This is a genomic window from Amycolatopsis sp. NPDC058340, assembly GCF_042723975.1.
In the GTDB taxonomy this organism is placed as follows: Bacteria; Actinomycetota; Actinomycetes; order Mycobacteriales; family Pseudonocardiaceae; genus Amycolatopsis.
The window spans coordinates 1-56,529 of record NZ_JBHXIB010000013.1 but is presented as its reverse complement, the minus strand read 5'-3'; the positions used below and the strand labels follow the sequence as shown (position 1 = coordinate 56,529).

Genomic DNA, 56,529 nt, shown 5'->3' with positions numbered 1-56,529 from the left:
CGCGCCTTCTTCCTGGTGAAACCGGGCGGCCTGCCGCGGACCTCCAGCGGCAAGGTCGCGCGTTCCGCGGCCAGAACGCGGTACTGGACGGCGGATGGGACAGAATCCACCCATGGCAGCTGACGGGAGCGAGTACGTCGACGAGATCAAGGCCCTCGTCTGCGAGACCTTCGACGTCGATCCGGAAACCATCGACGAGAACACGCCCTTCGCCGAGATGGGTGTCGACTCCCGGCGCCGTGTCCGGCTCCTGGCGACGGTCGAGGTGGAGTTCGGGGTCGACCTCGACCTCGACGAGCTGGACCGCCTGGTCGACATCCGGGGCGCGGCGTCCGTGCTCGCCGAGGCCGTCGAGGCGGGCGCGAAACCGCGAAAACGCGGTCTACCAGGCTTCTTGCGCCGAAATCGTTTGAGTTAGCAAAGGTGTGAATGTTCCTGCGGTCTCGATGACCGGTGGGTACATTCTGTGTGCATATGCGACGGCACCTGATGCCGTCGGCGTGCGTCGTAGGTAGGACAACGAGGCGGATACAGCGGGACGAAGGGGGCACCGGTCATGCCGGACGGGGGCTACAAAGCCGATTCAGAGGCGATGCTCACGGCGTCGACGTCGTTGGAGCGCGCGGCTGAGAAAACGACGTCCGAGGCGGGGAAGGTGGGGCCGACCCAGGTCGGACCCGAGAACTTCGGCCGGGTCCACAAGGACTACCAAAAGGGTTACGCCACCGGGATTCTCGCCATTTCCGACGCGATGAAGGGCTACGCGGGCCAGCTCACCCAGCTCGCCGGCGGGGTCAGCACCGCGTCGACCCGCTACACGTCGTCCGACCAGGCGAACGCCGCGGCTGCCAACAAGGCGGGAGCCCAGTAATGAGTCAACCGACGCAAGCACAGATCGACGAAATGCTGAAGGACCCCTACGTCACTCAGGGCACGAAAGACGCCTTGATGCTGCCGTGGGGCGACCGGGAAGCGGCTTACAAGAAGGCCGTCGCCGAACGCGACTCGAACGCGGCCGGGGACAAGAAGCAGGCGGCCGAAACGAAGCAGGCCGACAAGGACCTCGACGCCATGTCCCGGCCTGCCGCCGGGGGTGCCACCACCAAATCCGACCAGGTGCTCGACCTCGGAAAGCCGGCACTGGACTTCTTCTCCGACTGGGCCGAGCAGGTCTGGAACAAGATGCCGGAGAAGTCAGGCGAAATCAGCTACAAGACCGACATCTGGGACCGGTTCCACGAGAACCGCGAGATCAATTTCCAGAAGATGTTCGACGAGGTCGAGGATCTCGCCGACGCCAAGAAGATCGTCGAGCAGACCCAGAGGGACGCGACTTCGGCGCTGACCACGCTCTTCCACGACTGGAAGGGCGAGGGCGCGACGGCCGCGAAGGTCAAGTACGAGCAGCGGATCCAGCCCGACGCGAAAGAACTCATCGCGCAGATGGAAGGCGCCATCAAGCTGGTGCCTTCGACCATCGACAAGATCTACAGCGCGCTCAAGCTGAAGGTCGACGAGACGCTGAAGCTCCGGGTCGACAAGGTCGCCACGGCACCGCTGTACATCGCGAAGCAGGTCGTCGACATCGCGAACGGCAAGGTCGACTCCAAAGAAAAGCTCATGGACGTCGCGTACTGGCTCGACTCCGCGTGTCCGGGCAACAACCTCGCCGAACGGCTGCGTCACGACGACTGCAAGCTGAACGACGAGAACAAGGACTACGCCATCGGGGCCGCGAAGCAGTGGCTGAAGGGTTCGTTCGCCACCGAGTTCGGTGAGCGGTACGAGAACTTCAAGAAGCTCTGCAAGAACGCGACCGAGACGATCAACACGCAGTACCACGAGCTTTCGCGGTTCATGGAGGACTACACGAACCCCTTCCCCGCGCCCGGGTCCGAGAAGCCGCCCGCCGACGACGGCAAGGGCAAGGGCAACGACACCGGCGGCGGTGGGAACACCGGCGGCGGCAGCGGTGGTGGAAGCGGCAGTGGCAGTGGCGGTGGCAGCGGAAGTGGTGGCGGTGCCGGAACGCCGCCTGCCGCGGAGGTCCCCGAGACGCCGAAGCCCGAGGACAAGCCCGCCGAGGGCACGAACCCGGTCACCGGCAAGCCGCTGGAAATCGACCCCGAGACCGGCAAGCCGTACCCGATCGACCCCGCGACGGGTGAGGCGATCAAGGACGGCATCGACGGTCAGGACACCATGACCGTCCAAAAGGGCGACAACAAGATCGAGATGACCGAGCCGGATAAAGACGGCAAAATGGACATCAAGGTCGACGACGGCAAGGGCAACGAGAAGGACTACAAGCTCGACTTCGACGACCCGAAGGGCGAAGAGGGCAAGCCCGGCGAAGAGGGCAAGGAAGGCGAGTTCGGGCCGAAGGGCACGGTCAAGGAAGGCGAGCCCGGCCCCGACGGCGTCTACCGGCCCGGCCCGGACGGCAAGATCCACATCCAGGACGGCAACCTCAAGATCACCGCCGAGCAGCCGGACGGTCCGAACGGCCCGACCGTGGTGACCGTCGACGACGGCAAGGGCGAGCCGACCACCTACACCCTCGACGAAAAGGGTGAGAAGAAAGAACTCAAGCCCGGCGAAGACCTCAAGAACGGTCTCGACGACCGGAATCCCGGCAACCCGCAGCCCGGCAAGACCGACGACATTCGCACGATGCCCGCCCCGGCCGAGGGCGGGATGGCGCCCGGTGGAGGCGGCGGCGGTGGCTTCAGCGCTCCTGGCGGCGTCGAGGTCGGTGTCGGTGTCGGCGCCGAAGGGACCGCTGGGGTGTCCGCGGGCGCCGAAGCCGCCGGTGGCGGTGGTGCTTCCGGTGTCGGTGCCGATGGCACCGCGCCGGCCGCCAGTGGTGGCGGCGGAGGCAGCTTCGAAGGCGCGCTCGGGAACCCTCTCGAGGGTGCTTCGGCCGGTTCGCTGAACGAAGCCGGCTCGCTGGAAGCGGGTATGCAGTCCGGAGGCGGCGCGCAGCCGGCCGGGGCCGAGGGCGGTCTCGGGATGGCCCCCGGCGGGATGGACCCGGCGCCCTCGGGTGCCGGCGGTGCCGGAAGCTCGCCCGCCGGAATGGGCGGCATGATGGGTGGCATGGGCGCCATGGGCGGCGCGGCCGGCGGTGGCGGGGGTGACACGCAGCGCGGGTCGAGCCAGTACCGCGTCGAGGGTGGCATTTTCGAGACCAGTGGCGCGGGCGGCCGGATCAGCGGATCGCTCGACGACGAGGGTGGCGACCGTTCGATCAGTTACGAGCGATGATCGCCTGACCGGGGAACGAGGGAGGACCGATGAGCGCTGTTGACCGGCTGGCGGCCGCCATGTCCAGGCAGGACGCCGCCATCACGGAGCAGTTGGAGCAGCGCGGGCTGCGGGAGCGGCATCTCGCCGACGCCAAGGCCCAGGCGGTGGAGACCATGCAGAAGGACGCCGCCATCCACGACAAGTACGCCGCTCACATGCAGGAGCTGGGGAAGCGGAGCAAGGAGGCGGGCGGCTGGCTGACCGGCAAGACGACCGCCGACCGCAGCCACACGATCGGCTTCGACATCGAGGACGACGACAAGCCGGACGCCAGGTTCGCCGAGTTCGGGGCGCGTCCCGACGCGCCGCGGCCGGTGGCCCCTCCGCCGCCGCCTCCGATCGCCCCTGGTGTGCCCGGGATACCGGCGACGGTCGACGTCCCACCCGCGGCGCCGACGCCCGCTCCGAGTGCCGCGGAGCCTGAGGCTCCTAGTACGCCCGCGCGTCGTCGTGGCCGTCACGCCCGTGACGACAAGGGCTTCGACGACGACGACTTCTCGAACAACTCGTGGATGGTCGACTGACCTGGCCTGGAACCGGAGCGCGTTTAGCGGGCTAAACGCGCTCCGGCAGTTCGTCCTGGAGTTCGATGGGGGCGCGTTTGACGTCGGCGTCCAGCAGCGGCTGGTACTTCGTCGTCCCCGTCAGGTGCGTGAGGAAGAACGCGGTGAACAGCGCCCGCGCCAGCTGCTGGGTCCCGCGGTGCGGCTTCCCGTGCAGCAACAGCCGGCTCCAGTGCCTGCCTTCGGTGACGCCGAGGTGCGACGACTTCCCGAGCTTCCGCAGTTGCACCGGCCCGCCCCACGCGTCCGCGATGGCCTCCGCATGGCCGACCGGCGGCGCGACCAGGTCTTCGCTCGCCGCGAGATGCAGTCCGGGCACGGTCACCGACCGGGCCGAAACCGTCGCCGGCGGCAACGTCTGCGCGGGGGTGATGGTCGCGACGGCGCGGATGTCGGGCCGTTCGTCGTTCTCGGCCGCCTGCGCGGCGGCCAGCACCGCCGAACCACCGCCGGTCGAGTGCCCGGCGAGGCCGAGTTTCGCCGGGTCGACGCTGATGCCGTCCGGTCCGAGGCGGACCGTCGTGATCAGCTCGAGCGTGGTGAGCAGGTCGCCGGCCAGCAGCCGGTGCGAAGGCAGCGGCCCGCGCTGCGTGGCCGGGGCCGCCGCGACGATGCCCCAGCTCGCGAGGTGCCGGAGCAGGTGCCGGTAGCTCCCGGTCGGCTGCAGCCAGCCGTGCCCGAAGGCAATGGCGGGCAGACCGAGCCCGGATCGGGGCGTGAACACGACACCGGGCAGTCCGACCAGGGCGAGGTTGCCGCGCAGAACGTCGTGCGGACCTGGGTGGGACAGCTCCGCGAGCAGCTGCTTGGGCTTGCTGGCCATGGTCGTGACCTTACTGCCCGCACCCCCGTCCGGCCCGCGCGCCGCCCCACGCGTCGCGTTTAGCCCGCTAAACGCGACGCGTGGGCGCCCGGGCGAAGGGGCCGAATTTCCGTCGTTAGGCTGGTGGCCGTGTGTGGAATCGTGGGATACGTCGGACACCGCCCGGCCCTGGACGTCGTCATCGGCGGCCTGCGCAGGATGGAGTACCGCGGCTATGACTCGGCAGGCGTCGCGGTCCTCGACGGCGCCGGCGCGCTGAACGTCGAACGCAAAGCGGGCCGCCTGGCCAACCTGGAGAGCCGGCTCGACACCGTCGGCAGGGACGCCTTCACCGGCACCGCCGGGATGGGCCACACCCGCTGGGCCACCCACGGCGCCCCGGTCGACCGCAACTCGCACCCGCACCGCGACGCCTCCCAGCGCGTCGCCGTCGTGCACAACGGCATCATCGAGAACTTCGCCGCCCTGCGCGCCGAACTCGAGGCCGAAGGCGTCGAGATGGCGAGCGACACCGACTCCGAGACCGCCGCGCACCTCATCTCCCGCGCGTACACCGAGGGCGACACGAAGGGCGACTTCGCGGCCAGCGTCGCCGCGGTCTGCCGTCGTCTCGAAGGCGCGTTCACGCTGGTCGTGACCATCGCCGACCAGCCGGACACCGTCGTCGCCGCCCGTCGTTCGTCGCCGCTGGTCGTCGGCGTCGGCGAGGGCGAGCACTTCGTCGCTTCCGACGTCGCCGCGTTCATCGAGCACACCCGCGAGGCGGTCGAGCTCGGCCAGGACCAGCTCGTCGTGATCACCCGCGACGGCTACGAGGTCACCGACTTCCACGGCGACGCCGCCCAGGCCAAACCGTTCACCGTCGACTGGGACCTCTCGGCCGCGGAAAAGGGCGGCCACGAGTACTTCATGCTCAAAGAGATCGAGGAGCAGCCGGAGGCGCTGGCGAACACGCTGCGCGGCCACTTCGACGGCGGCCGGATCATCCTCGACGAGCAGCGCATCTCCGACCAGGACCTGCGCGACGTCGACAAGGTCTTCGTCGTCGCCTGTGGTTCCGCGTACCACTCGGGTCTCGTCGCCAAGTACGCGATCGAGCACTGGTGCCGCCTCCCGGTCGAGGTCGAGCTGGCCAGCGAGTTCCGCTACCGCGACCCGGTGCTGGACCGCGCGACGCTGGTTGTCGCCGTCTCCCAGTCGGGCGAGACCGCGGACACGCTCGAAGCCGTCCGTCACGCGCGCGAGCAGAAGGCCCGCGTCCTGGCCGTCTGCAACACCAACGGCGCGCAGATCCCGCGTGAGTCCGACGCCGTCCTCTACACGCACGCCGGTCCGGAGATCGGGGTCGCCTCGACCAAGGCGTTCCTCGCGCAGATCGCGGCCAACTACCTGGTCGGCCTGGCGCTCGCGCAGGCCCGCGGCACCAAGTACCCGGACGAGGTCGCCCGCGAGTTCGCCGAACTCGAGGCCATGCCCGCCGCGGTGCAGAAGGTCCTGTCCACTGTGGACCAGGTCCGCGACCTCGGCCGCCGGATCGCCGACTCGAAGGCCGTGCTGTTCCTCGGCCGCCACGTCGGGTTCCCGGTCGCCCTCGAAGGCGCGCTGAAGCTCAAGGAACTGGCGTACATGCACGCCGAGGGTTTCGCCGCCGGCGAGCTCAAGCACGGCCCGATCGCCCTGATCGAAGAAGGCCTGCCCGTCGTCGTGGTGATGCCGTCGCCCAAGGGGCGCGCGGTGCTGCACTCGAAGCTGGTGTCGAACATCAGCGAGATCCAGGCGCGCGGCGCCCGCACGATCGTGATCGCGGAGGAGGGCGACGAGACCGTCCGCCCGTTCGCCGACGAGCTGATCGAGATCCCGGCCGTCCCGACCCTGCTGCAACCGCTGGTCTCCACAGTGCCGCTGCAGGTGCTGGCCGCCGAGATCGCCCGCACGCGCGGGTACGACGTCGACAAGCCGCGTAACCTGGCGAAGTCGGTCACCGTCGAATAGAGACCGGAGGCGTCGTGCAGGGAATCTGGACCACGGAACGGATTCGCGCGGCGGAGGACCAGTTGCTCGCCGTCACTCCAGACGGCGAGCTCATGCGGCGCGCGGCTTTCGGGCTCGCGGTGCACGCCGCCGAGATGCTGGCCGAGCACACGGGTTCGGTGTCCGGGCGGCGGGTGACGTTGCTCGTCGGGTCGGGCAACAACGGCGGTGACGCCCTGTGGGCCGGCGCGTTCCTGCGTCGGCGCAACGTGGCCGTCTCCGCGATCCTGCTGAAGCCCGAACGCGCGCACGGCCCGGGTTTGGCCGCGTTGAAGCGATCCGGTGGCAAGGTCGTGTCCCTTGAGGACGGTCCACAGTGGATCAAGCGGGCCGACCTCGTCGTCGACGGGATCGTCGGTATCTCGGCGCGCGGGCCGTTGCGGCCGGACGCGGCCGCGCTGCTGGAGCACGTTAACTCGCCGGTGCTGGCCGTCGATCTGCCGAGCGGGGTGGATCCGGACACCGGCGCCGTCGACGGTCCGGCGGTCGTGGCCGACCGGACGGTCACCTTCGGCGCGCTCAAGCCGGTGCACGCCCTCGCGCCCGCGTCCTGCGGCGAGGTGTCCCTCGTGGACATCGGACTGCGGCTCAGCGAGCCCGATCTGCGGCGGCTCGACACGGTGGATGTCGCCGCCGCGTGGCCGGTGCCCGGTCCGGACGACGACAAGTACAGCCAGGGCGTGGTCGGGGTGGCCGCCGGGTCGGCGACGTATCCGGGCGCGGCCGTGCTCGCGGCAGGGGCGGCGGTGCGGGCGACGTCCGGGCTCGTGCGGTACGCCGGTCATGCGGCGGACGTGGTGCGCGGGCAGTGGCCGGAGATCATCGCGACGGGTTCGGTGACCGACGCGGGCCGGGTGCAGGCGTGGGTCGTCGGGCCGGGGATCGGCACCGGGCACGAGGGGCGGGACGTGCTGCGGTTCGTGCTCGGCCGCGGTGTGCCGGTGTGCGCGGACGCCGACGCGACGACGATCATCGCGCGGTCGCCCGACGTGCTCGACGCGCGTGATCCGGACACGCCGCTCGTGCTGACCCCGCACGCGGGGGAGTTCGAGCGGCTGATGGGTTCGCCGCCGGGGCCGGACCGGGTCGCGGCGGCGCGTTCGGCCGCGCGGAAGTACGACGCCGTCGTGCTCTTGAAGGGGCATTGCACGGTGGTCGCGGCGCCGGACGGGCGTGCGCTGGTGAACACGCCGCGGGGGTCGTGGCTCGCGACGGCGGGTTCGGGGGACGTGCTGTCCGGTCTGGTCGGCGCGCTGCTCGCCTCCGGACTCGATCCGTGGCTGGCGGCCGGTGCGGCCGCGCACGTCCACTCGCTCGCCGGCTCGCTCGCCGCCGACGGCGCCCCCACCTCGGCCTCCGGCATCCTCGGCGCCGTCCCCGATGCCATCCGGTCCGTCCGATCCCTGACCTCCTGACCAGGGCGCCGACCTGCGTTTAGCCCCCTAACCGCGCTCTGGGGTCGGGCGCCCTCAGATGCCCGCATTCTGCAGGCGGGCGCCATCAGAGCGCAGTTAGGGGGCTAAACGCAGGTCGGCGGGGCAGGCGGCGGGAGTGGGAAAAAATGCGGGAGTTATCGAGTTACGTGTTAACTCCGGGCGAATAATCTGGTAAGAAGCAGGTGTGAGCGCCGACACCCACCCCGCCGAGACCGCGATGGTCCGGGTCGTGAACGGTGTCGCCCATGTCTAAGACCAGGCCCTCGGACGCCGCCGTCGAGCAGCGACGCCAGGAGATCCTCGACCACGTCATCGCCACCGGCGAGGTCCGCATCGACGACCTCACCACCCGCTTCGGCGTCAGCCTGATGACGATGCACCGCGACCTCGACGATCTCGCCGACCGCCGTCTCCTCCGCAAACTCCGCGGCAAGGTCGAGGCCTATCCCGCGACGACCATGGAGTCGGCCGCCCGCTTCCGCGACACCTTCAACCAGGCGACCAAGGACGCGCTCGGCGAAGCCGCCGCGGCGCACGTCCACTCCGGCCAGACGGTCTTCGTCGACGACTCGACGACGCTCTTCCCGCTCGTCCGCCGCCTCGGCCAGGTCGAGGACCTCACCGTCATCACCAACTCGCTCGAAGCCGCCCGCATCCTCGGGCCCGCCAAGAGCGTCGAGGTCGTCCTGGCGGGCGGGCGCTACCACCACGAGTTCGACTCGTGCGCCGGCCCGGATGTCGTCGGGTTCCTCGACCGCACGCACGCCGACATCGCGTTCGTCTCGGTCGCCGCGGTCGCGGTCGGCCGCCTGTTCCACCCGGTCCAGGACTACGCCGAGCTCAAGAAGGCCGCGCTCCGCACCGCCGATCGCAACGTCCTGGTCGTCGACAACTCCAAGTTCGGCCGCACCGCCACCTACGCGTACGGCGACATCGGCGACTACGACCTCCTGATCACCGACGAAGAGACGCCGACCGAGGAGATCGAGGCCGCGCTGACCGCGGGGACCGCGATCGAGCAGGTCGAGTGCGCGCCAGAGGGGCCGGAATATGAGTTCTGACCTGGTCGCAGGAATCGACTCGTCGACCCAGTCGGCGAAGGTCGTCGTCTGCGAAGCGAACACCGGCGAGATCGTCCGCACCGGCCGTGCCTCACACCCCGACGGCACCGAGGTCGCTCCCGCCGCGTGGTGGGACGCGTTCCGCGAGGCCACGGACGGCCTGCTCGACGGTGTCGGCGCCATCGGCATCGGTGGTCAGCAGCACGGCATGGTCGCCCTCGACGAGGACGGTGAGGTCGTCCGGCCCGCGTTGCTGTGGAATGACACCCGCTCCGCGAAGGCGGCCGAAGACCTCGGCGCCGAACTCGGTGCCGAGAACTGGGCGAAGTCCGTCGGTTCAGTGCCGGTCGCCAGCTTCACCGTCACGAAGCTGCGCTGGATGGCGGAGAACGAGCCCGAGCTGGCCGATCGCGTCGCCCGTGTCCTGCTCCCGCACGACTGGCTGACCTGGCGGCTGCTGGGCGACGGCGCCGAGCCGGTCACCGACCGCGGCGACGCGTCCGGCACCGGGTACTTCTCGCCCGCCACCGGCGAGTACCGCCAAGACCTCCTCGCGCACGCCTTCGGCGGCCGCACTCCCGAGCTGCCCAAGGTCATCGGCCCCGCCGAAGCCGCGGGCCGCACGCCGGACGGGATCCTGGTCTCGGCCGGGACCGGCGACAACATGGCCGCCGCCCTCGGTCTCGAACTCGTCCCCGGCGACGTCGTGGTCTCGCTCGGCACCAGCGGCACCGTCTTCGGCGTCTCCGAGACCGCGAGTGCCGATCCCTCCGGAATCGTCGCGGGATTCGCCGACGCCACCGGCCGCTTCCTCCCACTGGCCTGCACCCTCAACGCGGCCCGCGTGCTCACGGCCACGTCCGCGATGCTCGGCGTCGAACTCGCGGACTTCGACAAGTTGGCGCTCGCCGCCACGCCCGGTTCCGGCGGCCTCACCTTCCTTCCTTATCTCGACGGTGAGCGGACGCCGAACCTCCCGGACGCGAAGGGCACGCTCTTCGGCCTCACTCGCGCGAACATGACGCCCGAAAACCTCGCGCGCGCGGCCGTCGAGGGCATGCTCTGCGGTCTGGCCGCCGGTCTCGACGCCCTGCGCGAACAGGGGCTCGAAGTCCGACGCGTCCTCCTGATCGGCGGCGGCGCGCAGTCGGCCGCCGTCCGCGCGGTCGCGCCGATCGTGTTCGGCGTGCCCGTCGTAATCCCCGAAGTCGCCGAGTACGTCGCGATCGGTGCCGCGCGGCAGGCGGCTTGGGCCCTCGCTTCCAGCACGGAACCTCCCCGCTGGCAGGAACAGCACGGCTACACCCCACTCGAGCCGACCGAAGCGGACAGCGCCGAGGGGCGCCGGATCCGGCAACGGCATCTCGAAGCCCGCGAACTCGGGCACGGCATTTCCGCGAAACCGAAAGAGGACTGAACCGATGGCCACGATCACCTACGACAAGGCGACCCGGCGCTACGCGGGTTCCGAGCGGCCCGCCGTGGACGCACTCGACCTCGAGATCGCCGACGGCGAGTTCCTCGTGCTGGTCGGGCCGTCCGGCTGTGGCAAGTCCACCAGCCTGCGGATGCTCGCCGGCCTCGAAGACATCGACGAAGGCGCCGTCTGGATCGGCGACCGCGACGTCACCCAGCTGCCGCCGCGCGCCCGCGACATCGCGATGGTGTTCCAGAACTACGCGCTGTACCCGCATATGACCGTGGGCCAGAACATGGGCTTCGCGCTGAAGATCGCGGGCCGCCCGGCTTCGGAGATCAAGCAGAAGGTGCTCGACGCGGCCAAGCTGCTCGACATCGAGCAGTACCTCGACCGCAAGCCGAAGGCGCTCTCCGGTGGTCAGCGCCAGCGCGTCGCCATGGGCCGCGCCATCGTGCGCGAGCCGCAGGTCTTCCTCATGGACGAGCCGCTGTCGAACCTCGACGCGAAGCTGCGTGTCTCCACCCGTACGCAGATCGCCGCGCTGCAGCGCCGCCTCGGCGTCACCACCGTCTACGTCACGCACGACCAGGTCGAGGCCATGACGATGGGCGACCGGGTCGCCGTTCTCTCGGACGGTCTCCTGCAGCAGTGTGACACCCCGCGCGCCCTGTACGACAAGCCCGCAAACGCTTTCGTCGCCGGATTCATCGGTTCGCCCGCGATGAACCTCGTCACCGCGAAGCTCACCGAAGACGGTGCCGAGCTGGGCGGCGCCCGGGTGCCGCTGACCCGCGAGATCCTCGCCAAGGCCGATGGCGACACGGTCACCCTCGGCTTCCGTCCCGAGTCGCTCGAGGTGACGACCAGCGAAGACGGCACCCTGCCGATCAAGGTCGACCTCGTCGAGGAGCTCGGCTCCGACGCGTACGTCTACGGCAAGCTCGCCGAGACCGACGCCGAGGGCTCGAAGTCGAACGTCGTCACCCGGGTGGACCCGCGCACACCGCCGACCATGGGCGACACCCTGCACCTGCGGATCCGTCCCGACGAGCTGCACGTGTTCTCCGCCACCGACGGGGCGCGCCTGTCCTGAGCCGGTTCGTGGGAAACTGGTGGTCGTTATGACCGCCAGTTTCCCGCGTGCCGAGGTCGTCATCGACCTGTCCGCCATCCGGCACAACGTCGCCCTGCTCGCTTCCCGCGCCCCCTCGGCCCAGACGATGGCCGTGGTCAAGGCCGACGGCTACGGGCACGGCGCCCTCGAGGTCGCCCGGGCCGCCGTCGAGGGCGGGGCCACCTGGCTGGGCACCTGCTCCCTCGGCGAGGCGCTCGCGCTGCGCCGGGCCGGGATCGGCGTCCGGCTCTTCAGCTGGCTCGACACCCCCGAAACCGACTTCGCGCCCGCAGTCGCCGAAGACATCGACGTCGCCGTGAGCTCCCTGGACGAGCTGGCCCGCGTGGTCGACGGCGCGCGCCGGGCACGCGACTTTAGCGGGCTAAACGCGATCTGCCGGGTTCACCTCAAGATCGACACCGGGCTCAGCCGAAACGGCTGCCCACCTGCGGAATGGCCCGCGTTGGTCAAGGCAGCGGCGGCCGCGCAGCCATTCATCGAGGTCGTCGCCATCTGGTCGCACCTCGCCTGCGCCGACGAGCCCGGCCACCCCTCCATCGACGCGCAGGCGAAGCGGTTCGACGAGGCGTACGACATCGCCCGCGCCGCCGGCCTGCACCCGATGCGGCATATCGCGAACTCCGCCGCCGTTCTGACGAGGCCCGACCTGCATTTCGACCTCGTGCGCCCCGGGATCGCGATCTACGGGCTGAACCCGGTGCACACCGACGACGATCTGCGCCCGGCGATGACCTTCAAATCGTCGGTCGTGCTCACGAAGCGGATCCCACCCGGCGAATCGGTCTCGTACGGCCACAGCTGGACGGCCGAGCGCGACACCACGCTCGCCCTGGTCCCGGTCGGATACGCCGACGGCGTGCCGCGGTCGCTGTCCGGCCGCATGGACGTCTGGCTCGCCGGGAAGCGGCGGCCGGTCGTCGGCCGGGTCTGCATGGACCAGCTGATCGTCGACTGCGGAGACGAAGAACCGGCCGTCGGCAGCGAAGTGATCCTCTTCGGCCGAGGCGCGTCCGGCGAGCCGACCGCCCGGGAATGGGCCGACAAGCTGGGGACGATCGACTACGAGATCGTGACTTCGATGTACCGGCCGCGAATCCGTCGAACGTATCTGGAGGCAGGCTCGTGACACCTTCACGAAGACTGCTGGCCATCGTCGGCGGGGTCGGGGCGGTGGCCACCGGCACCGCCGCCGCGATCGCCGTCGCCGCACAGCAGCGGCGGCAGAGTGAGGATCCGTTCGTGGACGAGCCGTTGGGGGACCTCGCACCGGATCGGACATCGACAGTGGCGGCGGAGGACGGTACGCCGCTCGCGGTCGAGGAGATCGATCCGGCCGATGGGGGAGAACCGGAGCTGACCGTCGTCGGTGTGCACGGTTTCGCGTTGTCGAAGCGGTGCTGGCACTTCCAGCGGCGAGACCTCGCGTCGCTGAAGCTGCCGCGGGTGCGTCAGGTCTACTACGACCATCGCGGGCACGGGCAATCCGGCGCCGCGACCGCCGAGACCAGCACCATCGAGCAGCTGGCGCGCGACCTCGACATGGTCCTGCGTTCGGTGGTGCCGGAGGGGCCCATCGTGCTCATGGGGCACTCGATGGGCGGCATGGTGATCATGGAGCTCGCCGCGGAGCATCCAGAGCTGTTCGATGACCGTGTCTGCGGCGTCGCGTTCATCGCGACCGCGGCAGGCGAAGTCGGCGCCCGAGGGCTACCGAGATCACTGCTCTCGAAGTACAACCCGCTCACGCGCGGTGTCGGCGGACTGGCCGGCTGGCAGCCGGGGCTCGTCGAGTTCGTGCGTGCGGCGGGCGGGCAGCTCACCCGGCAAGCCGTGCGCAGGCTGGCTTTCGGCAGCCGGGACGTGTCCCCGCGGCTCGTCGACTTCATGCTGGAAATGCTGGAAGTGACGCCGGTGCGCGGGCTGGTGAACTTCGTCGACACACTCGGCAGTCACAATCGGTACGCCGCGCTCGCCGGGCTGAAGCACGCGCACGTGCTGGTCGTCGGCGGGGATTCCGACCGGTTCACGCCGATCGCGCACGCCGAGCGGATCGCGGCGGAGCTGCCCGACGCGGAGCTGGTGCGCGTGCGCGGCGCGGGACACATGGTGCAGCTGGAACAACCCGAACTGGTGAACAGCCACCTGATCGACTTGGTGCAACGGTGCACGGGCACCGATGGTGAGACTTCCGAACGGCGGACCTGGTGGTGGCAACGCTGATGAATTTCGCTTTCCCGACCCCCGAATCGACGATGGATTTCGGGCGCGAGCTGGGACGTTCGCTGCGCGCGGGCGATCTGGTGCTGCTCTCCGGGCCGCTCGGGGCGGGCAAGACGACACTGACCCGCGGGATCGCGGACGGTCTCGGCGTCGGCGGGCGGGTCAGCTCGCCGACGTTCGTGCTGGCCAGGGTCCATCCGGCGGGCGCGGCCGGGGTCGCGCTGGTGCATGTCGACGCGTACCGGCTCGGCGGGGATCTCTCGCAGCTGGACGACCTGGACCTCGACACGGAGCTGGAGCGGTCCGCCCTGGTCGTCGAATGGGGCGAGGGAGCCGCCGAGCGCCTGTCGGACGACTACCTCGTCGTCCGCCTGGAGCGCCGCGAAGACGATGTCCGTCTGGTCACCCTGGAGCCGCACGGCACCTGGGCCGCCCGCACGCCCGACCTGCGTTTAGCGGGCTAATCGCGATCCGGCGGCCCGACTTGCGTTTAGCCCCCTAATCGCGATCTGCGCCGTCCGACCTGCGTTTAGCGGGCTAAACGCGATCCGCGGGGCCCACGACGGAGCGCGCGATTCCCAGGTCGACCAGGTCTTGGGGGCGTAGCCGCAGCCGGTCCGCGAGGGCGGGGACTTCGTCGGCTGGCAGCTTGAGGATCGCCGCGGCCGCCTCGGGCGACGTCACCGAGAAGTACGCGTCGGGCGTCACCCAGGTCGACCCCGGCGCCGCGAACGCGAGCGCGCCCCCGGAACCGCCTTCCCCGATCACCAGCGTCGTGATCGGCACGGCCGCGCTCGCGACCGCCTCGAACAACTCCGCGATGGCCGCGCCGGCACCGGCCCGTTCGGCCGCCTCGTCGTTCGCCGCTCCGGGAGTGTCGACGAGGGTGAGCACCGGGATCCCGAGCCTCGATGCGAGCCGCACCAGACGCGCCGCCGTCCGAAAACCAGCAGGCGCCGTCGGCGTTCCGCACTGCGCCGCATACGCGATCGCTCGGCCGCTTCGCCAGCCGAATCCGCACAAGACACCCGAGTCGACTCCTCCGCACCTGTCGCCCGAGACCTCCTCGCGCCAGTCGAAGTACGCGTCGAGGTACTCCGCAGCTCTCGGTCGCTCAGCGGAGCGCGCCGCCTGTACCGCATCCCATCCGCTGTCGGGCAGATCTGTGGACCCGAGCGCTACGGGCGGTTCGGCGGCTTCCGTCGTCGACAAAGTCAGCAGGCGCAGCCACCGTTCCAGCGTCGAAGGAAGTTCGGCCGGGGTCACGACCTGATCCACCTGCCCCCACGCGAGCTTCGCTTCGGCCGTGTACGCCTCCGCGGACGCGCCAGCGGGCCGCACGCGAGAACCGGCGAAGCCGACCTGCGCCCCTGGCAGCGCGAGGACGACGTCGGCGCTCGCACCGAGCGTCGCCCAACCGCCACCCGTGGTCGGATCGCGCAAGACAGAGATCTGCGGTACCGACCGGGCCCCGGCCGCCGCTCGCGCGATGCGCTGCAACTGCGAAAGCGCCCGCATCCCGTGCTGCATGCGGCTGCCGCCGGTCGCGATCAGCGACACCACCGGCAACCGGGACTCCACGGCCCGCGCGAACGCCGCCTCGACGCGATCACCGGTCCGCTGCCCGATCGAACCGCCCAGAAAGCCGAACTCGAAAGCGATCACCACCGCCTCGACCGCACCGATCTCGGCGGTCCCGCAGAGCACGGACTCGGTCTCGCCGGTCCGCTCCTCGGCGGCCTCACGTGCCGAGCGATAACCCGGCCAGCCGATCGGCCCGTCGTCCGGCTCCCCGGAACGCGGAACGTCCAGCTCCTCGAAAGCGGTCGCGATCTCCTTGATGGCAGACCGCGCCGAGAGCCTGCTCATCCGAGGGCCCGCTTCATGACCTTGCCCATGTCGTTGCGCGGCAACGCGTCCAGATAGCGGACCACCCGAGGCCGTTTGTGCGGCGACAACAGGCGTGAGACGTGATCGGCGAGCTCCGACTCTGCCGGACGTTCCCCTTCGGGCACCACCCAGGCCACAATGCGCTCGCCGAGGTCGTCGTCGGGCTCGCCGGTCACCGCGACCTCCGCGACACCGGGATGCTCCATGAGCGCGTTCTCGATCTCGCCGGCTCCGATCTTGTAGCCGCCGCTCTTGATCAGATCCGTCGCCTTCCGGCCGACGATCTTCACGTACCCGGCCGCGTCGCGGGTCGCCATGTCGCCGGTCCGGAACCAGCCGTCGTCGAAGGCGGCTTCGGTGGCGTCGGGCCGGTTGAGGTACTCGGTGAACAGGTTCGGGCCGCGGACCTGGATCTCGCCGACGGTCTCAAGCTCCTCGACGGGCTCGCCCGATTCGTCGACGAGGCGCAGGTCGACGCCGGGCAGCGGGACACCGACAGTTCCGGGAACGTGCTCGCCGTCGGCGCGGATGCTGGTGTTCATGAGGGTTTCGGTCATCCCGTAGCGCTCGATCACGCGCCTGCCGGTCGCTGCGGTGATGCGCTGATGGTCGTGGACGGGCAGCGCGGCCGATCCGGACACGAGTAGCCGGGCGCTGCTGAGCGCTGCGGCGAGCGATGCGTCTTCGCCGACTTCGCCTGCGATGCGGTGATACATCGTCGGGACGCCGAACATCATGGTCGCGCCGGTGGCGAGTTCGTGTGCGACGCCTTCGGTGGAGAAGCGACCGAGATGCCGCACCGAGCCGCCGCGCCGGAGCGGCCCGAGGATGCCGAGGATCAGGCCGTGCACGTGGAACAGCGGGAGACCGTGGACCAGGACGTCGTCGGCGGTCCACTCCCAGGCGTCCTTGAGCGCGTCGAGAGTGGTGGCGATCGCGCGGCGGGGGAGGACGACGCCCTTGGGCGGGCCGGTGGTGCCGGAGGTGTAGACGATCAGCGCCGGGGCTTCGGCGTCCGGTTCCGCGGGGGGATCGACAGGAGTGCCTTCGAGAACGACGTCGCGTCGCGGCAGCCCGTCGAGACCGGCGGGCAGGTCGGCGCCCGGTTCGGCGAGGACGAGGACGGGGTCGCTGTCGGTGAGGATGTGCGCGAGCTCGCGCTCGCCGATCTTCGGGTTGAGCGGGATGGCGGGGACGCCCGCGAGCAGGGCGGCGATCACGGCGACGCTGGTGTGCACCGAGGGCGTCGCCCAGACGGCGACGCGGCCGCCCGGCAGGTCGCGGGCGAGCGTGCCGGCGATGGCCGCGACATCGGCGTAGGTGAGGGAGGTGTCGCCGAAGCGGAGCGCCTCCTTGCCGGAGCCGCTCGCCAGCGTGGGGAACAACCGATCGGGCACCGTGTGACCTCCTGCTCGACTCCGCCGGCCGGGGCGCTTGGAGCCAAGGAACCCCGCTTCCGAACCGTACCGTCGCCGCCCGCCCGTGCCCTGCGACCTGCTTCACACCCTGGCGTCGGATCGCGGTTAGCGGGCTAAACGCGATCCGTGGGTACAGAAGGCGAGGGCCCGCCAGATCGCATTTAGCGGGCTAAACGCGATCCGCAGGCAGGAGGAGCGGGATCGCGTTTAGCCCCCTAATCGCGATCCGGCGGCGGGGTCCCGGGCCCGGCGGCAGCCTCCGTGCGCGTCGCGTTTAGCGGGCTAAACGCGATCCGGCCCCGGGGGAGCGGCCGCGCCACCCGATCGCGTTTAGCCCGCTAAACGCGCTCCGGGGCGCTGGTCGTAGGCTGGGTAACCGTGCTGGTACTGGCCATCGACACCTCGACCCCGGCGGTCACCGCGGGCCTCGTCGCCCTGGACGGCGACGCCATCGAGTCGCGCGGAGACCGTGTCACGGTCGACCCGCGCGCCCACGGCGAGCTGATCACGCCGCACGCCCTCGAAGCCGTCAAGGCCGCGGGCGTCACGCTTCGCGACCTCGACGCCATCGTCTGCGGCGTCGGCCCTGGCCCCTTCACCGGCCTTCGCGCCGGCATGGCCACCGCCGCGTCGCTCGCCCACGCCCTCGGCGTCCCCGCCTACCCGGTCTGCAGTCTCGACGCGATCGCCGCCGACGTCGCCCCCGGCGAAGCGCCCTTCCTCGTCCTCACCGACGCGAGGCGTCGCGAGGTCTACTGGGCCGCGTACGCCGCCGACGGCTCGCGCACCGCTGGCCCCCACGTCGAGCGGCCAGCGGACCTCCAGACCACCATCAAGGTCGCGGCGGGCGACGGCGCCCTCCTCTACGCGGACGCCCTCGGTGTCCAGCCGATCGAGCCGCGCTTCCCGTCACCCATCGGGCTGGTCAAGGCCGCCCACAAGGACTTCAACAGCGAGCCCGCCCCGCTCACCCCGCTCTACCTCCGCCGCCCCGACGCCGTCGAACCGGCCGCACGCAAGAAGGTGACCACGCCGTGAGGCTGGAACCCTTACGCCGCAAGGACATCCCGCGCTGTGTCGAGATAGAGAAGATCCTCTTCCCCGGCGATTCGCCGTGGACCGCCTACGCCTTCCACGCGGAACTCGACGCGGGCGGCCACTACCTCGTCGCCCGTCCGGAGGATAGCGACGAGGTCACCGGTTACGCCGGGCTCGCCGTCGTCGGCCGCCGCGGCGACTACGAGGCGAGCATCCACACGATCGGCGTCGCCCCCGAACACCAGCGCAAGGGCATCGGCACGGTCCTGCTGAAAGCGCTCCTCGACCGCGCGGACGAGCTCGCCGCGCCGGTCTTCCTCGAAGTCCGCACCGACAACGACGCGGCGATCACGCTCTACGAGCGGCACGGTTTCGAACGCGTCGGCCTCCGGAAGCGCTACTACCAGCCGTCCGGCGCCGATGCCTACACGATGGCCCGCCCGCGGGCCCAGGTCCGAGACGAGGTGGCGGGCTGATGCCGCGCATCATCATGGGCATCGAGAGTTCGTGCGACGAGACCGGCGTCGGCCTCGTCCGCCTGCACGACGACAACACGGTCGAGCTCCTCGCCGACGAGGTCGCCTCCAGCGTCGACCAGCACGCCCGCTTCGGCGGCGTCGTGCCCGAGGTCGCCAGCCGCGCGCATCTGGAGGCGATGGTCCCGACGGTCGAACGCGCCTTCGACAAGGCCGGCCTGAAACTGTCCGATGTGGACGCCATCGCCGTCACGGCCGGCCCCGGTCTCGCCGGCGCGCTGCTCGTCGGCGTCGCCGCCGCCAAGGCCTACGCGGCCGCGCTCGACATCCCGCTCTACGGCGTCAACCACCTGGCCGGGCACATCGCCGTCGACACGCTCCAGCACGGCCCGTTGCCCGAGCGCTGCCTCGCCCTGCTCGTCTCGGGCGGGCATACGCAATTGCTGCTGGTGGACGACATCGCTTCCGAAATCACCGAGCTCGGGTCCACTGTGGACGACGCCGCGGGCGAGGCTTACGACAAGGTCGCCCGCGTGCTCGGCCTGCCGTACCCGGGCGGCCCGCCCATCGACAAGGCCGCCAAGAACGGCGACGGGGCGGCCATCGCCTTCCCCCGCGGGATGACCGGGCCGCGTGACGCCAAATTCGATTTCTCCTTCTCCGGCTTGAAAACCGCGGTCGCGCGCTGGGTCGAAGGCGCGGAGCGCCGCGGCGAGGACATCCCCGTCGACGACGTCGCCGCGTCGTTCCAGGAGGCCGTCGCCGACGTTCTCACCATGAAGGCGATCCGCGCGGCGAAGGAACACGGCGTGGACACGCTGGTGATCTCCGGCGGCGTGGCGGCGAATTCGCGACTGTCCGAACTCGCCGCCGAGCGCTGCGCCGAGGCCGGGATCACCTTGCGGGTCCCGCGGCCGCGTCTGTGCACGGACAACGGCGCGATGATCGCCGCGCTCGGCGCGCACGTGGTCGCCGCCGGACGCCCACGCGCGTCGCTCGACTTCTCCGCCAACCCGGCCCTGCCGGTGCAGATCGTCTCGATCTAGCGGGATTCGGCGGCGGTGCGTGGCGCCGGCGCGAGGTTGAGCAGTTCCTCCAGCGCCGCCACCGACAACGCGGCGGCATTGCCGTCTCCGTAAGGGTTTCCGGCGTGCGTCGGATGCAGATCGCCACGCAGGATCTTCGCCGCGGTGTCGGCGATGAGACCGGTGTCCGTCCCGACCAGCCAGGCGCAACCGGCCTCGATCGCTTCGCGTCGCTCGGTGACGTCGCGGAGTACCAGGACGGGGGTGCCGAACGTCGGCGCTTCCTCTTGGATACCACCGGAATCGGTCAGGACGAGCTCGGCGAGCCGCAGCGCGCGTACGAGATCGGGATATTCGAGCGGCTCGGTGATCGTCACCCGCGGCGTCCCGCCGAGCGCGGTCGTCACCTGGTCCCGCACGGCCGGATTGGGATGCACCGGGAACAGCACCTGGACGTCGCTGTGTTCCGCGACGATCAGTTCGATGGCCGCGAGCGTCCGGCTCAACGGCTCACCCCAGGACTCACGCCGGTGCGATGTCACGAGGACGAGCCGCTCACCCGCCTCGGCGATTTCCATCTCCAGCAAGGCGAGCGCGGTGTCCCGTGCGGGGAGATCACGTTCGGCGATCGCGATCACGGCGTCGACGACGGTATTGCCGGTGACGGCGATCCGTTGGCGCGGAACACCTTCCGTGCGCAGCGCGGCCGCGGCGCCCGGCGTCGGCGCGAGATGCAGGGCGGCGATACGCGAGATCATCTGCCGCGTCCCCTCTTCGGGGAACGGCGCGGCGAGGTCGTGGGTGCGCAGTCCCGCTTCCAGGTGTACGACCGGGATGCCCTGCCAGAACGCGGCGAGCGCGCCCGCGAGTCCCGTCGTCGTGTCGCCCTGGACGACGACCGCGGCCGGTGCGACCCGGCGAAGCACCTCGTCGAGCGCGGGAAGCAGGCCGGAGACCAGTTCCGCCTGGGTGCCGGTGGTCCTCGGCGGAATGTCGAGCCAGGCGTCGACCGGCAGGCCGAACGGGATCAGCGCCTGCTCGACCATGCCCTGATGTTGTCCACTGTGGACGACGAAGGGCCGCAGGTGCGGGTGTTCCGCCAGCGCCAACGCCAGCGGCGCGAGCTTGACCGCCTCCGGCCGCGTCCCGGCCAGCAACATCACATCCACGCGTTCGCGCTCCTCATCCACGTTTCGAGTGTCCCGCAAAACGCGGGTGATGGCCGCCGGCGCGCGAGGGGCCCACGCCGGCGGCCGGTCCGTCCAGGGGAGCGTCAGTTCCCCATCTCGCCGAGCCGTTTCGTGCGGCGGTAGCCCGCGATGACCGCGATGGTTCCGAGAACCAGCAGGATCACGCCGACGGCCAGCCACCAGCCGACATCGGCCCCGGTGGCGGCGAGGGCACCCACCCCGCCACCGGCGACGCCGACTCCGGCGCCAGGCAACTTGTACATTTCGACCTCACTTCACCCAGGTCAGGCGGTGGTCGCCGGACGCCGGTTGCGGACCACGCGGATACCGACCGGGATGGCGACGGCACCGAGCAGGCCGAGACCGATCCACAGCCCCGCGCCCGAAGCGAGCGGCACGGGCAGACCGGCCGGACCGCAGGTCGCCGACGAGACGATCACATCGCCCGAACCGAGCGGGGTGAGGGCGTCGCCGAGCAGCTTCACGTGGATGGCGTTGACCGTGAGGCTGCCGTCGGGGTTCTTGATCTGCTCGTTCAGGATGATCGTCGCGACGTTGACGGTGCCGAGACCGACCTTGATCTGCGTGTTCGGGGCGGGCGTCGAGTCGACCGTCCCCGCGCTGCCGAGGTTCGCGCCGACCAGGTTCGTCGCGCCCTGCACACCCTTCTGGGTCGCGGTGCAGGTGGCTTCGACGACCTTGACGCCGACGTCGCCGAGAGCGTTCTTCAGCAGCGGCAAGCCGACATCGGCGGTGCTGGCCTTGGCGGTCACGGCACCGGAGTTGTCGTCGCGCTTGGCTTCGGTGTTGATCGCGCCTGCGGTCAGCACACCGGTGAGGTTGACCTTCGCGAGGCTGTTGGCGGTCGGCCCGGAGGTCTTCGCCTCGGCGAGCGGCCCGGCCTTCACCGCGTCGAGGCCGAGGAGCTTCACATCGACCTTGACGCCATACGCGGAGCCGTCACCGGGGGCCGCCGAGGCGGGCACCGCACCGGCGAGAGCCACGCTCGCCACCACAGCGGCGAGTACTCCGCCTCGTCGCAAGAGGTGCGTGTTCTTCAACTGGTCCTCCGAATTGATTCGTGGGGGGTTTCTCTCATCTGCGGTCGGCACGAGGGCACAACCGTTGCGGACGAATCCTCAGCTGGCCTGACTCGGCTCGCGGATCGTCTATCGCCGAGTGTTTCTTAAATTGAACGGAAAACTGCGAGGATCACCGGATCGGGTGGTCTTGCGGGCATTTCCCGCTGGTCGCCGAAGCTGTCACTCTTTCGGCCTAGTCAGTTTCTCCACGATCGTGCCGAAAGGGCCCATGATCACGTTGGAAATGCGAACCCCGGTCGAAAGGGCCGGTTCCCGCTGACTTACTCTCGTCGGCGAGTTCCTGTCCGCTGCGCCGGATCCCCGTCGTCTGCTGCGTCTTTCCTGAGAGGGTCACCGTGGCCGTTGCGAGCGCTCCTTTGCCGAGTTCCAACCGGTTTCCGCTGCGTATGGCGGTGCTGGCGGTGATCGCCGTCGCGGTCGGCCTGGTGCTGGCCGAACGTCTGTACCGGGTGTTCGAAGTGCAGCTCTCGGGTCTGATACTGAGGGTTATCACCACATCGGGTGTCTTCGTCGCCGGTGAACGCGAGACTGTCTACTTTGGGTTGTCGGGCGATACTCCACTCGGGTTAAGAATGACTCCGGAATGCTCGTCGGCATTCATGTTGCTGCCGCTGTTGTTGGTGACCGCCGTCATGTTGTATTTCCGTCCGGGAAATGCGAAGCGGCTCTTCACTTCGTTGCTCATTTCCGCGATCGTCGTCATTCTTGTCAATCAGATGAGGGTTTTGGCCATCGTCGGACTCGTGAACGTGATGGGTATCGACGAAGGCTATTACTGGGGTCACACCTTGCTCGGCTCGATGGTCAGTGTCCTCGGTGGTGCGGTCGCCCTCGTCCTGTTCGTGTGGCTGAGCACCCGCAAGCCCCGCGCCGAACGCGTGGCCGCCTGATGGGCGGCGGATCGATCAAGATCCTTCTCGCGATCACGCAGGCCTTCGCGCTCACCATGAGCGTGGCGTTCATCGTGTACGTGGTGGTGATCGTCGTGCCGTATCTACGGCGCAAACCCGCGCCCGTCGGCGACGCGGCCGACTTCACCTGGCACTTCTTCGTTCCGTGCCGGGACGAACAGACCGTCATCCGGGAAACCGTGCGGTACCTGCGGTCGACGTTCCGGCACGCGCACGTCTGGGTCGTCGACGACGACTCCGAGGACCGCACGGCGCGCGTGGTCAAGTCGATCTGGCGGCGCAACGGCGGATACGACCCGTATCTGCACCTCGTTCCCCGGCGCCGTCCGGAAGCGAGGACGGGCAAGGGCGACGCGCTCAACGCGGCCTATCAGGCGCTCAACGACTGGATGGGCCCGGACGCGAGCCGTGACGACGTGGTCGTCGTGGTCGTCGACGCGGACGGACGGCCGGCGGAGAACTGCCTCGAGGTGTGCGCCGCGGACCATCTCTTCGGCGACGAGACGATCGGCGCCGTGCAGCTCGACGTCTGGATGGGCAACGCCGGAACCCGTCCGCCGGGGAAGAACTGGTTCTCCCGCGCCTTCGGGCTGAAGCTGGCCCAGATGCAGGATCTCGAGTTCCGCACGGCCATCGCGGCCATCCAGACCTCGCGCGGGTTCACGGGCACGATCTCCATGGGCGGCAACGGCCAGTTCACGCGACTGTCCGCATTGGACTCCATCGCCGGGCCGGACGAGCAGCCGTGGCGCGGCTCGCTGCTGGAGGACTTCGAACTCGGCGTCCACCTGCTGACCGCGGGCTGGCGGACCGGCTACACGCCGGATTCCCATGTGAAGCAGGAAGGGCTGTACAGCCTGCGGCGATTCCTGGTGCAGCGCACGCGTTGGGGCCAAGGGACGATGCAGTGTTCGCGGTATCTCCGGCGGATCTGGGATTCGCCGCATGTGAGCACGCTGGGCGCGGCGGAGATGATGTACTACCTCGCGCAGCCGTGGATGCAGCTGCTCGGCTCGCTGCTGTACCCGATCCCGTTCATCCTGCTGCTGTTCAGCACCGCGGGCGATCCGGCGCAGGTGTGGACCTGGTTCGCCGACGACGGCGCGTGGATCCTGTTCGCCATCTACGGCTCTTTCGGGCTGCTGCCGTTCATCGTGTGGGGCCCGATCTACCAGTACAAATGCCTGAAGAGCCGCAATGTCCTACGTGGACTGGGGATGGGCTTCGCCTACGCGCTGTACATCTACACGTTCTACATCACGTCTTGGCGGGCCCTGTTCCGGCTGGTGCGCGGGCGCAACGGCTGGTCCAAGACGCGGCGGAACACCGAGCACGCCCCCGGGGTCAAGGTCGCGCTGGACTCCTGACCCCGGGGACGGCCTCAGACGGCGGGCAGGATCCGGACGTCGTCCGCCTTCACGAAGGCGATGCGGTGTCCGAACTGGATCTGCACGTACTTCGTCTTGCCCTTCACGACGACGTGGTTCGCCGGATCGAACGTCGTCGCCGAGTAGTACTCCGAGCCGAGCATGTTGCCGAGCGAGTACCGCTGCCCGGCCGAGAACGTGTACGGCAGCGGGATCACCTGCTGCACCGGCACGTTCGCCGGATAGGCCTCGGCTTCGGGATACGCGCGGCCGAACACCGGCACGGTCGCCAGACCGGGCTTCGGCGTGACCACCAGCCCGAACGCGGGGCTCGTCGTGCGCTGGTCGCGGAACCAGCCCTTCTGGCCGAGGTACCAGATCGCCGTCCAGCCGTCACGCCGCTCGGCGACCACGTAACGCTGGCCGGTCTCCGCGCGGCTGCCGATGTCGGAAACGGCCATCGTGCTCGCCGAACCGTCCGGGCGCAGGCCGATGTCCTTGAGCAGCGGCGCGGTGTCGTTCGGCTCGCTGCGCAGCACGACCGAACCGGAACCCCTTGCCGGGCAAGGCTTTCCGGCGGTCTCGCAACCGGTGAAGGCGGGCTGGTTGGTGGCGAAGTCCGGCGTGATGGTCACCAGCGGCGAACCGGGACGGCCGAAACCGGACAGCGGCGCGCCCATCAGCTCGAAGTAGTGCGCCCAGTCCCAGTACGGGCCCGGATCCCAGTGCATGCCCTTGATGGTCGAGGGGATCGTGCCGGGGACGTTGTCGTGGCCGAGGATATGCGCGCGGTCGAGCGGGATGTCGTACTTCCGCGCCAGGTAGCCGACGAGCTTCGCGGAGGTGCGGTACATCGCCTCCGTGTACCAAGTGCCCTTCGCGGCGAAGCCCTCGTGCTCGATGCCGACGGACTTCGCGTTGACGTACCAGTTGCCCGCGTGCCAGGCGACGTCCTTCGTCGGCACGTGCTGTGCGATCTGGCCGTCCGAGGAGCGGATCGTGTAGTGCCAGCTCACGTACGTCGGGTCGGTGACAAGGTCCATCGCCGTGTCCCAGTAACCCTCGGTGTCGTGGATGATGATGTATTCGACCTTCTGGCTCTTCGGCCGGTCCGCCTTGTCGTGGTTGCCGTAGTCGTTGTTCGGCAGCTCCTGGTACGGCGCCGGCACCGAAAGGCACGAGACCTTCTTCGGGCACTCCGTCTTCGGGGTTTCCGCCTGGGCGCGCGCCGGGCTCACCGGTGACGCGGCGAGGGTGACGTTCTGACCGTCGTCGGTCCGGCGGCTGACGCCCTTGGAGATGGTGTCGAAGACTTCGTCGGCGAAGGACTGCGCTCCCTCGGCGTCCTTCGCGCCGCTGTAGCGCGCGACCGCGGCCCTCCAGTCGCCGGTCTCGCGCTGGTACTTCGCCAGCAGAGCGGCGCCACCGCGGATGTTCTGGGTGGTGTTCGTGCGCAGTGTCGCGACGTCCTGGCCGATGAGCGCGGCCGCGTCGTCGATGGTCTGGAGACCGGGAGGGGGAGGCTTCGGCGCCGGCGTCACCGGGAGTTTCGCCGGGCGGGCGTCGTCGCCGCGCGGGTCCTCCTCGCCTTCGTCGTGATGCGTGCCCGTGCCCGCTTCGCGCAGGTCGGTCAGGTGCATCGGGCCGTAGCCGGCGGACGTGCTCGGGGTGCCGGCGTTGAAATCCCAGCGCGACTCCAGGAAGGAGACGCCGAGGAGGACGTTCTCGGGGACGCCGAACTCCTGCGCGGCGGCCGCGAAGTCCCGCTGACGCTGCTGGTCCGCGGGGGCGGCTTCGGCGGGGACCGCGGCGAGGAGGCCGGCGGCGAGGCTGAGGATCGCGAGCCCGGCGGTCCGTTTGGAGCGGCGCCGGGTTACGGGACGGAAGGGACGCGGCATGGGCGTATACCCCCAGATGACTAGGTCTGCTCGAACAGGACCGACCCCAATGGTCGGAACCTAACCAGAAACCGGCTTCGTCCGTAAGGTCCCCGCGGATCGCGTTTAGCCCGCTAAACGCAGGTCGGTGGCAAGGTGGGGGGCATGGGTGGGGTGCGGGAGCTTCTGCAGGAGAAGGACCACGTCTTCCTCGACTTCGACGGTCCGGTGTGCGACGTGTTCGCCCGGCTGCCGGCGAGCGAGGTGGCGGACAGGCTCAAGCGCCTCGTCGAGCCCGAGGTGATCGCCTCGGCCGATCCGTTCGACGTGCTCCGGTTCGCGGCCTCGTGCGGGCCGAACGCCGCGAACGTCGTCGAACGGCAGCTCAGCCGCTTCGAAGGGGAGGCCGTCGCGCAGATCTCGCCGTCGCCCGGTGTGGCGGACGTGCTCCGTGACTGGCGTGCGCAGGGGTTCACGGTGACGATCGTCAGCAACAACTCGGTCGACGCGGTCAGGTCCTTCCTGGGACTGCACGACCTCGCCGAGCTCGTTCGCGGGATCATCGCGCGGACGACGAGCGACCCGGCGCGGCTGAAACCTCGGCCCGCGCTCCTCGACGCCGCGGTGAAGGCGCTCGGCACATCGCCCGGGCAGTGCGTCATGGTCGGCGACTCGGCCGCGGACATCCTGGCCGCTCGCGCCGCCGGTGTCGCTTCGATCGCCCTCGCGAAGACGCCCGCGAAGCGCAGGGCCCTCGCCGCCCTCGACCCCGATGCCCTGGTGACCGACCTCGCCGACCTGCGTTTAGCGGGCTAAACGCGATCCGGCGGTGCCGGGCGGGGCAAAACGGCCGGTCAGGGGCTCGGCGGCGGAGTTTCCCTGGGGTGAGCGGACCCTCCTTGCGAAGCTGGCACTCACATGGCTAGAGTGCTAATTGCACGGCCCGAACACGCCCCGGCACCCGCGACGGCGGGGGTGGTAGGAGCCGTAACTAATCCTGCCAACGCTTTCGACGACCGTGGAGGTCAACCCGGTGAGCGTGAACATCAAGCCGCTCGAGGACAAGATCGTTGTCCAGACGAGTGAGGCCGAGGAGACGACCGCTTCCGGCCTCGTCATCCCCGACACCGCCAAGGAGAAGCCCCAGGAGGGCAAGGTTCTGGCCGTGGGCCCGGGCCGCATCGACGACAAGGGCAACCGCGTCCCGCTCGACGTTTCCGTCGGCGACGTCGTCATCTACTCCAAGTACGGCGGCACCGAAGTGAAGTACAACGGTGAGGACTACTTGATCCTTTCCGCTCGCGACGTGCTGGCCGTCATCAACTGACGTCCGCTCTCAGCGCATGACGCCCCGGGCCCCGCATTGCCGGGGAACGGGGCGTTCGTGTTTTCCGAGCTTTAGAACTGGAAGGTAAGCGGAACAGGCCATGCCCAAGCAGATCAGTTTCGACGAGGACGCTCGTCGCGCGCTCGAGCGCGGGGTGAACAAGCTCGCCGACGCGGTCAAGGTCACCCTCGGCCCGCGCGGTCGCCACGTCGTGCTCGACAAGAAGTTCGGTGGCCCGACCATCACCCTCGACGGCGTCACCGTCGCTCGCGAGATCGAGCTCGACGACCCGTTCGAGAACCTCGGCGCCCAGCTCGCCAAGAGCGTCGCCACCAAGACCAACGACGTCGCCGGTGACGGCACCACGACCGCGACCGTGCTCGCGCAGTCGCTGGTGAAGGTCGGCCTGCGCAACGTCGCCGCCGGTGCCAACCCGACCGCCGTCGGCCGTGGCATCGAGGCCGCCGCGGAGAAGGTCATCGCGGTCCTCAAGGACAAGGCGACCCCGGTCAAGGGTCGCGACAACATCGCACAGGTCGGCACCGTCACCTCGCGTGACGCGGCCATCGGCGCCCTGCTCGGCGAGGCCGTCGAGCGGGTCGGCGAAGACGGTGTCATCACGATCGAGGAGTCGTCCACGCTGGCGACCGAGCTCGTGATCACCGAGGGTGTCCAGTTCGACAAGGGTTTCCTGTCGGCGCACTTCGCGACCAACCCGGAGGAGCAGAAGGCGATCCTCGAGGACGCCTACATCCTGCTCGTCCGCGAGAAGATCTCGGCGCTGGCCGACCTGCTCCCGGTGCTGGAGAAGGTCGTCGAGGCGAAGAAGCCGCTGCTGATCATCGCCGAGGACGTCGACGGCGAAGCGCTGTCCACCCTCGTGGTGAACTCGCTGCGCAAGACGATCACCGCCGTCGCGGTCAAGGCGCCGTTCTTCGGTGACCGCCGCAAGGCGTTCCTGGACGACCTCGCGGTCGTCACCGGCGGTGAGGTCATCTCGGCCGAGATCGGGCACAAGCTGTCCGAGACCACGCTGGCCCAGCTGGGCAACGCCCGCCGGATCGTCGTCACCAAGGACGACACCACGCTCGTCGACGGTGCCGGCACCAAGGACGACATCGCGGGCCGTGTCGCGCAGATCCGCAAGGAGATCGAGAACACCGACTCCGACTGGGACCGCGAAAAGCTGCAGGAGCGGCTGGCGAAGCTCGGCGGCGGTGTCGCGGTGATCAAGGTCGGCGCGGCCACCGAGACCGAGCTGAACGAGCGCAAGCACCGCATCGAGGACGCCGTGGCTTCGACCAAGGCGGCCGTCGAGGAGGGCATCCTGCCCGGCGGTGGCTCGGCTCTCGTGCACGCGGTCAAGGAGCTCGACGGCTCCCTCGGCCTCGAAGGCGACGAAGCGACCGGTGTGCGCATCGTCCGTGACGCGCTGTCCGCCCCGTTGTTCTGGATCGCGACCAACGCGGGCCACGAGGGTGCGGTCATCGTGAACAAGGTCCAGGAGCAGAACTGGGGGCACGGTTTCAACGCCGCCACCGGTGAGCTCACCGACCTGCTGGCCGCCGGCATCGTCGACCCGGTCAAGGTGACCCGGTCCGCGGTGGCGAACGCCGCTTCCATCGCCCGGCTCGTGCTCACGACGGAGAGCTCCGTCGTCGAGAAGCCGGTCGAGGAGGAGCCCGCCGCGGCCGGTCACGGCCACGCGCACTAGTTCCACCCCTGAAACGGGGCGGCACTCCACTCGGAGTGCCGCCCCGTTTTCGCTGTCCCGCCCCTCGCGCGCCCGGATCGCGTTTAGCCCGCTAAACGCGATCCGGCCACGGGACCGCAGGCAGAGCGACTTTCGCGGGCTAATCGCGATCTGGCCGGCGACCCTCGCCCACTTGCGTTTAGCGGGCTAAACGCGATCTGGCCGCCTGGGCCCGCCCACCTGCGTTTAGCGGGCTAAACGCGATCCGGTGCCCGGAGACGCGGAAGGGCGGCACCCCACCCGGATGCCGCCCTTCCGCGTTGCCGACTCGGCCGGATCAGCCGTTCGACATGCTCAATTGGCGCTTGTCAGCCTTGATGATGTGCTCGCGTTCCGATTCCGACAGCCCGCCCCAGATCCCGTACGGCTCGTGCACGGCGAGTGCGTGGTTCCGGCACATGGCCAGTACCGGGCAGGCGAGGCACACGGCTTTGGCCCGCGCCTCGCGGCGGGCTCTGGCCGGCCCGCGCTCGCCGTCAGGGTGAAAGAAGGACGCGCTGTCCATGCCTCGGCACGACCCTTCGAGCTGCCAGTCCCATACATCCGCGTTGGGCCCCGGGAGCCTGCGTGTGTCCGCCATCCTGACCGCCTCCGTCATCCGGTCGAAGCGTTTACCTGCTCTGCTGCGCTGCGGATACTCCATTCGGTGCAACGGCGGTAACGTTAGAAGCGCGCCAATACTTGTTCAAGAGATTCAAGACGATTCAGCCGTTAGGCATCCCCCGGATGTGTGAGCCCTACTTTCCGCTCCGGTTGCCCCTGTCCCGGCCTGCCTGGATATTGGGTCGAGTGGGATCTCGGACCAGCAGTGAAGAACCCACCCTGCCGGTGGCCTCCGTCGCTCGCCGGCTCGGGGTCGCACCGTCCACCCTGCGCACCTGGGACCGCAGATACGGCGTAGGACCGAGCCGCCACACCAACGGCCGTCACCGTCGCTACGGCAGTTCCGACATCGGCCGTCTCGAACTGATGCAGCGAGCGCTTCTTCGCGGCGCCTCGACGGCTGAAGCGGCGAAGTACGCGCTCGAGCAGATGCCCCGGACGGCGACGGAGCCTCCGGAATCCGCCGTCGTCCAAGTGGCGGAGCAGTCCGCCGCGCCGGCCGCGGAGGATCACGACGTCCCGTCCCGCCTCGCCAGGCGGTTGAGCACGGCCGCGCTCGCGATGGATTTCGGTGCGGTCCAGCGCATGCTCGCCGACACGATCCGCGAGCTCGGCGTCCTGCCAGCCTGGACGGGTGTCGTGTCCCCGGTCCTGACCGCGCTCGGCGCACGCTGGCGTGGCGTGAGCGCCGGTGCGGAGGTCGAGTATCTGCTCGCCGAATGCGTGTACGCCGCCCTCGTCCGCGCGACGCCGGTGCTCCGCGAACCGCGTAACCAACGCCCGGTCCTGCTGACCTGCGTCCCGGACGAGCGCGACAACCTGCCCATGTACGCGCTCGCCGCGGCGCTGGCGGGCCGCCGGATCGGCGCCCAGCTGTTCGGGGCGTCCCTGCCTGCCGAGGTGCTCGCGGTGACCGTCCGGCGCAGCGTCCCGGCGGCGGTCGTCCTGTGGTCGGGACGGCGCGCGACCGCGGACCCGCGCCTGTTCGCCAGGGTGTCCCGCGGCCGTCAGCGCAGCAGGCTGTTCGCGTGCGGTCCCGGCTGGGATCCCGCCACGCTCCCGGACAAGATCGAACTGCTCGGCGAGCTGACGACCGCCGCCGACCGGATCGAGCACGTTCTTGTCGGTGCGAGGCGATAGAAAGGACGCATGGAATCGTCCTTGCGGTCCGCCGCGTTCGGTGACGGCGTGCCGCCGCCGGACCCCTTCGCGGTGCCCGCGTCGCCTCGCGGACGGTTGCTCGCCGCGATCGGGCTCGGCGCCCGCGGCCGGTACGCGGCGGCGGCCACGCTGCTGAACGGGTTGCGCGCGAGTGGTGGCCCGGTGCTCGCGTCGCTGGCCGCGAGCACGCTGGCGTCGCATCGGCGGCAGCTGGGCGGGCACGCGGCGGCGCTCGTCCTCGACGGCGAGGCGCTCTCGTCGGTGATCTCGGAGCCGCTGGGCGAACCCGACCCCGACGGTCTGGACGCCGAGGGAGCGCGGGCGGACGCCCTCCTGGGGCTCGCGGCGGACAATCTCGGGCGCGGCAGGCTGACCGCCGCCCGGCGGTTGCTCGCCCGTGCGAGCGTGCACTCCGGCAACTGGCGGACCCGGACCAGGGCCGGTTGGGTGGGCGCGGAAATCGAACTGGCGGGTAACCTTTCCGAGGCGGCCATCGCACCTGCGGAAATGGCGTTGGAAACCGCGCATGCCAGGGGTGCTTGCCGACATGTCGTCAAATCGCGGCTCGTACTCGCCGTGGCGATCGCGAATGGCGGTTCCGCTGAGCGGGAGCGTGCGAAAGCGCTGGTCGAGAGCGCGCGCGAAACCGCCGAGAAATACGAATTCAATTCACTTCTGTGGGTGGCATGCCTGCTCGAGGCGGACTTCGGGGCAGGACACGCCGATGAGTATCGATTCAGAAGTGCCGAACTGTTGCACGCAGTGTTACGGCATGCGGATCCTTGCGGGAGGTGGCTCGCCCGGCAATCTCCGTGGGTCCCCCACTGAGGGCGTCTAGCCTGTTGGAGGGCCCATTCCGGCAACCGGGCTAAGAACTTTCAAAAAAAGCCACCGGATCGTGTCAAGGTTCGGGCTAAAGCGTCCGATAGGGGAAGTGGAATGTCACCCGGCTGCAGGAAGGAAACCCCGTGACGACGGTCTTGATCTGCGACGACCGACGCAGTGTCCGCGAAGGGCTCACTCGAGTGATGTCCGCGGTCCCAGGGGTCAGTCGCATCGACTGCGTAGCGCACGGTGACGAGCTGCTGGCCCGGTACTCCCGTCAGCCGGTCGACGTCGTGCTGGTCGGAACCCAGCGCGCTGTCCCGACTGGCGTCGAAGCCACCCGGCGGCTCGTCTCAGCGAACCCCCAAGCGAACGTGATCGTGTTCGGCGCCCCGGACGACGCGGGCAGCATCGCCGCCGCCATCGCCGGCGGCGCACGCGGCTACCTGCGCTGGGATGCCTCGCGTCCCGAGCTGGTCGCCGCGCTGGCGCACACGCTGGCAAGCACCTCGGTGCCGGCGCCGCGCCAGCCGTCCGACCCCGGCGTCCAGCTCACCGAGCGCGAGCTTCAGGTGCTTCGCGGGATGAGCCAGGGCAAGAGCAACGGACAGATCGGCCGCGAGCTGTACCTGTCCGAAGACACCGTGAAGACCCACGCGCGCCGCTTGTTCCGCAAGCTCGGCGTTCGGGACCGCGCTCAGGCGGTCGCCCACGGATTCCGCCGTGGACTTGTTTCCTGACAACGCTTTCCTGATTTCATCGGTCAGATTGCACAACGGGTGACGAACGGGCCGGGGGAGTACCCCTGGCCCGTACCTGTGTTCCCTGTCACGCTTCGCGCATTTATGTTCGACGCTCAGGCACTCTTGCCCGAGCGAGTCCGCCTCTGGGCGGACCGTCGTACCCCTCTGCGTTCCGGCTCGTTGAAAGTTCGACTACGAGCGAAGGGAACCAGGAAGACCCGGGTTCAGCGTGCTCGCCGGAGAGGCGGCGCGCCGATGACGGCCGTCAGTGAAGGTGACGGACCCGGGCGGTACGGTAGCTGTCACCGGTAGTGGTCTCCGAAGTCACGCGCCGGACTCTTTGCACGCCTATACGTAACACTGGGACTGTTGTCTGCGATGGCCAATGTGGGGGACGGACTGGATGAGCCGGTCGCCGCTGCTGTTGAGGGTGATCCTCAAGCGGTCGAGCGGTTGCTGGCGGCCATCCGTCCTTTGGTAGTGCGGTACTGCCGCGCTCGGGTTGGCAGGCAGGAGCGTTCGTTCGCTTCCGCAGACGACGTTGCTCAGGAGGTGTGTCTCGCGGTGCTCACGGCATTGCCTTCGTACCGTGATCAGGGCCGCCCGTTCCTGGCCTTCGTCTACGGGATCGCCCAGCACAAGGTGGCCGACGCGCATCGCGCCGCGGCCCGTAATCGCGCCGAACCGGTCGCCGAAGTCCCCGACGAGGTCGAGGGTGGCGTCGGTCCCGAGCAGCGTGCTCTCCAAGGCGAGCTGAACGAGCGTATGTCGCAGCTGCTGCGCGTCCTCCCCGACAAACAGCGTGAGATCGTGGTCCTGCGGGTTGTCGTGGGATTGTCCGCCGAAGAGACGGCGGAGGCCGTGGGGTCCACCCCCGGCGCCGTCCGGGTGGCCCAGCATCGCGCCCTCGCGCGCCTACGTAAGGTTCTGGCCGCTGAGGAGGTGATCTGAGTGACCGATCGCGACCGTCGGTTCTCCCCTGGGACCGATCGTGAACTGACGGCTTTCGAAAGAGGGCTGACGCCCTCGGAAGCCGAGTTCGCCGCTGATCTGTCGGCCGTCCAGGCCGACGACGCGCTGCTCGACGCTCTCGGTGGCTCGGATCCGAAGATGGCCGACGACCTCGGCGATCAAGAACTCAACGCCCTGCTGCTGGCCTGGCGTCGTGACATCGACAGTGAGCCGCTCGCGGAACTCGTCGACGTCGACACCGCCGTCGTCACCGTGAAGACCGCCGCGCTCGCCCGCAAACACGGGGGAAGACGCCGGCTGCTGGTCCCGGTGGCCGCCGCCGCGGCCGTCCTGGCCATCGCCTTCGCCGGTACCGGTCTCGCCGCGAAGGACGCGCAGCCTGGTGACACTCTCTGGGGCCTGACCAAGGTGCTTTACGCCGACCACGCCCGGTCGGTCGAGGCCGCCGCGGCGGCCAAACTCGATCTCGAGAAGGCCAACCTCGCGCTCGCCGGCGGGCGCCTCGACGACGCCCGCAAGGCGCTCGACGAGGCTCAGGCCGCGCTGAGCCAGGTGACCGACGAAGAGAACCGCGATCAGCTGCTCGAACAGCACCGCCAGCTGAGCGCTCAGCTGCAGAACCCCGGTCAGCAGCCGCTGCCCCCGGATCAGCAGCCGCCGTCGCAGACCCCGGTCGCGACCACTCCGCAGCCCACTCCGCAGCCGACGGCTCCGCCGACTTCGCTGCCGGGAGGCGGAAACCCCGGCACGACATTGCCGGGCACCACGACTCCCTCGCCGACTCCGCCGGCCACGACCAGCGAGCCCCCGCCGCCCACGACGTCGACCACGCCGCCGGCTTCGGGCAACGATCCGGGCGGCTCGCGGAACGAGCCTTCGCCGGGTGCCGGAGCGCAGGCTCCCGCCGGCGCGGTCGAGACGCCGTAACACCCCAGAACGCCGAAAGGGCCTGGTGAGATCACTCTCACCAGGCCCAAATCGCGTTTAGCGGGCTAAACGCGCTCAGTAGGCGCTTTCGTTGGCCGTGACACCGTCCGCGAAGCCGCGGCAGTAGTCCCAGCTCACGTAGTCACCGGGGTTCGGGTCGAACGCGGGCTCGTGCGGCCGCATGCGGCCGTCGGAGAGCAGCTGCTCGAGACTGGCGCGCAGCAGATGCCAGTCGTGGTAGTGGGGTTCGTCGCATTCACCGCAGTCGACCACGATCCCGCGTACTCCGCGCGGCTCGAGAAGCGCCTGGTAGACGGCGAGATCGGAGAGGTCGGCCAGCAACTCGGTGCGTTCTTCGTCGCTGATCGGCTCGTCGAGCCGGTCGGCGTCGTCGATGAACGCGCGGGCCGGGTCGTCCGGGTCATCCGCGAACGGGTCTGGGGGCAACGCATCTTGCGGCACGCCTGCACGCTACCGGGCGCCCACCCGGGCCGGGCGGCCGCCCGGCCCGGATATCATGAGGGGCAGGCCCTCGCGTCGCTACAGCGACACGTTCATCACCGCTAGGAAGGCCCTTCGCCTGCTATGACCAGCGACAGCGTCACCGCCCCCGTCCCGAGCAAGTTCGCCATGCTCGGGCTGACCTTCGACGACGTGCTGCTGCTGCCGGCCGAGTCCGACGTGGTGCCCAGCGCGGTCAGCACCCGCACCCGGCTCTCGCGCAACGTCACCCTGAACATCCCGCTGGTCTCCGCCGCCATGGACACGGTCACCGAGGGCCGGATGGCCATCGCGATGGCACGCCAGGGCGGGATGGGCGTGCTGCAGCGCAACCTGCCGATCGACGACCAGGCGGCCGCCGTCGAGGTCGTGAAGCGTTCCGAAGCGGGCATGGTGACCGACCCGGTCACGTGCTCGCCCGAGGACACCCTCGCCGAGGTCGACGCCCTGTGCGCGCGGTTCCGGATCTCCGGCGTGCCCGTCACGGACGCCGCCGGGACGCTGGTGGGCATCATCACCAACCGCGACATGCGGTTCGAGGTCGACCACACCCGCGCGGTGCACGAGGTGATGACGAAGCCGCCGCTGGTCACCGCGCAGGTCGGCGTCACCGCGGAGGCCGCGCTCGGGCTGCTGCGCCGCCACAAGATCGAGAAGCTGCCCATCGTCGACGGCGCCGGCAAGCTGCGCGGGCTGATCACGGTCAAGGACTTCGTCAAGACCGAGCAGTACCCCAACGCCTCCAAGGACACCAACGGCCGCCTGATCGTCGGTGCCGCCGTCGGGGTCGGCCCGGACGGGCACAAGCGCGCGATGGCGCTGGCAGACGCCGGGGTGGACGTGCTGATGGTCGACACCGCGCACGGGCATTCCCGCGCCGTCGTCGAGACCGTCGCGCTGCTGAAGAAGGAACTGGGCGACACCGTCGACATCGTCGGCGGCAACGTCGCGACCCGGGCCGGCGCACAGGCGCTGGTGGACGCGGGCGCGGACGGGATCAAGGTCGGCGTCGGCCCCGGTTCCATCTGCACCACCCGTATCGTCGCCGGGGTCGGCGTGCCGCAGATCTCCGCGATCTACGAGGCCGACCAGGCGGCGCGCCCGGCGGGGATCCCGGTGATCGGCGACGGCGGCATCCAGTACTCGGGTGACATCGCGAAGGCGATCGCGTCCGGCGCGTCCACGGTGATGCTCGGCAGCCTGCTCGCGGGCACCGCCGAATCGCCCGGCGACCTGATCCTGGTCAACGGCAAGCAGTTCAAGACCTACCGCGGCATGGGCTCGCTGGGCGCCATGCAGTCGCGCGGCCAGGCGAAGTCCTACTCGAAGGACCGTTACGCCCAGGACGACGTGCTGAGCGAGGACAAGCTGGTCCCCGAGGGCATCGAGGGGCGGATCCCGTTCCGCGGGCCGCTCGCGAACGTCGTCCACCAGCTGGTGGGCGGGCTGCGGTCGGGGATGGGCTACGCGGGCGCGTCGACGATCCCCGAGCTGCAGGAGGCGCAGCTGGTGCGGATCACCGCGGCCGGGCTCAAGGAGAGCCACCCGCACGACATCACGATGACCGTCGAGGCGCCGAACTACACCACCCGTTAGTCCGCCCCTTAGGACACTTACCCATCCGGTTCCGTTCCCGGGAGACTTGGCCCGCTGATCAAGTCTCCTGGGAGGAATCCGATGTCTTTCACGTCGCGCCGGACCGCGCTCGCCGTCTTCGCCGCCGCCGCCCTCGGGCTCGGCGGCGGGGTGGCGGCTTCCGCCGTCCCCACCGCTTCCGCCGCCCCGTCCGCGCCTTCCGCGCCCGAGGCCGCCGCTCTTCAGGCGTCGCCGGGTGAGCTGTGGAAGCGCACCGAGCTGTATTTCGGGACGACGAAGCCGGGCGGCGGGGAGCTGACCGACGCGGAGTTCGCCGCGTTCACCGACAAGGCCGTCACGCCGAGGTTCCCGGACGGGTTCACCGAGCTGACCGGGCGCGGCCAGTGGCGCGGTTCGGATGGTGTGATCTCGCGGGAGAAGTCGAAGGTGATCGTGGTCGTGTACCCGTTCACCGATCGCGACGCGAACCGCGAGATCGAGGAGATCCGGACCGACTACAAGAAGGCCTTCGCGCAGGAATCCGTCCTCCGGACCGACTCGGTGGAGAAGGTCTCCTTCTGACCCGAGCGCCTTTAGCGGGCTAAACGCGAAACGGGTGGGGCGCATGGGGCTGGTGTGACTTCCGGCCCGGTTCGGGTGCCCCGTGCGCAGGTCACCCACGCGGCCTAGCGACAATGGGGTGTAACGGTCGTCGGTGAGAAGGGACTTGACGTGCGGGATCTGGTCGAGATCGGCATGGGCCGCACCGCGCGGCGGGCGTATGACCTCGATGACGTGGAGATCGTGCCGTCGCGGCGCACCCGGTCGTCGTCGGTCGTGTCCACCGCCTGGCAGATCGACGCGTACCGGTTCGAGCTGCCGCTGGTCACGCACCCCACCGACGCGATCGTGTCGCCGGGGACCGCGGTGGCCGTCGGCGAGCTGGGCGGGCTGGGCGTCCTCAACGCCGAAGGGCTCTGGGCACGGCACCCCAACGTCGAGGACGCGATCTTCCGCCTCGTCCGGGCCGCCGAGGACACCGAGGACCCGACCGCGATCGTGCGTGAGCTGCAGGAGCTGCACTCCGCCCCGATCCGGCTGGACCTGCTGACCGAGGCGATCAAGACCGTCCGCGAGTCCGGGGTCACCGTGGCCGCGCGGGTCAGCCCGCAGCACGCCGCCGAGCTCACGCCGGATCTGCTCGCGGCGGGCGTCGAGATCCTCGTCGTGCAGGGCACGATCATCTCGGCCGAGCACGTCCAGCGTGACGCCGAGCCGCTGGACCTGAAGGACTTCATCGGGCGGCTCGACGTCCCGGTGATCGCGGGTGGCGTCAGCGACTACCGCACCGCGATGCACCTGATGCGCACCGGCGCGGCCGGCGTCATCGTCGGGCACGGGTCGACCCGCGGCGTGACGAGCACCGACAGCGTGCTGGGGATCGGGACGCCGATGGCGACCGCGATCGTCGACGCCGCGGCCGCGCGGCGCGACTACCTCGACGAGACCGGCGGCCGGTACGTCCACGTGCTCGCCGACGGCGGGATGAGCACGTCCGGCGACATCGCGAAGGCCATCGCCTGCGGTGCCGACGCGGTCATGCTGGGCGCGCCACTGGCCGCCGCCTCCGAGGCGCCGGGGCAGGGGCTGTACTGGACGTCGGCGGCCGCGCACCCGTCGCTGCCGCGTTCGCGCGTGGCGCTGGGGCCGGACTACGCCGTCGACCTGAAGACGCTCCTGTTCGGGCCGTCCTCGGACGCCGAGGGTGTCGTGAACCTCTTCGGCGCGCTTCGCCGCGCGATGGCGAAGACGGGCTACTCGGACCTGAAGGAGTTCCAGCGGGTGGGCCTGACCGTCCGCCGCTGACGCTCGCTTCCCGGCCCGGATCGCGTTTAGCCCGCTAAACGCGATCCGGGCCGTTTTGTGCTCACGTGCCCCATCGGTCCCAGGAGCCCCGCCAGTTTCGCGTTTAGCCCGCTAAAGGCGCTCTGTGGCCGCATGGACCGTCCGAGTGGAAGGTAACCGGCGAGTAACTTACCTCTGGTCAGAAGGGGTGGCCGGGGTTACAGTCGAGGGTGTGACTGCGAGTAACACCACCACTGAAGACGACTTCGACTACGACGTGATCGTCGTCGGCTCCGGGTTCGGCGGCAGTGTCGCCGCCCTCCGCCTGACCGAGAAGGGCTACCGCGTCGCCGTCATCGAGGCGGGGCGCCGCTTCGCCGACGACGAGTTCGCGAAGACCTCCTGGGACCTTCGCCGCTACGTCTGGGCGCCGCAGGTCGGCTGCTACGGCATCCAGCGCATCCACATGCTCAAGGACGTCATGGTGCTCGCCGGCGCGGGTGTCGGCGGCGGCTCGCTGGTCTACGCGAACACGCTGTACCGCCCGCTGAAGCCGTTCTACGTGGACCCGCAGTGGTCCCACATCACCGACTGGGAGGCCGAGCTCGGCCCGCACTACGACCAGGCCAGCCGGATGCTGGGCGTCGTCACCAACCCGAGCGTCACGCCGTCCGACGTCGTCATGAAGGGCGTCGCCGCGGACATGGGCGTGCCGGAGTCGTACCACCCGACGCCCGTCGGCGTGTACTTCGGCAAGCCGGGGGAGCGTGCCGAGGACCCGTACTTCGGCGGCGCGGGCCCGGCGCGCACCGGCTGCACCGAATGCGGCGCCTGTATGACCGGCTGCCGCGTCGGCGCCAAGAACACGCTGGTCAAGAACTACCTCTACCTCGCGGAGAAGGACGGCGCGAAGGTCATCCCCCTCACCACCGTGAGCGCGATTAGCCCGCTAAACGCAGGTGGGTACGAGGTGAGCATCAAGAAGACCGGGACCACCTCGCGCAAGTTCCGGCACAAGCTCACCGCCGCGCAGGTGGTGCTCGCCGCCGGCACGTGGGGCACGCAGAACCTGCTGCACAGCATGCGCGACACCGCCAAGCTGCCGAAGCTCTCGCCGCGTCTCGGTGAACTGACCCGCACGAACTCCGAGGCCATCATCGGCGCCGCGCGCACCTCGGTCGACGAGGAGCGGAACTTCAGCCGTGGCGTCGCGATCACGTCGTCGATCCACCCCGACGCCAACACGCATATCGAGCCCGTCCGCTACGGCAAGGGCAGCAACGCGATGAGCCTGCTCCAGACCATCGCCACCGAAGGCGACTCGCCGGTCCCGCGCTGGCGCCAGGCCGTGAACTTCATGTTCAAGCATCCGGTCCAGACCGTGAAGCTGCTCAACGGCTACCGCTGGAGCGAACGCACGGTGATCCTGCTGGTGATGCAGAGCCTCGACAACTCGATCACCACATACACCAAGCGCGGGCTCTTCGGCCGCCGCAAGTACACGTCCAAACAGGGCCACGGCGAGCCGAACCCCAGCTTCATCCCCGCCGGGCACGAGGCCAACCTCCGGACCGCCGAGCGTATCGGCGGCATGGCGGGCGGCACCTGGGGCGAGATCTTCGACATCCCGCTCACGGCGCATTTCATCGGCGGCGCTCCGATCGGCACGGCGCCCGACAACGGCGTGATCGACCCGTACCACCGGGTCTTCAACTATCCCGGATTGTCCATTGTGGATGGTTCGGCGATCACGGCCAACCTCGGCGTGAACCCGTCGCTGACCATCACCGCCCAGGCGGAGCGGGCCTTCTCGTTCTGGCCCAACAAGGGCGAAAAGGACAGCAGGCCCGCACAGGACGCGCCGTACGCGCGCCTCGAACCGATCGCGCCGAAGAACCCGTCTGTTCCGTCGGACGCGCCAGCGGCGCTTCGGCGCTAAGTTGGGGAGGTGACCGCCTCCGAACGCGCACACGCGCTGCTGAACCGCGTCCGCGCCCTGCACGACGAATGGGCGCGGGTGACGCGCGAGCTCGACGAGGAGGCCGTGCACGCTCCCAGCGCGTTGCCCGCCTGGACGCGTGCGCATCTGTTGTCCCACTTGGCGCGCAACGCCGACGGCCTGGTCAACCTGCTCACCTGGGCGAAATCGGGTGTCGAGACGCCGATGTACGCCGGTGAGGCGGCCAGGGACGACGACATCGAGAAGGGCGCGTACCGGTCCGCCGAGGCGATCGCCGAAGACGTCGTCGCCGCCGCGGCACGGTTCGTCGAGGTCGCGTCGAGCCTGCCGGACGAGGCATGGCAGGTCCGGGTGCGCGCCCGGCAGGGGCGCGAGATCCCGGCGGAGTTCGTGCTGTGGCTCAGGCTTTCCGAGACCGCCATCCACTTGGCGGATCTCGATCTCGGCTACGACTTCGCCCGCGTCGCCGAACTGCTCGGCGACGAGTTCGAGATCGTCGTCGGCAACGCCATCGGCATGTACGGCAGTGAGCTGCCCTCCGTCCTGCTGATCGCCGTCGGCTCCGACGGGACCCGTCACGAATGGCGGATGGGCACCGGAGAGCCGGTCACGCTGACCGGCTCCCCGGGCGACGTCCTGGCGTGGATCACCGGCCGCGGCGATGGATCCACTTTGGACGGTACCGCGCCGCCACTGCCGCATTGGCTGTGACGGCACGGTCCACAAAGGACTAGGCGCGGAACGAGTCCACGCCGAACTGCTTCGCGAGGTCGTCGAGCATGGCGTTCGCGCCCTGCAGGCTCACCGAGGTGAACCAGGTGGTGTCGTTGACGTCGATCTTCTTTCCCTTGAGGGTGCCCCAAAGCGGGTTCGATTCGAACTTCGTCTTCGGGTTCTCGGCCTGCTTGGTCTCGTCGGTGTAGCTGGCGACGAAGATCGCTTCGGCGTCGAGTTTCCCGATCTCTTCCTGACTCAGGTCGTTGGAGATCTTCGTCTTGTTGTCCGGCTGGCCGGCGGGGCGCTGGAGCCCGGCGTCGGCCATCACGCTCCCGGGGAACGACGCGCTGCTGTAGAGCCGGACCGTCGGCTCCCCTTCGATGAAGCGGACCACGGAGACGGTCGCGGGTTTGCCGAGTTTGGCCTTGATCGCCTCGCCGACCTTGCGGGCCCGCTCCTCGTAGGCCTTGATCTTCTGCTCCGCCAAGGCTTCCTTGCCCAGCGCCTTGCCGAGCATGCGGATGTTCTCCTTCCAGGTGGCACCGGTGGTCTGGCTGAACACCGTGGGTGCGACCTTGCTGAACTCCGCGTAGAACTTCTCGTGGCGCACCTTCGCCGAAACGATCAGATCCGGCTTGATGTCGTACAGCTTCTCGATGTCCGGGCTTTCGAGCGCGCCGATCTCCTTGGCGCCCTCGGCGTACTTGCGGTCGTCGCCGAGGTAGTCCGGCAGCTTGTCGTAGTTGCGATATTTGGTGTACGCCACGACCTTCGTCTCGAGCGCGAGTGTCGCGTCGACGTAGCTGGAGTCGAGCGCCGCGACGGTGGCGGGCTGCTTGTCGATCGTGGTCGAGCCCATCACGTGTTCGACGGTGCGCGGGAATCCACTTTGGCCGGTGCCGGTGGAGGCGGATTCCTGTGCTCCGCCACCGCATGCGGAGAGTGCCAGGCAGGCTGTCACGGCGAGGGCGACGACTGCGCGCCGGGGTGGGGTCATGGGTCACTCTTTCTCTGCGGTTAGGCTTTCCTAACCGGAGCATAGGATGGCGGATGTCCACAGTGGAAGTTCGTGTTGGAAAGGCGACAGCGGGAGCCCTGCTCGTCACCCTTCTGGCTGTGATCTGCGTCGCGAGTGTCGCCCTCGGTGCGCGTTCGATTCCTTTGGGTGTCGTCTGGGACGCGATCTTCCATCCCACGGGTGTGCCGGATCACCTGATCGTCCGTTCGTTGCGGGTGCCACGCACGCTGCTCGGTGTCCTGGCGGGACTCGCGCTCGGCGCGGCCGGGGCGCTCATGCAGGGGCACACCCGTAACCCGCTCGCCGATCCCGGTTTGCTCGGTGTCACCCAGGGCGCGGCGTTCGCGGTGGTGCTCGCCGTCGTCGTGTTGGGCATCGACGACCTCTACGCGTTCATCTGGTTCGGCTTCGCGGGCGCGCTCGTCGCGAGCGCCGTGGTGTTCCTGCTCGGGGCCGTCGGCGGCCGCGGCGCCACCCCGGTGACGCTCGCGCTGGCCGGGGCCGCGGTGAGCGCCCTGCTCAACGGCGTCATCTCCGCGATCGTCCTCGGCGACGACCGCGGGATGGAGACGTACCGCTTCTGGCACGTCGGTTCGATCGCGGGCCGCGACCCCGCGATGATCGGTCAGATCGCCCCGTTCGTGGCCGCGGGCCTGCTGCTCGCGGTGATCAACACCCCGGGGATGAACACGCTCGCGCTCGGTGACGACGTCGCCGTCGCGCTCGGACGGCGGGTCGGCCGGACGCGGTTGCTCGGGGTCGCGGCGATCACGCTGCTGACCGGTGCCGCCGTCGCCGCCTGCGGGCCGATCGCGTTCCTCGGCCTGCTCGTCCCGCATTTCGCGCGGGCGATCAGCGGACCCGACTACCGCTGGCTGGTGCCGTTCTCGGCCGTGCTCGGCGCGATCCTGCTGCTCGCCGCGGACCTCCTCGGCCGCGTCGTCGCCTCGGACAGCCTGGAGGTCGGCATCATGCTGGCGGTACTCGGCGTGCCGGTGTTCATCCACCTCGTCCGGAAGAAGGGCCTGGCACGGATATGACGGATCCCAAGGTGATCTCGTTCGGTCCCGCGGCCTGGACGGTCCGGCCGAGGACGCTCGCCGTCGCGACTCTCGCGGCGGTCGCGCTGGTGCTGGTCGCGGCGCTGAACATCGGCATCGGCACCTCCCACATCGGTCTCGGCGACGTCCTGAAGACCCTGTTCGGCGGCGGCACCGCGCGGGAACGCGGGATCATCTTCGACCTGCGGATGCCTCGCACGCTGACCGCAATCGGCGTCGGCGCAGCCCTCGGCCTTTCGGGCGCGCTGTTCCAGACCATTGCCCGGAATCCGCTGGCCAGTCCGGACATCCTCGGGATCACCTGGGGCGCGGGGGTCGGCGCGGTCGGCGTGATCGTCGCCGGTGGCACCGGCGGCCAGGTCAGCGGCCTGGCGAGCACGCTGGGTGTCCCGCTCGCCGGGCTTGCGGGCGGTGTGATCGCGGGAATCCTGCTGTACGCGCTTTCCTGGCGCCGCGGGATCGACGGTTACCGGCTCGTGCTGATCGGGATCGCGCTTTCGGCCGTCGGCTACAACCTCGTGTACTGGATGCTGACCATCGGAGACGTCGACAACGCCGCGCGCGCGACGACGTGGATCGTGGGCAGCCTCGCCGACGTCGGCTGGGAATCGGTCGCCCCGGTCCTGCTCGCGCTGGCCGTGCTCGCCCCGGCCACGCTGATCGCCGGCCACACCATCGGCGGGCTTCAGTTCGGCGACGACACCGCGCGCGGCCTCGGCATCCGGGTCGACGCCGCCCGGGCGACCCTGCTGCTGCTCGGCGCGGCCTTGGCCGCCGTCGCCACCGCTGCCGCGGGCCCAATCACCTTCGTCGCGCTGGCCACCCCGCAGATCGCCTTGCGGCTGGTCCGCTCGGCGCAGCCACCGCTGTTCGGATCGATGGTCCTCGGCGCGCTGCTGACCGTCGGCGCGGATTTCGTGGTGCGGGTGACCCCGGTCCTGTCCGGGCTCCCGGTGGGCGTGCTGACGGCGATCCTCGGTGCGCCGTACCTGATCTTCCTGTTCGTCCGCAGCCGTAAGGAGGAGCGCGCGTGAACGCCAGACTGCGTGCCCGGGAACTGGAACTCGGTTACGGCGAAACGCCCGTCGTGACCGGGCTCGACCTCGACGTCCTCGACGGGACCGTCACCGCGATCATCGGCCCCAACGGCTGCGGTAAGTCCACTTTGCTGCGAGCGCTGGCGCGGTTGCTCAAGCCACGCCAGGGCGCGGTGCTGCTGGACGGTGAACGGATCGACAAACTGCCGACCCGTGAGGTCGCCAAGATCATCGGCCTGTTGCCGCAGACGCCGTCCGCCCCCGAAGGTCTGACGGTCTCCGATCTGGTCCGGCGCGGGCGGCATCCGCACCAGAGCTGGTACCGGCAGTGGTCCTCGTCCGACGACGAGGCGATCGAGCGGGCGCTGCGGCTGACCGGGATGGACGAGTACGCGGGCCGGGTCGTCGACCAGCTTTCCGGCGGGCAGCGGCAGCGGGCGTGGATCTCGATGACGCTGGCCCAGGAGACCGGGCTGCTCCTGCTCGACGAGCCGATCACCTATCTCGACCTCGCGCACCAGATCGACGTGCTGGACCTGGTTTACCGGCTGCACAAGGAACGTGGGACCACCGTGGTGATGGTGCTGCACGACCTGAACCTCGCCGCCAGGTACGCGGACAAGCTGGTCGCGATGCGCGGCGGCCGGATCGTCGCGCAGGGCCCGCCCGCGGAGGTGCTCACCGAGCCGCTCCTCGACGAGATCTTCGGCCTGTCGGCGAAGGTCATGGAGGATCCGGTGTCCGGGACGCCGCTGGTCGTGCCGGTGAGCGCACACCTTCGGGCGTAGCGTCGCAACCTGCCCGTCCGCGATGCGTCTAACGGGCATGGAGAGAAGGGCGTTCCTCAAACTCGCCGGTGCGACCGTGGCCGGGACGGTCGCGACGGCGTGCTCGGCCGCGCCTCCCGCGCAGGCGCCGAGTTCCGCGCCCGGTACGTCGCTGCCGCCGAGCACCGGTGTCACGCCACCCTCCGGCCCGCCGGACTGGGCCGCACTGCGGAAGAAGATCTCCCTTCTCCTGCCGGGGGATTCCGGATACGACAACGCCAAACGCGTCTTCAACCCGGCCTTCGACGGGCTCAAACCCGCCGCGATCGCGAAATGCGCCAAACCCGAAGACGTGCAGGCTGCCGTTTCCGCTGCCGCGAGACGAGTTCCCATCGCCGCGCGCAGTGGTGGGCACAGCTACGCCGGCTACTCGGTTCCCGACGGCGGTCTGATGATCGACCTCGGCGGAATGTCCTCAGTGGACGTCCAAGGTGAACAGGTCGTGATCGGTGCGGGCGCCAAGCTGAAGAACGTCTACGCGACGCTCGGCGCCGCGGGGCGTTGCCTGCCCGCGGGTTCCTGTCCCAGTGTCGGGATCGCCGGGCTGACGCTCGGCGGCGGAATCGGTGTCCTCGCCCGGAAATACGGCCTCACCTGTGATCACCTGGTGTCCGCGCGAGTCGTGACGGCGGACGGGAAGCTGCGGACGGCGTCGGCGGATTCCGAACCCGAGCTGTTCTGGGCGTTGCGCGGCGGGGGAGGCGGCAACTTCGGTGTCGTCACCTCGTTCACCTTTCGCACCGACGCGGCACCTTCGGCCGTTTCGGTGTTCTCCTTGCGATTCCCGGCGGGCAGTGCGGACGACGTGCTCGCCGAGTGGCAGCGGTGGCTCCCCAAGGCGCCGCCGGAGTTGTGGGCGAACGTCGTGCTCTCCGGTGGATCGCCGGTCGGTGCGCGTATTTCCGGTTGCTACGTCGGCGATTCCGCTTCCTTGGGCAAGTTGCTGGACGGATTCTCCGGTGCGACGCGTTCCGTCAAGCAGCTCGACTACCTCGGTGCGATGAAGTACTTCTCCGGCAGCGAAAACCGACAGTCCTTTGTGGCCTCATCGAGGATTCTCGAAGAACCGGTGGATCCCGCGAAGCTGACGTCCGTGCTCAAGGGCAGGCGAGGGATGGATCTCCTGGTCGACGGTCTCGGCGGCGCCGTCGCCGACGTCGAGCCGGACGCCACCGCGTTCTGGCACCGGAAGGCGATCGGCAGCGTGCAGATCTACAGTCAGGCCGATTCGCGTAACCGTTCCGCGGCAACGGATTCTGTCGCGGAAGTGGTGACGGGTCTCGGGCTGGGCGGGGGCTACGTCAACTACATCGACCCCGCCCTGCCCGACTGGATGACGGCGTATTACGGCGGCAACGCCACCCGCCTCAAGCAGGTGGCCAAAACCTACGACCCGGACAAGGTCTTCGGGTTCGCGCAGGCCGTCACTCCGGATTAGAGGTCGATGCCGGTGAAGACGGTGACCCGTTCCTCGGTGAGGTCGTGCATCGCGGCGAGTACGCCTTCCCTGCCGACGCCCGATCCCTTGACGCCGCCGTACGGCATCTGGTCCGCGCGGTAGGACGGGACATCGCCGATGATCACGCCGCCGACCTCCAGCTCCGTCGACGCGTAGAAGGCGAGATGGACGTCGCGGGTGAACACTCCGGCCTGCAAGCCGTAGGCGGATTCGTTGACCGACGCGAAAGCCTCGTCGACACCATCCACAATGGACACCGCGAGCACCGGGCCGAAGATCTCCTCCGCCCAGGCCTTTGTGGACGGTGGGACGTCGGTGAGCACGGTCGGCTCCACCGTGGCGCCGTCACGCTTGCCGCCGGTGAGGATCTTCGCGCCCGCGGCGACGGCCTCGTCGATCCAGGCCACGATCCGCTCCGCGGCGGCTTCGTCGACCACCGGGCCCACATCGGTGTTCTTGTCGTACGGGTCACCGGTCCGCTGAGCCTTCACGGCCTCCACCAAGGCTGGCACGAACTCTTCGGCGACCTCGCGTTCGACGATGACGCGTTGCACGGCGATACAGGACTGCCCGGCCTGGTAGTTGCCGAAGGTCGCGATCCGCTCCGCCGCTCCCTCGGGGTCCGGCCAGTCGCGGAGCACGACGGCGGCCGCGTTGCCACCGAGTTCGAGCACGACATGCTTGCGCGGCGCGGCGTCCGCGATCGACCAGCCGACCGGGCCCGAACCGGTGAACGACACGACCGGCAGCCGGGGATCCGCGACCAGCGCCGACGTCTCCTCATTACCGAGCGGCAGCACCGAGAACGCGCCCTCCGGCAGATCCGTCTCGGCCAGGATCTCGCCGAGGATCAGCGCGGCCAGCGGCGTCCGCGGCGCGGGTTTGACGATGATCGGCGCGCCGACCGCGAGCGACGGCGCGATCTTGTGCGCCACCAGGTTCAGCGGGAAGTTGAACGGCGCGATCCCCAGCACCGGGCCACGCGGGATACGGCGGGTGAGCGCCAACCTTCCTTCGCCCGCCGGATCGGTGTCCAGTCGTTGCAGGTCACCGCTGAACCGGCGGGCCTCCTCGGCGGCGATCCGGAACACCGACACCGCGCGCCGCACCTCGGCCTCGGCCCATTTGAGCGGCTTGCCGTTCTCGGCGGTGATGACTTCGGCGATCTCCTCGGCCCGGCCGGCGATGACCCGCGAAACATGGTCGAGTGCCGCGGCGCGGCTGTGCGCCGACGACCGCCGGAACTCCTTCGCGACACTCACCGCCGCGCTCACCGCTCGTTCGACCTGATCGGGGCCGGGCACCGCGACGGTGGCGACTTCGCTTCCGTCGAAAGGGTGGTGCACGGTGAGCGTCGAAGCGCCCTGTTCGGGGCGTCCGGCGATCCAGGCGGGGCGCGGCTCCGGGGTGATCATGTCCATGGGTGACAAGGTATTCCAGTCAGGGTGCTCGCGGGATTCGGTCAAGCGGCGGCGTGTCCTCGGGACGATCGCCGGTATTTGCCCGGTGGGGTGCCGTAGTGGCGTTTGAACGCGGTGGCGAACGCGAACTCGGACCGATATCCGACCTTGTCGGCGACCGTGTTCAGCGGTGCGTCGGTGGTGCGGAGCAGGCGGGCCGCGGTGGTCATGCGCCACCAGGTGAGGTAGCGCATCGGTGGCTCGCCGGTGAGGTCGGTGAACCGTTTGGCGAACGGTGCTCTGGACAGTCCGGTCAGTGCGGCCAGCGACCTGACGGTCCACGGGTGTGCGGGCTCCCGGTGCATGGCCGCCAGCGCCGCGGCGACCGCCGGGTCGGTGAACGCCGACGCCCAGCCGGTCTCGTTGGTTTTCAACCAGGCGCGGAGGGCGTAGTGCAGGAGCGTGTCGAGAAGCGCGGGGATGACGCCGTCGGTGCCCAGCCCCGGCCGGGTCAGTTCGCCGGTGAGCAGATTCACCGCGGCCTTCAGTTCGGGGCAGTCGCGGGTGGTGAGGTGGACTATCTCGGGTAGGTCCCGCAGCAACGGGTGCGTGCCGGCGGGGGACAGTTCGTACGCGCCGCACAGCGTCACGGCGACTGGGCCTGTGCCGTCGGTATCGACGGCCGTGGGGGCGCACGGGCGCGCGTTCGCCGCACTGTCGGGACTGTCGGCCAGCACGTGGCCTTCTCCGTGGGGCAGGAGCACGACGTCGCCCGCTTCGAGCCGGACCGGTGCACCCCGGTGCGGGACGACGACGCAGCCGCCTCGCACCACCACCCGGAATCCAACGGCGCCCGGCACGGCCGGGAACCGCACGGCCCACGGCGCGTGCCAGGTCTCCAGGAACGACCTCGGCCTGCCGGTCCGCATGACGGAGAGGACTTCGCTGAGTACGTCCACGACGGTCAGCGTAGGACGATCACGAAGGAACCGGGGACGCTGACGCATGGATCGTCTTGATCACCGCCCTTATCGTCACGGATATGAGAGCGGCACGGATCCACCAGTACGGCGATGCGAGCGTGATCCGGATCGACGACCTCGCCCGTCCGGCACCCGGACCGGGGCAGGTGCTGATCCGGGTCGCGGCGACTTCGTTCAACCCGACCGAGGCGGCACTGCGCTCCGGGATGCTGCGCGACCTGACCCCGACGGATCTGCCGTTGACGCTGGGCTGGGACGTCGCGGGCACGATCGCCGAACTCGGTGAGGGGGTGCGGGAGTACGCGGTCGGTGACCGAGTCGTCGGCCTGATCGGCGCGGCCGCCGCCGATTTCGCGGTCGCCGACGCCACGGCGGTGGTCGCCGCACCCGTCACCATTCCGCTCGCCGACGCGGCCGCCCTGCCGCTCGCCGGACTGACCGCGTGGCAGGTGATCGAACGCGCGGGGCTCACCGAGGGCGAGCGTGTCCTGGTCAACGGCGCCGGCGGCGGTATCGGCGGATTCGTCGTGCAGCTCGCCAAGCGGGCCGGAGCGTGGGTGATCGCCACGGCAGGCCCCCGCAGCACCCAAGTGGTCCGGCGACAGGGTGCCGATCACGTCATCGACTACACCGCCACCCCGCTTGTCGATGCCGTCGGCGACCGGGTCGACGTCGTGCTGAACCTCGTCCCCCTGGACCAGGCGCAGGCGACCGCGGTGGCCGCGCTGGCCCGGCCAGGCGGCCGCGTCGTCTCGGCGACCAACGTGATCGGGGCGCCACCCGGGGTCACCGCGACGCACGTCGTCGCCGACAACGACCCCGAACACCTGGCCGCGTTGGTGGCCCTCGTCGACCGCGGCGCGGTCACCGTCGACATCTCCGAACGCCGCACACTCGACGACCTCGCCGCCCTCCACCGCAGAAGCGAAGCAGGCGACATCCGCGGCAAGATCATCATCCGGCCTGGGCGGGTTCCGGGTGCGCCGTCGAAGCTCGCGCGTCGCGTTTAGCGGGCTAAACGCGACGCGCGTGGAGGTCGCGCAGCAGGAGGATTTCGGCGCCGTGGTGGATGGCCTCCCGGTTGATGTGCAGGACGAGGGCCGCGAAGGGGTACTCCGCGTACGGGCCCTCGGCCTCGCCGCAGGGGCGTTCGAGGTCTTCGGCAGTGAGGCCGCGGACGCCGTCACTCCAGCGCGCGTACGCGTCGTCGAGCTGCTTCAGCGATTCTTTGGCAGAGGGCGCGTACGGGAACGTCTGATAGTCGACGGGCGGGCCGCCGAAGTGCGACGCGGTCCGCATGCCGAAGACGCCGACGATGATGTGGGCGAGGCGCCAGGCGATCGTCGTCACCGGCGGCGGGGACGGCTCCGGATACGCCCAGTCGATCGTGACCTCGCCGTTCTCGCCCGGCCGTACCGTCCAGCAGTCCTCGACGGGTTCCCAGAGGTACTCGTCGTCGGTGAGGGTCTCCAGCCGGGGGCGCAGATGGTTCTGCCAGTGCCAGTCGAGCTGTTCGGAGAGTTCCTTGCTCCAGTCGATGCCCATGTCCGCCGACGGTAGGTCGCCTCGCGGTCATCCGCTGTCCTGAATCGTGAGGGGGTTGGCGGCGGGGTGACCGGGCCCACCTGGGACGATGGTGGGGAAGCGTACTGCTCTGATCTGGAGGTTTCAGGTGCCCAGTCCCACCGGTCCGGTACTCGTCGTGGACTTCGGGGCGCAGTACGCGCAACTGATCGCGCGCCGGGTGCGTGAGGCGCAGGTCTACTCCGAGGTCGTCCCGCACACCGCCACCGCCGAGGACATCCTCGCCAAGGACCCCGCCGCCATCATCCTTTCCGGTGGCCCTTCCAGCGTGTACGCGGAGAACGCGCCCGCCCTCGCCCCCGGGCTGGTCGACGCGGGCGTGCCGATCCTCGGGATCTGCTACGGCCACCAGGTGCTCGCGCAGGCCCTCGGCGGCACCGTCGAGCCGACCGGGATCCGCGAGTTCGGCCGCACCGAGGTCCGTGTGGCCGGTGAAGGCGGCGTCCTGCACGCAGGCCTCCCGAGCAACCAGCCCGCCTGGATGAGCCACAACGACAGCGTCACCAAGGCCCCCGAGGGCGCCACCGTGACCGCTTCGAGTGACGGCGCCGCCGTCGCCGGATTCGAAGACGTCGAGCGCCGCTTCGCCGGCGTCCAGTACCACCCCGAGGTGCACCACTCGCCGCACGGCCAGGAGGTGCTCCGCCGCTTCCTGCACGACATCGCGGGCATCAAGCCGCAGTGGACGACGTCGTCCATCGTCGACGACCAGGTCAAGCGCATCGCCGAACAGGTCGGCGACGGCCGGGCGATCTGCGGGCTCTCCGGCGGCGTCGACTCCGCCGTGGCCGCCGCGCTGGTCCAGCGGGCCATCGGTGACCGGCTGACCTGCGTGTTCGTCGACCACGGCCTGCTGCGCTCCGGCGAGCGCACCCAGGTCGAACGCGATTTCGTCGCCGCGACCGGGGTCAACCTGGTGACCGTCGACGCGCGCGACCGGTTCCTCGACGCGCTGGCCGGGGTCACCGACCCCGAAGAGAAGCGCAAGATCATCGGCCGCGAGTTCATCCGCGTGTTCGAGCAGGCCGAGCGCGACCTCAAGGCCGAGGGCGACTACAAGTTCCTGGTCCAGGGCACGCTGTACCCGGACGTCGTCGAGTCCGGCGGCGGCGAGGGCGCGGCGAACATCAAGAGCCACCACAACGTCGGCGGGCTTCCCGACGATCTGCAGTTCGAGCTCGTCGAGCCGCTGCGGCTGCTGTTCAAGGACGAGGTGCGGCGCGTCGGGCTGGAGCTCGGGCTGCCGGAGACGATCGTGCAGCGGCAGCCGTTCCCCGGTCCGGGGCTCGGCATCCGGATCATCGGCGCGGTCGACGCCGAGCGGCTCGAGACGCTGCGCGCGGCGGACGCCATCGCGCGTGAGGAACTCACCGCGGCCGGGCTGGACGGCGAGATCTGGCAGTGCCCGGTGGTGCTGCTGGCCGATGTTCGCAGCGTCGGTGTCCAGGGCGACGGGCGGACCTACGGGCACCCGATCGTGCTGCGGCCGGTGTCGTCCGAGGACGCGATGACCGCGGACTGGACGCGGCTGCCGTACGAGGTGCTGGAGCGGATCTCGACCCGCATCACGAACGAGGTCGCCGAGGTGAACCGGGTGGTCCTGGACGTCACGTCCAAGCCGCCGGGCACCATCGAGTGGGAGTGACCGCCCCCGCCCCGACCTGCGTTTAGCGGGCTAATCGCGATCTGTCGGCCCTGGGGCACCAGGCGACCGGATCGCGTTTAGCCCGCTAACTGCGCTCTGGGGCCGTGGGCACCTGGGCGGCACCGGATCGCGTTTAGCCCGCTAAACGCAGGTCGGCACCGGGGGCGGAGCAAGGCGAAGGCCCCGGCGAGGGGCCGGGGCCTTCGGAGTGGGGTGGAGCGTCAGCGGCGCCGCTAGCGGCGGCTCTTGCGCAGCGAAGCGGCGAGCAGCAGGACACCGACGAAGATCGCACCGCCCGCCATGACCCACCGGAAGTCGAACTGCGGGAGCCACGAGGAGCCGTCCGACAGGACGTAAGCCGACACCAGCAGCGTCGCGATCCCGACGAACAGGGTGATGGCGTCCACCCCGCGCTTCGCGGGTTGAGCCGACTGGGTCTGCGCGTTGTCGTAGTCGTACTCAGCCACGACGCACCTCCACGTTCCCGACACCGTTCTCGACCTTCACGGTGATCTTCTGTCCGTTGGTGCCCGGCGACGTGAAGTCGACGACCTCCTCGCCGACCCCCGACCGGGACTGGCCGAGGCAATCGATATCGCCCGCGCCCGTCTCGCAGGAGACCTTCACCTCGGCTCCGGCCGGGACGAGCACAGTCGAGCTGCCCGCGCCGTTGGTGACCTTCGTGGACACCGAAGCGCCCGCCGGCAACTTGGTCAGGTCGATATCGATGTCCCCCGCCGAACGGTGGTACTCCGGGAGCACCTCGGAGGCCTGGACGGGCGTCGCCGTCAGGTCGCCGACGCCACCCTTCACGGAGAAGTTCTCGAACGGCACCGTGGTCAGCGCCATCCCGACGATCGCCAGCGGCACCGCGAGCCCGATCAGCCCGCGACCGCCCCGCACGAACGAACCGGCCACCAGGCCGATGCCGATCACACCCAAGGTGAGCCCGACGACGTGTTGCGGGGTGAACCACGCCTCGCCGTCCAGCCCCAGGACGGTGCCGACCCCGGCGACCAGTACGGCGATCCCGAAGGTCGCGACACCGATCTTCGACTTGCGGCGGCGGGGCATCGGCGGCGCGGGAGGCGGCGGAGGAGTCTGCGGCGGCAGCCCGCCGGACGGCGAAGCGTTCGGCAGATCCCAAGCGGACGGGTCGGCCGCGAGCGGGTCCCATCCGCCCTCGGTGGTCGTCGAGGTGGAAGCGGCCGACGCCATCGAGAACGCGGCGGCGGGCTGAGCCGGGGTGGGCATCGACGGCCGGTTGAACTGCCCGCGGTTGCGGTGCAGCAGGTACAGCGCGACGGCCATCAGCGCGAAACCGATCAGCCCGGTGCCGTCGGTCATCCAGCCGCCGCTCAAGGTCCAGGTGAGACCGGGGAACAGCAGGATCAGCAGCATCACCGCGAACGCGGGCGAACTCGACGCGCGTCCCCGGCCGATCAGGCCCTCGAAAGCGGAAACGCGGTCGCCTTCCTGCGGCAGGAACAGCCAGCCAAGCAGATAGACGAAGACGCCGAACCCGCCGAACACCGTCGCGGCGACCAGCGCGACACGGACCACGGTCGGGTCGATGCCGTACCGGTAGCCGATGCCCGCGGCGACACCGGCGAATTTGCGGCCCGCCACCGGGCGGACCGGCCTGCTCCGCCAGAAATCCTTGACGGTCTCCTCGAAGCCGGCCGCGGGGCCGCGCTTCGGAACCTGTGTCTCACTCCCACTCATGCCACAAAGAATGCGCCCCGGCGGGCCCTCGCCACATCCGGGAACTCCCCTGAGGTTTCCCCCAGCGGGAAGAGTCAGGGGTTTCCCCGATGGATCAGTACCCCACTACGTGTGACCATGGGGAACGTGCAGGAATCCGCCCCCAACGACCTCGCCGAACAGGTGAAGCCGACGATCATCGAGCGCCCTCCGGTGCCCGTTCCCGGCAGCCTGTCCCCGGCACCGTTCGAGCCCCCCAAGATGTATCGCCGCCGGTCCGGCCGCGCCATCGCGGGTGTCGCCGGCGGACTCGCCGACCACCTCGGCGTCAAGGTGCTCTGGGTCCGGACCGCGTTCGCGTTGCTGGCCGCCCTGAACGGCGCCGGCCTGCTCGCCTACGGCCTGCTCTGGGTGTTCGTCCAGCAGCAATCCGGCGAGGTCGAGCCGGAGAAATCCGCGCCGAAGGAGAAGCAACAGGCCTTCGGGCTGATGGCGCTGGGTGTCGGCCTCGCCGTCGCCAGCGGCACACTGACCGGCTTGATCAGCGGCTGGGTCGCCATCCCGCTGGCGCTGGCGATGATCGGTGCGGCCGTCGTCTGGCGCGAGGCCGACGAGTCGCAACGCCGCCGCTGGCGCCTGGGTGCCAAGGGCGGTGTCGCCACGGCGTTCCTCGGCGGCGGTGGCTGGTCGGCCGCGATCCGCGTGGTCGCGGGTGTGGCGCTGGTGATGACCGGCATCGGCGTCGTCGTCCTGGAGAGCGGCAGTATCGACCAGGTCAAGTTCGCGCTGGTCGCCGTGATCGCGACGCTGTTCGGCGTCGCCGTGCTGACCGTCCCGTTCTGGCTGCGCCTGGTCCGCGACCTGTCCGACGAGCGCACCGCCCGCATCCGCACCGACGAACGCGCCGAGATCGCCGCACATCTGCACGACTCGGTACTCCAGACGCTCGCGCTGATCCAGAAACAGGCGGAATCACCGCGCGAGGTCGCCAGGCTCGCGCGCGGCCAGGAACGCGAGCTGCGCGGTTGGCTGTACGGGCCGTCTGGGTACGGCAAGAGCAAGAAGACCGAGGAAGAGGCCGTCAGCGGTCAGCTGTCCGAGGTGCTCGCGGCGGCCTGTGGCGAGGTCGAGGACGCGTTCGCGATCTCGGTGCAGCAGGTCGTCGTGGGGGAGGCGACGCTGAACGAGCCGCTGACCGCGCTGGTCCAGGCGGCGCGCGAAGCGATCGTCAACGCCGCCAAGCACGCGGGTGTCGACGAGGTCAGCGTGTACGCCGAAGTCGAGCCGACCGCGGTGACGGTGTTCGTGCGCGACCGGGGCAAGGGGTTCGATCCCGACGTCGTGCCGAGCGACCGGCACGGGCTCGCCGATTCCATCCGGGGGCGGATGGAGCGGCACGGCGGGAAGCTGAAACTGCGTACCGCACCGGGTGAAGGAACCGAGGTCCAGCTGGAGATGCCGGTCAAGGCGGGGAAGGGCGCGGCGTGAGGTCGCTATGCTCACGGGACAGGGCGAGCGAGGGAGCATCGTGACGGAGAACCAGCAGACGCGGGAGCCGGTCAAGGTCTTCCTCGTCGACGACCACGCGCTCTTCCGCGCGGGCGTGCGCACCGAACTGGACTCGATCACCGACGACGTCCGCGTGGTCGGTGAGGCGGGCTCGGTCGCCGAGGCGGTCGCGGGCATCGCCCGGACCAAACCGCAGGTCGTGCTGCTCGACGTGCATATGCCGGACGGCGGTGGCGCCGAGGTGCTGCGCCGGGTCCGGCCGGAACTGCCGGACGTCGTGTTCCTGGCGCTGTCGGTCTCCGACGCCGCGGAAGACGTGATCGCCGTGATCCGCGCGGGGGCGCGGGGGTATGTCACGAAGACGATCTCGTCGAAGGAGCTCGTGCGCGCCGTCGTGCGGGTCTCGGACGGGGACGCGGTGTTCTCGCCGCGGCTGGCCGGGTTCGTGCTCGACGCGTTCGCCGACCGGCCGGGTTCCGCGCCGATCAGCGACCCGGACCTCGACCTGCTGACCCCGCGTGAGCGTGACGTGCTGCGGCTGCTCGCGCGCGGGTACGCGTACAAGGAGATCGCGTCGGAGCTGTTCATCTCGGTGAAGACCGTCGAGACCCATGTGTCGAGCGTTCTGCGGAAGACGCAGCTTTCGAACCGGTACGAGCTTTCCCGCTGGGCTTCCGACCGGCGTCTCGTCTAGGTGGCGCCTGTTCTCCTCGGCCTGGTAGCCGTGTTCTTCCTAGGTATGGGGCTGCTCGGGCTCGCCGTGCCGGAGCGGCTGATCCGGCCGTTCGGCATTTCGCTGGAGTCGGCGACGGCGCGGACCGAGGTGCGCGCGGTGTACGGCGGCTTCGGGGTGGCTGTCGCGGTGTTGCTCGGGTTCGCGGCTTTCGACGTCGGCGGGATACAGCGGGGCGTCGCGATCGCGGTGGCCGTCGCGCTCGGCGGGATGGCCTTAGGGCGGCTGGTCGCGCGGTTCGCGGAACGGCCCGAACGGTTCTATCCGAGCTGGCTCTACTTCTGGGTCGAGATCGTCCTCGCGGGTTTGCTCACCCTCGCGGGCCTGGGGGCTCGCCGGATCGCGTTTAGCGGGCTAAACGCGATCC

55 protein-coding genes (1 of these 55 only partly in view) are annotated in these 56,529 nt (G+C 69.7%); 40 read left to right on the top strand and 15 right to left on the bottom strand.

Annotated elements, in window-relative coordinates; all coding sequences use genetic code 11:
- The 5 genes from ACFWIW_RS17565 to ACFWIW_RS17545 form a co-directional block, all read left to right on the top strand.
- Positions 1-123 carry the 3' portion of a fatty acyl-AMP ligase gene (locus ACFWIW_RS17565; RefSeq protein ID WP_378369487.1) on the top strand. 1,605 nt of this gene lie to the left of the window's left edge, so the window shows 123 of its 1,728 coding nt (coding positions 1,606-1,728); its start codon lies off the left edge, out of view; it ends in the stop codon at positions 121-123.
- Positions 113-418, top strand: coding sequence for an acyl carrier protein (locus ACFWIW_RS17560; RefSeq protein ID WP_378369407.1), 306 nt, complete (start codon positions 113-115; stop codon positions 416-418). Before ACFWIW_RS17565 ends, ACFWIW_RS17560 begins: the two co-directional genes overlap by 11 nt.
- A 138-nt stretch (positions 419-556) precedes the next feature.
- Positions 557-871 (top strand): hypothetical protein, encoded by a 315-nt coding sequence (locus ACFWIW_RS17555; RefSeq protein ID WP_016331125.1) that lies wholly within the window; start codon positions 557-559, stop codon positions 869-871.
- The gene (locus tag ACFWIW_RS17550; RefSeq protein WP_378369406.1) at positions 871-3,267 is read left to right on the top strand and encodes a hypothetical protein; all 2,397 of its coding nucleotides are present in this window, start codon (positions 871-873) and stop codon (positions 3,265-3,267) included. Before ACFWIW_RS17555 ends, ACFWIW_RS17550 begins: the two co-directional genes overlap by 1 nt.
- Before the next feature lie 29 nt (positions 3,268-3,296).
- Positions 3,297-3,833, top strand: a complete 537-nt coding sequence (locus tag ACFWIW_RS17545; protein ID WP_378369405.1) for a hypothetical protein — start codon at positions 3,297-3,299, stop codon at positions 3,831-3,833.
- A gap of 31 nt (positions 3,834-3,864) precedes the next feature.
- Here the strand turns inward: ACFWIW_RS17545 and ACFWIW_RS17540 are convergent, their stop codons facing one another.
- Entirely contained in the window at positions 3,865-4,695 is an 831-nt protein-coding gene (locus tag ACFWIW_RS17540; protein ID WP_378369404.1) for a dienelactone hydrolase family protein, read from the bottom strand.
- A gap of 129 nt (positions 4,696-4,824) precedes the next feature.
- Between ACFWIW_RS17540 and glmS the strand changes: the two genes are divergently transcribed.
- The 8 genes from glmS to tsaE all read left to right on the top strand — a co-directional run bounded on the left by glmS (position 4,825) and on the right by tsaE (position 14,462).
- Positions 4,825-6,687 carry a glutamine--fructose-6-phosphate transaminase (isomerizing) gene (glmS, locus tag ACFWIW_RS17535; RefSeq protein ID WP_378369403.1) on the top strand — a complete coding sequence of 621 codons (1,863 nt, stop codon included), beginning with the start codon at positions 4,825-4,827 and terminating at the stop codon, positions 6,685-6,687.
- 14 nt (positions 6,688-6,701) lie between these two features.
- Positions 6,702-8,141 carry an NAD(P)H-hydrate dehydratase gene (locus ACFWIW_RS17530; RefSeq protein ID WP_378369402.1) on the top strand — a complete coding sequence of 480 codons (1,440 nt, stop codon included), beginning with the start codon at positions 6,702-6,704 and terminating at the stop codon, positions 8,139-8,141.
- 266 nt (positions 8,142-8,407) lie between these two features.
- A complete protein-coding gene (locus ACFWIW_RS17525) occupies positions 8,408-9,223 on the top strand; it encodes a DeoR/GlpR family DNA-binding transcription regulator (protein WP_378369401.1) in 816 nt (271 codons plus the stop codon).
- Positions 9,213-10,640, top strand: coding sequence for a xylulokinase (gene xylB, locus ACFWIW_RS17520; protein WP_378369400.1), 1,428 nt, complete (start codon positions 9,213-9,215; stop codon positions 10,638-10,640). Before ACFWIW_RS17525 ends, xylB begins: the two co-directional genes overlap by 11 nt.
- Positions 10,641-10,644: 4 nt before the next feature.
- Positions 10,645-11,736 (top strand): ABC transporter ATP-binding protein, encoded by a 1,092-nt coding sequence (locus ACFWIW_RS17515; RefSeq protein ID WP_240595788.1) that lies wholly within the window; start codon positions 10,645-10,647, stop codon positions 11,734-11,736.
- Between the two features lie 28 nt (positions 11,737-11,764).
- Positions 11,765-12,904 carry an alanine racemase gene (alr, locus tag ACFWIW_RS17510; protein WP_378369399.1) on the top strand — a complete coding sequence of 380 codons (1,140 nt, stop codon included), beginning with the start codon at positions 11,765-11,767 and terminating at the stop codon, positions 12,902-12,904.
- The gene (locus tag ACFWIW_RS17505) at positions 12,901-13,998 is read left to right on the top strand and encodes an alpha/beta fold hydrolase (protein WP_378369398.1); all 1,098 of its coding nucleotides are present in this window, start codon (positions 12,901-12,903) and stop codon (positions 13,996-13,998) included. Before alr ends, ACFWIW_RS17505 begins: the two co-directional genes overlap by 4 nt.
- Positions 13,998-14,462, top strand: coding sequence for a tRNA (adenosine(37)-N6)-threonylcarbamoyltransferase complex ATPase subunit type 1 TsaE (gene tsaE, locus ACFWIW_RS17500; RefSeq protein ID WP_378369397.1), 465 nt, complete (start codon positions 13,998-14,000; stop codon positions 14,460-14,462). Before ACFWIW_RS17505 ends, tsaE begins: the two co-directional genes overlap by 1 nt.
- Positions 14,463-14,535: 73 nt before the next feature.
- On the opposite strand, the gene ACFWIW_RS17495 is transcribed toward tsaE, so the two are convergent.
- Positions 14,536-15,867, bottom strand: a complete 1,332-nt coding sequence (locus ACFWIW_RS17495) for a carboxyl transferase domain-containing protein (protein WP_378369396.1) — start codon at positions 15,865-15,867, stop codon at positions 14,536-14,538.
- A complete protein-coding gene (locus ACFWIW_RS17490; RefSeq protein ID WP_378369395.1) occupies positions 15,864-17,285 on the bottom strand; it encodes an acyl-CoA synthetase in 1,422 nt (473 codons plus the stop codon). The genes ACFWIW_RS17495 and ACFWIW_RS17490 overlap by 4 nt, the downstream gene beginning before the upstream one ends.
- Before the next feature lie 399 nt (positions 17,286-17,684).
- Between ACFWIW_RS17490 and tsaB the strand changes: the two genes are divergently transcribed.
- From tsaB to tsaD, 3 genes are read left to right on the top strand one after another with little or no spacing between them, the layout of a single operon-like run.
- Entirely contained in the window at positions 17,685-18,344 is a 660-nt protein-coding gene (gene tsaB / locus ACFWIW_RS17485; RefSeq protein WP_378369394.1) for a tRNA (adenosine(37)-N6)-threonylcarbamoyltransferase complex dimerization subunit type 1 TsaB, read from the top strand.
- On the top strand, positions 18,341-18,820 hold the full coding sequence (gene rimI, locus ACFWIW_RS17480; protein ID WP_378369393.1) for a ribosomal protein S18-alanine N-acetyltransferase: 480 nt from the start codon (positions 18,341-18,343) through the stop codon (positions 18,818-18,820). Before tsaB ends, rimI begins: the two co-directional genes overlap by 4 nt.
- Positions 18,820-19,866: a tRNA (adenosine(37)-N6)-threonylcarbamoyltransferase complex transferase subunit TsaD gene (gene tsaD, locus ACFWIW_RS17475; RefSeq protein ID WP_037332589.1), complete on the top strand. Its 1,047-nt coding sequence runs from the start codon at positions 18,820-18,822 to the stop codon at positions 19,864-19,866. Before rimI ends, tsaD begins: the two co-directional genes overlap by 1 nt.
- On the opposite strand, the gene wecB is transcribed toward tsaD, so the two are convergent.
- From wecB to ACFWIW_RS17460, 3 genes are all read right to left on the bottom strand, one after another.
- Positions 19,863-21,014, bottom strand: coding sequence for a non-hydrolyzing UDP-N-acetylglucosamine 2-epimerase (gene wecB, locus ACFWIW_RS17470; protein ID WP_378369486.1), 1,152 nt, complete (start codon positions 21,012-21,014; stop codon positions 19,863-19,865). The genes tsaD and wecB overlap by 4 nt on opposite strands.
- Positions 21,015-21,118: 104 nt before the next feature.
- Complete coding sequence (locus ACFWIW_RS17465) at positions 21,119-21,298, bottom strand: LPXTG cell wall anchor domain-containing protein (RefSeq protein ID WP_038519727.1); 180 nt, start codon at positions 21,296-21,298, stop codon at positions 21,119-21,121.
- Between the two features lie 21 nt (positions 21,299-21,319).
- Positions 21,320-22,096: a choice-of-anchor P family protein gene (locus tag ACFWIW_RS17460; protein ID WP_378369392.1), complete on the bottom strand. Its 777-nt coding sequence runs from the start codon at positions 22,094-22,096 to the stop codon at positions 21,320-21,322.
- Between the two features lie 428 nt (positions 22,097-22,524).
- Between ACFWIW_RS17460 and xrtP the strand changes: the two genes are divergently transcribed.
- Positions 22,525-23,028: an exosortase P gene (xrtP, locus tag ACFWIW_RS17455; RefSeq protein WP_378369485.1), complete on the top strand. Its 504-nt coding sequence runs from the start codon at positions 22,525-22,527 to the stop codon at positions 23,026-23,028.
- Positions 23,028-24,416 (top strand): glycosyltransferase, encoded by a 1,389-nt coding sequence (locus ACFWIW_RS17450; protein WP_378369391.1) that lies wholly within the window; start codon positions 23,028-23,030, stop codon positions 24,414-24,416. Before xrtP ends, ACFWIW_RS17450 begins: the two co-directional genes overlap by 1 nt.
- 14 nt (positions 24,417-24,430) lie before the next feature.
- Here the strand turns inward: ACFWIW_RS17450 and ACFWIW_RS17445 are convergent, their stop codons facing one another.
- Positions 24,431-26,314 carry an N-acetylmuramoyl-L-alanine amidase gene (locus ACFWIW_RS17445; RefSeq protein ID WP_378369390.1) on the bottom strand — a complete coding sequence of 628 codons (1,884 nt, stop codon included), beginning with the start codon at positions 26,312-26,314 and terminating at the stop codon, positions 24,431-24,433.
- A gap of 144 nt (positions 26,315-26,458) precedes the next feature.
- On the opposite strand from ACFWIW_RS17445, the gene ACFWIW_RS17440 reads away from it, so the two are divergent.
- The 3 genes from ACFWIW_RS17440 (at position 26,459) to groL (ending at position 29,334) form a co-directional block, all read left to right on the top strand.
- On the top strand, positions 26,459-27,109 hold the full coding sequence (locus tag ACFWIW_RS17440; RefSeq protein WP_378369389.1) for an HAD family hydrolase: 651 nt from the start codon (positions 26,459-26,461) through the stop codon (positions 27,107-27,109).
- A gap of 217 nt (positions 27,110-27,326) precedes the next feature.
- On the top strand, positions 27,327-27,620 hold the full coding sequence (groES, locus tag ACFWIW_RS17435) for a co-chaperone GroES (protein ID WP_007031106.1): 294 nt from the start codon (positions 27,327-27,329) through the stop codon (positions 27,618-27,620).
- Between the two features lie 100 nt (positions 27,621-27,720).
- A complete protein-coding gene (gene groL / locus ACFWIW_RS17430) occupies positions 27,721-29,334 on the top strand; it encodes a chaperonin GroEL (protein WP_378369388.1) in 1,614 nt (537 codons plus the stop codon).
- 316 nt (positions 29,335-29,650) lie between these two features.
- Here the strand turns inward: groL and ACFWIW_RS17425 are convergent, their stop codons facing one another.
- Positions 29,651-29,971: a WhiB family transcriptional regulator gene (locus ACFWIW_RS17425; protein ID WP_073847344.1), complete on the bottom strand. Its 321-nt coding sequence runs from the start codon at positions 29,969-29,971 to the stop codon at positions 29,651-29,653.
- A 230-nt stretch (positions 29,972-30,201) separates the two neighbouring features.
- Between ACFWIW_RS17425 and ACFWIW_RS17420 the strand changes: the two genes are divergently transcribed.
- From ACFWIW_RS17420 to ACFWIW_RS17400, 5 genes are all read left to right on the top strand, one after another.
- Positions 30,202-31,116: a MerR family transcriptional regulator gene (locus ACFWIW_RS17420; RefSeq protein WP_378369484.1), complete on the top strand. Its 915-nt coding sequence runs from the start codon at positions 30,202-30,204 to the stop codon at positions 31,114-31,116.
- A gap of 9 nt (positions 31,117-31,125) precedes the next feature.
- The gene (locus tag ACFWIW_RS17415) at positions 31,126-31,965 is read left to right on the top strand and encodes a hypothetical protein (protein WP_378369387.1); all 840 of its coding nucleotides are present in this window, start codon (positions 31,126-31,128) and stop codon (positions 31,963-31,965) included.
- A 140-nt stretch (positions 31,966-32,105) separates the two neighbouring features.
- The gene (locus tag ACFWIW_RS17410; RefSeq protein WP_003073605.1) at positions 32,106-32,702 is read left to right on the top strand and encodes a response regulator transcription factor; all 597 of its coding nucleotides are present in this window, start codon (positions 32,106-32,108) and stop codon (positions 32,700-32,702) included.
- Positions 32,703-33,083: 381 nt separating this feature from the next.
- The gene (locus ACFWIW_RS17405) at positions 33,084-33,656 is read left to right on the top strand and encodes a sigma-70 family RNA polymerase sigma factor (protein ID WP_026467317.1); all 573 of its coding nucleotides are present in this window, start codon (positions 33,084-33,086) and stop codon (positions 33,654-33,656) included.
- Complete coding sequence (locus tag ACFWIW_RS17400; RefSeq protein ID WP_378369386.1) at positions 33,657-34,604, top strand: anti-sigma-D factor RsdA; 948 nt, start codon at positions 33,657-33,659, stop codon at positions 34,602-34,604.
- 75 nt (positions 34,605-34,679) lie between these two features.
- Here the strand turns inward: ACFWIW_RS17400 and ACFWIW_RS17395 are convergent, their stop codons facing one another.
- Complete coding sequence (locus ACFWIW_RS17395) at positions 34,680-35,066, bottom strand: DUF5319 domain-containing protein (RefSeq protein ID WP_378369385.1); 387 nt, start codon at positions 35,064-35,066, stop codon at positions 34,680-34,682.
- Positions 35,067-35,189: 123 nt separating this feature from the next.
- On the opposite strand from ACFWIW_RS17395, the gene guaB reads away from it, so the two are divergent.
- The 5 genes from guaB to ACFWIW_RS17370 all read left to right on the top strand — a co-directional run bounded on the left by guaB (position 35,190) and on the right by ACFWIW_RS17370 (position 41,196).
- Positions 35,190-36,701 (top strand): IMP dehydrogenase, encoded by a 1,512-nt coding sequence (gene guaB / locus ACFWIW_RS17390; protein ID WP_126736620.1) that lies wholly within the window; start codon positions 35,190-35,192, stop codon positions 36,699-36,701.
- Positions 36,702-36,782: 81 nt separating this feature from the next.
- On the top strand, positions 36,783-37,262 hold the full coding sequence (locus ACFWIW_RS17385; protein WP_378369384.1) for a DUF3574 domain-containing protein: 480 nt from the start codon (positions 36,783-36,785) through the stop codon (positions 37,260-37,262).
- A 150-nt stretch (positions 37,263-37,412) separates the two neighbouring features.
- Entirely contained in the window at positions 37,413-38,546 is a 1,134-nt protein-coding gene (locus tag ACFWIW_RS17380; protein ID WP_378369383.1) for a GuaB3 family IMP dehydrogenase-related protein, read from the top strand.
- A 211-nt stretch (positions 38,547-38,757) separates the two neighbouring features.
- Positions 38,758-40,464, top strand: a complete 1,707-nt coding sequence (locus ACFWIW_RS17375; RefSeq protein WP_378369382.1) for a GMC oxidoreductase — start codon at positions 38,758-38,760, stop codon at positions 40,462-40,464.
- A 9-nt stretch (positions 40,465-40,473) separates the two neighbouring features.
- Positions 40,474-41,196: a maleylpyruvate isomerase N-terminal domain-containing protein gene (locus ACFWIW_RS17370; protein WP_378369381.1), complete on the top strand. Its 723-nt coding sequence runs from the start codon at positions 40,474-40,476 to the stop codon at positions 41,194-41,196.
- A gap of 19 nt (positions 41,197-41,215) precedes the next feature.
- On the opposite strand, the gene ACFWIW_RS17365 is transcribed toward ACFWIW_RS17370, so the two are convergent.
- A complete protein-coding gene (locus ACFWIW_RS17365; RefSeq protein ID WP_378369380.1) occupies positions 41,216-42,199 on the bottom strand; it encodes an ABC transporter substrate-binding protein in 984 nt (327 codons plus the stop codon).
- Between the two features lie 53 nt (positions 42,200-42,252).
- Between ACFWIW_RS17365 and ACFWIW_RS17360 the strand changes: the two genes are divergently transcribed.
- The 4 genes from ACFWIW_RS17360 to ACFWIW_RS17345 are packed head-to-tail and all read left to right on the top strand — an operon-like array spanning position 42,253 to position 46,583.
- Complete coding sequence (locus ACFWIW_RS17360) at positions 42,253-43,260, top strand: FecCD family ABC transporter permease (RefSeq protein WP_378369379.1); 1,008 nt, start codon at positions 42,253-42,255, stop codon at positions 43,258-43,260.
- Positions 43,257-44,315, top strand: a complete 1,059-nt coding sequence (locus tag ACFWIW_RS17355) for a FecCD family ABC transporter permease (RefSeq protein ID WP_378369378.1) — start codon at positions 43,257-43,259, stop codon at positions 44,313-44,315. Before ACFWIW_RS17360 ends, ACFWIW_RS17355 begins: the two co-directional genes overlap by 4 nt.
- Entirely contained in the window at positions 44,312-45,106 is a 795-nt protein-coding gene (locus ACFWIW_RS17350; RefSeq protein ID WP_016331172.1) for an ABC transporter ATP-binding protein, read from the top strand. Before ACFWIW_RS17355 ends, ACFWIW_RS17350 begins: the two co-directional genes overlap by 4 nt.
- Before the next feature lie 37 nt (positions 45,107-45,143).
- Positions 45,144-46,583: an FAD-dependent oxidoreductase gene (locus ACFWIW_RS17345; protein ID WP_378369377.1), complete on the top strand. Its 1,440-nt coding sequence runs from the start codon at positions 45,144-45,146 to the stop codon at positions 46,581-46,583.
- On the opposite strand, the gene ACFWIW_RS17340 is transcribed toward ACFWIW_RS17345, so the two are convergent.
- Positions 46,580-48,025 carry an aldehyde dehydrogenase family protein gene (locus ACFWIW_RS17340; protein ID WP_378369376.1) on the bottom strand — a complete coding sequence of 482 codons (1,446 nt, stop codon included), beginning with the start codon at positions 48,023-48,025 and terminating at the stop codon, positions 46,580-46,582. The genes ACFWIW_RS17345 and ACFWIW_RS17340 overlap by 4 nt on opposite strands.
- A gap of 41 nt (positions 48,026-48,066) precedes the next feature.
- Positions 48,067-48,963: an AraC family transcriptional regulator gene (locus tag ACFWIW_RS17335; protein WP_378369375.1), complete on the bottom strand. Its 897-nt coding sequence runs from the start codon at positions 48,961-48,963 to the stop codon at positions 48,067-48,069.
- Positions 48,964-49,046: 83 nt separating this feature from the next.
- Here ACFWIW_RS17335 and ACFWIW_RS17330 point away from each other — a divergent pair, with 83 nt between their 5' ends.
- Positions 49,047-49,997, top strand: coding sequence for an NADP-dependent oxidoreductase (locus tag ACFWIW_RS17330; protein ID WP_378369374.1), 951 nt, complete (start codon positions 49,047-49,049; stop codon positions 49,995-49,997).
- A 4-nt stretch (positions 49,998-50,001) separates the two neighbouring features.
- On the opposite strand, the gene ACFWIW_RS17325 is transcribed toward ACFWIW_RS17330, so the two are convergent.
- Complete coding sequence (locus ACFWIW_RS17325) at positions 50,002-50,532, bottom strand: DinB family protein (RefSeq protein WP_378369373.1); 531 nt, start codon at positions 50,530-50,532, stop codon at positions 50,002-50,004.
- Between the two features lie 127 nt (positions 50,533-50,659).
- Here ACFWIW_RS17325 and guaA point away from each other — a divergent pair, with 127 nt between their 5' ends.
- Positions 50,660-52,216 carry a glutamine-hydrolyzing GMP synthase gene (gene guaA / locus ACFWIW_RS17320; RefSeq protein ID WP_016331177.1) on the top strand — a complete coding sequence of 519 codons (1,557 nt, stop codon included), beginning with the start codon at positions 50,660-50,662 and terminating at the stop codon, positions 52,214-52,216.
- Positions 52,217-52,449: 233 nt separating this feature from the next.
- Here guaA and ACFWIW_RS17315 read toward each other — a convergent pair whose 3' ends face one another.
- Entirely contained in the window at positions 52,450-52,683 is a 234-nt protein-coding gene (locus ACFWIW_RS17315) for a hypothetical protein (RefSeq protein WP_240595760.1), read from the bottom strand.
- Positions 52,676-53,941: a PspC domain-containing protein gene (locus ACFWIW_RS17310; protein WP_378369372.1), complete on the bottom strand. Its 1,266-nt coding sequence runs from the start codon at positions 53,939-53,941 to the stop codon at positions 52,676-52,678. Before ACFWIW_RS17310 ends, ACFWIW_RS17315 begins: the two co-directional genes overlap by 8 nt.
- A 111-nt stretch (positions 53,942-54,052) precedes the next feature.
- Here ACFWIW_RS17310 and ACFWIW_RS17305 point away from each other — a divergent pair, with 111 nt between their 5' ends.
- From ACFWIW_RS17305 to ACFWIW_RS17295, 3 genes are all read left to right on the top strand, one after another.
- Positions 54,053-55,408, top strand: a complete 1,356-nt coding sequence (locus ACFWIW_RS17305) for a PspC domain-containing protein (RefSeq protein ID WP_378369371.1) — start codon at positions 54,053-54,055, stop codon at positions 55,406-55,408.
- A gap of 7 nt (positions 55,409-55,415) precedes the next feature.
- Complete coding sequence (locus ACFWIW_RS17300; protein ID WP_085939730.1) at positions 55,416-56,123, top strand: response regulator transcription factor; 708 nt, start codon at positions 55,416-55,418, stop codon at positions 56,121-56,123.
- Positions 56,124-56,529, top strand: a 406-nt coding sequence (locus tag ACFWIW_RS17295) for a DUF4345 domain-containing protein (RefSeq protein ID WP_378369370.1), incomplete at its 3' end; no start/stop codon positions are given. It abuts the gene before it with no gap.

Excerpts from the sequence above, each read along its gene's own strand:
- ACFWIW_RS17560 (WP_378369407.1), top strand. The coding sequence starts at position 113 with ATGGCAGCTGACGGGAGCGAGTACGTCGACGAGATCAAGGCCCTCGTC.
- ACFWIW_RS17555 (WP_016331125.1), top strand. The coding sequence starts at position 557 with ATGCCGGACGGGGGCTACAAAGCCGATTCAGAGGCGATGCTCACGGCG.
- ACFWIW_RS17550 (WP_378369406.1), top strand. The coding sequence starts at position 871 with ATGAGTCAACCGACGCAAGCACAGATCGACGAAATGCTGAAGGACCCC.
- ACFWIW_RS17545 (WP_378369405.1), top strand. The coding sequence starts at position 3,297 with ATGAGCGCTGTTGACCGGCTGGCGGCCGCCATGTCCAGGCAGGACGCC.
- ACFWIW_RS17540 (WP_378369404.1), bottom strand. The coding sequence starts at position 4,695 with ATGGCCAGCAAGCCCAAGCAGCTGCTCGCGGAGCTGTCCCACCCAGGT.
- ACFWIW_RS17525 (WP_378369401.1), top strand. The coding sequence starts at position 8,408 with ATGTCTAAGACCAGGCCCTCGGACGCCGCCGTCGAGCAGCGACGCCAG.
- xylB (WP_378369400.1), top strand. The coding sequence starts at position 9,213 with ATGAGTTCTGACCTGGTCGCAGGAATCGACTCGTCGACCCAGTCGGCG.
- ACFWIW_RS17515 (WP_240595788.1), top strand. The coding sequence starts at position 10,645 with ATGGCCACGATCACCTACGACAAGGCGACCCGGCGCTACGCGGGTTCC.
- alr (WP_378369399.1), top strand. The coding sequence starts at position 11,765 with ATGACCGCCAGTTTCCCGCGTGCCGAGGTCGTCATCGACCTGTCCGCC.
- tsaE (WP_378369397.1), top strand. The coding sequence starts at position 13,998 with ATGAATTTCGCTTTCCCGACCCCCGAATCGACGATGGATTTCGGGCGC.
- ACFWIW_RS17495 (WP_378369396.1), bottom strand. The coding sequence starts at position 15,867 with ATGAGCAGGCTCTCGGCGCGGTCTGCCATCAAGGAGATCGCGACCGCT.
- tsaD (WP_037332589.1), top strand. The coding sequence starts at position 18,820 with ATGCCGCGCATCATCATGGGCATCGAGAGTTCGTGCGACGAGACCGGC.
- ACFWIW_RS17465 (WP_038519727.1), bottom strand. The coding sequence starts at position 21,298 with ATGTACAAGTTGCCTGGCGCCGGAGTCGGCGTCGCCGGTGGCGGGGTG.
- xrtP (WP_378369485.1), top strand. The coding sequence starts at position 22,525 with ATGGCGGTGCTGGCGGTGATCGCCGTCGCGGTCGGCCTGGTGCTGGCC.
- ACFWIW_RS17450 (WP_378369391.1), top strand. The coding sequence starts at position 23,028 with ATGGGCGGCGGATCGATCAAGATCCTTCTCGCGATCACGCAGGCCTTC.
- ACFWIW_RS17445 (WP_378369390.1), bottom strand. The coding sequence starts at position 26,314 with ATGCCGCGTCCCTTCCGTCCCGTAACCCGGCGCCGCTCCAAACGGACC.
- ACFWIW_RS17440 (WP_378369389.1), top strand. The coding sequence starts at position 26,459 with ATGGGTGGGGTGCGGGAGCTTCTGCAGGAGAAGGACCACGTCTTCCTC.
- groL (WP_378369388.1), top strand. The coding sequence starts at position 27,721 with ATGCCCAAGCAGATCAGTTTCGACGAGGACGCTCGTCGCGCGCTCGAG.
- ACFWIW_RS17425 (WP_073847344.1), bottom strand. The coding sequence starts at position 29,971 with ATGACGGAGGCGGTCAGGATGGCGGACACACGCAGGCTCCCGGGGCCC.
- ACFWIW_RS17415 (WP_378369387.1), top strand. The coding sequence starts at position 31,126 with ATGGAATCGTCCTTGCGGTCCGCCGCGTTCGGTGACGGCGTGCCGCCG.
- ACFWIW_RS17405 (WP_026467317.1), top strand. The coding sequence starts at position 33,084 with ATGGCCAATGTGGGGGACGGACTGGATGAGCCGGTCGCCGCTGCTGTT.
- guaB (WP_126736620.1), top strand. The coding sequence starts at position 35,190 with ATGACCAGCGACAGCGTCACCGCCCCCGTCCCGAGCAAGTTCGCCATG.
- ACFWIW_RS17385 (WP_378369384.1), top strand. The coding sequence starts at position 36,783 with ATGTCTTTCACGTCGCGCCGGACCGCGCTCGCCGTCTTCGCCGCCGCC.
- ACFWIW_RS17365 (WP_378369380.1), bottom strand. The coding sequence starts at position 42,199 with ATGACCCCACCCCGGCGCGCAGTCGTCGCCCTCGCCGTGACAGCCTGC.
- ACFWIW_RS17360 (WP_378369379.1), top strand. The coding sequence starts at position 42,253 with ATGTCCACAGTGGAAGTTCGTGTTGGAAAGGCGACAGCGGGAGCCCTG.
- ACFWIW_RS17355 (WP_378369378.1), top strand. The coding sequence starts at position 43,257 with ATGACGGATCCCAAGGTGATCTCGTTCGGTCCCGCGGCCTGGACGGTC.
- ACFWIW_RS17345 (WP_378369377.1), top strand. The coding sequence starts at position 45,144 with ATGGAGAGAAGGGCGTTCCTCAAACTCGCCGGTGCGACCGTGGCCGGG.
- ACFWIW_RS17340 (WP_378369376.1), bottom strand. The coding sequence starts at position 48,025 with ATGGACATGATCACCCCGGAGCCGCGCCCCGCCTGGATCGCCGGACGC.
- ACFWIW_RS17330 (WP_378369374.1), top strand. The coding sequence starts at position 49,047 with ATGAGAGCGGCACGGATCCACCAGTACGGCGATGCGAGCGTGATCCGG.
- ACFWIW_RS17325 (WP_378369373.1), bottom strand. The coding sequence starts at position 50,532 with ATGGGCATCGACTGGAGCAAGGAACTCTCCGAACAGCTCGACTGGCAC.
- ACFWIW_RS17310 (WP_378369372.1), bottom strand. The coding sequence starts at position 53,941 with ATGAGTGGGAGTGAGACACAGGTTCCGAAGCGCGGCCCCGCGGCCGGC.
- ACFWIW_RS17300 (WP_085939730.1), top strand. The coding sequence starts at position 55,416 with ATGCTCACGGGACAGGGCGAGCGAGGGAGCATCGTGACGGAGAACCAG.